The following is a 56,252-nucleotide window of genomic DNA, read 5'->3' on the forward strand; positions in this document are numbered from 1 at the left end:
CGCGAATAGACACCCGCGCCGCTATAGCCCTTCTTCACCGCATGCTGGAAGTAGCCCGTGAAGTCGTGCGGCGCGAGGAACTCCGGCGTCATGTCGTCCTGCGAGCACTTGATTTCCTGCACGCAGAGCACGTCGGCCTTCTGTTCGCCGAACCATTCGAAAAAGCCCTTCTTCGCCGCCGAGCGGATGCCATTCAGATTCGCGGTGATCACACGCAACATGTCTTCTTTCCTCTTGATTGTGCGTTGCCTCGCGTCGCGTTGCTGCGTTGTGCGGCGCGAGGGAATACGGTCGGTCTCAGTCGATCTTGAGACCTTTGAGTTCTGCCTTGGCCGGCGGAAATTCGAGCTTCAGGCTTTCCATCAAGCGCAGCAGCAGCTCGCCCACCATGACGTTGCGGTGCGACTTCGAATTCGCGGGAATCACGTACCACGGCGCGTATTCGGTCGAGGTCGCCGCGAGCGCGTCATGGTACGAGGCCTGATAAGCGTCCCAGTGCTTGCGCGCTTCGAGATCCGATACGTCGAACTTCCAGTGCTTGGTCGGATCGTCGATGCGCGCCTGGATGCGGCTACGCTGCTCGTCCTTCGAGATGTGCAGCATGCACTTGATGATCGACGTGCCGCTTTGCGCGAGCAGCGCTTCGAAATCGCGGATCTGGCGGTAACGGCGCTCGCATTCGGCCGAGTCGATCTGGCCAATCACGCGCGGCACGAGCACGTCTTCGTAGTGGCTGCGGTTGAAGATCGCCAGCTCGCCCGCTGCGGGCACCTGCATGTGCACGCGCCAGAGAAAGTCGCGCGCAGCCTCGATGGGCGTGGGCGCGCGAAACGCCACAATACGCAGGCCGAGCGGATCGACCTCGTGAAACACGCCGCGGATCGTGCCGTCCTTGCCGCTCGTGTCCATGCCTTGCAGCACGAGCAGCACACGCTGGTGACGCTGCGCGTGCAGACGCTCCTGCAGCACGTCGAGCTTGTTGCCGATCTCGGAGAGCCGGTTGCGGTCGCCGTCCTTGCTGCCGGTCGAAAATGGCTTCGCGGCGGGGTCGAGCGCGCTGAGCGAGAAGGCTTCCGTCTTCTTGTCGCTGAAGTACGGCACGCGGTAGTCGTCGAGACTCGGGACCTTGGACATACGCTGTTCTCCTCTCACTCGTGAATACAGATGGCTTCACGCCTTGGGCTTGCCTGAAGCGGCAAGGCGGCGCCGCACTGCTACGCACGACGCCGCCTTGCCAGCCTGCCGATCGACAGCGTATCAGCCCAGCTTCTTCTTCAGCAGTTCGTTGACCTGCTGCGGATTCGCCTTGCCCTTCGTGGCCTTCATGGCCTGGCCGATCAGCGCGTTGAACGCCTTTTCCTTGCCGGCGCGGAATTCTTCCACCGACTTCTGGTTCGCGGCGAGCACCTCGTCGATGATCGCTTCGAGCGCGCCGGTATCCGAAATCTGCTTGAGGCCCTTCGCTTCGATGATGCGGTCCACCGCGGCTTCGTCTGCGGCCTTCTCGTCCCACATCGCCTGGAAAATTTCCTTGGCGATCTTGTTCGAGATCGTACCGTCGGCGATACGCGCGAGCAGCAGCGCGAATTGCGCAGCCGAGACCGGCGAGGCGGCGATATCGAGACCTTCGCGGTTGAGCTGCGACGAGACTTCGCCCATGAGCCAGTTCGCGGCGGCCTTCGCTTGCGCCGCGCCAGCCTTCGCGACGACGGCTTCGAAGTACGAAGCCATCGCCTTCGAAGAGGTCAGCACGTTTGCGTCATACGGCGTCACGCCGTATTGCTCGACGAAGCGCGTTTGCATCGTCGCGGGCAGTTCGGGCATCCCGCCCTTCACGCGCTCGACCCACGCAGCGTCGATCACGAGCGGCATGAGGTCGGGGTCGGGGAAGTAGCGGTAATCGTGCGCGTCTTCCTTGCTGCGCATCGAGCGCGTCTCGCGCTTGTCCGGATCGTACAGGCGCGTTTCCTGCACCACCGTGCCGCCATCTTCGATCAGCTCGATCTGGCGGCGCACTTCGTACTGGATCGCTTCTTCGAGGAAGCGGAACGAGTTCAGGTTCTTGATCTCGGCGCGCGTGCCGAATTCCTTCTGGCCGACCGGACGCACGGAGACGTTCGCATCGCAACGGAACGAGCCTTCCTGCATGTTGCCGTCGCAAATGCCGAGCCACACGACGAGCGTGTGCAGCGTCTTCGCGTAGGCCACGGCTTCGGCCGCACTGCGCATTTCGGGTTCCGTGACGATTTCGAGCAGCGGCGTGCCCGCGCGGTTCAGGTCGATGCCCGTCATGCCCGCGAAGTCTTCGTGCAGCGACTTGCCCGCGTCTTCTTCCAGGTGCGCGCGCGTGAGATTGACGGTCTTCTCGTACGCTTGCGTACCGGCCTTTTCGTTGGCCGGCACTTGAATGGTGATCTGACCGCCCTGCACGACCGGAATCTCGTACTGGCTGATCTGATAACCCTTCGGCAGATCCGGATAGAAGTAGTTCTTGCGCGCGAAGATGCTGCGCGGCGCGATCGTCGAGCCGATCGCAAGGCCGAACTGGATCGCACGCTCAACGGCGCCGCGGTTCATCACCGGCAGCACGCCCGGCAGCGCGAGATCGACGGGGCTGGCCTGCGTGTTGGGCGCGGCGCCGAACTGCGTCGATGCGCCCGAGAAGATCTTCGACGCCGTCGACAATTGCGCGTGCGTTTCGAGACCGATAACGACTTCCCACTGTGTTGCCATGTTCACACCCCTGCCGGCGCCTTGCGATGCCAGTCGGTCGCGCGCTGGAAAGCGTCGGCGACCTGCAGCATGCGGGCCTCGTTGAAATAGTTGCCGACGATCTGCAGACCGACGGGTCGCTGCGCGTTCGCACCCGCGCCGAAGCCGCACGGCACGCTCATGCCGGGCAGGCCCGCGAGGCTCGTGGAGAGCGTGTAGATGTCCGCGAGGTACATCTGCAGCGGATCGTCGCCCTTGGCGCCGAGGTCCCATGCCACGCTCGGGGCGACCGGGCCCATGATGACGTCGCACTGCTTGAACGCTTCCTGGAAGTCCTGCGCGATGATGCGGCGGATCTTTTGCGCCTGCAGGTAGTACGCGTCGTAGTAGCCGTGCGAAAGCACGTACGTGCCGACCAGAATGCGGCGCTTCACTTCGGGGCCGAAGCCCTCGGCGCGCGACTTCTTGTACATGTCGAGCAGATCGCGGTATTCGGCCGCACGATGGCCGAAGCGCACGCCGTCGAAGCGCGAAAGGTTCGACGAGGCTTCCGCCGGCGCGATCACGTAGTAGACCGGAATCGACAGCTCGGTTTTCGGCAGCGTGACTTCCACGAGCGTCGCGCCGAGCGATTCGTACGTCTTGAGCGCGGCATCGATGGCGGCGCGCACATCGTCGGCGAGACCCGCGCCGAAGTATTCCTTCGGCAGGCCGATGCGCAGGCCCGCGAGCGGCTTGTCGGCGCTGGCGTCGGCGCGCCGGCTGTTGTCCCACTTCTGGCCGATGAAGCGCGTGTAGTCCTCGTGCTCATGCGTGAGGCTCGTCGAATCGCGCTCGTCGAACCCGCCCATGGCGTTGAGCAGCAGCGCGCAATCCGTGGCGTTCTGCGCGAACGGGCCGCCCTGGTCGAGCGACGAGGCGAACGCGATCATGCCGTAGCGCGACACGCGGCCGTACGTCGGCTTGATGCCCGTCACGCCCGTGAACGACGCCGGCTGGCGAATCGAGCCGCCCGTGTCGGTGCCGGTAGCGGCGGGCGCAAGGCGCGCGGCGACCGCCGCGGCGGAACCGCCCGACGAGCCGCCCGGCACGGCCTTCGTGTCCCACGGGTTCTTCACGGCGCCGAAAAACGAGTTCTCGTTGGACGAGCCCATCGCGAATTCGTCCATGTTGGTCTTGCCGAGGCAGACCATGCCCGCGCGCTCGAGTCGCTCCACGACGGTCGCGTCGAACGGGCTCACATAATTTGCAAGCATCTTCGAGCCAGCGGTCGAGCGCCATCCGCGCGTGACGAACACGTCCTTGTGCGCGAGCGGAATGCCCGCGAGCGGGCCCGCGTGGCCCGAGTGCAGGAGCGCGTCGGCGGCCTTCGCCTGGGCGAGCGTCAATTCGGGATTGACGTCGACGAAAGCGTTCAGGTCTTGATGCGCCTCAATCCGGCCCAGAAAGTGCTGGGCCAGCTCGACTGCGGAGCACTCCTTCGCAGCCAGCGCGGCGCGCAGTTCGGTCAAGCTTTTGTCATGCATTGCGTGATTCCTGGAAGAACGTCACGGCGTGGTCGAAGTCAGATCGTTGCGCCGTCCAAAAAGCGGCTCGAACGACACGTTCTCAAACGTGCGGGCCGCCTCTCGGAAAACCCGCGAAAAACTCGGGAGTCCGTGCCTTTTCGAACTGTTCCGACGACTCGAAAGGTTTCGAAAATGGCGAAAAAATGCTGCGCGTTTACTCAATCACGCGCGGTACGAGGTAAAGTCCGTCCTGCACTGCGGGCGCGGGACGTTGCAGCGCTTCGCGATCGACGATTTCGGTCACGGCGTCTTCGCGCAGGCGCAGCGCGACGTCCTCGATCTGCTCGATCGGGTGGGCAAGCGGGGCAATGCCGGTCGTGTCCACGGCCTGCATCTGCTCGACGAGGCCGAAGAAGTCATTCAGGCGTTCGAGCGTATTGCCGGCTTCGGCGTCGGCCAGTTCGAGGCGCGCAAGATGCGCGATGCGCTTCACATCGTTCAGGGTCAGGGCCATGCGGTCACCGGAAAAAGAGGCTGCGGCAGTGCGGAAATTCGGTGCTGCAACAGCGGTTTATCGCGCCGGATCCGGCTCTGGAGGAAAGCTTCGACGAGGTCAAAAACTGCCTTCCGGATCCTGCAAAACAGGCAAAATTATAAGGTATCATTACGCGTTCGACCCAAACCCGGACCGCCTTGCATCCGCCTTTCAGTTCTGTTCGCAGCACAATGCGGCCAGACAAGATCAAACGGGCGGTGCAAACAGGCTGCCTCCGGTAACCATCCCCGCAGTCTCAGGCCCCTCGTGGCGCCCCTTGCGACGCATTCCGCATGATTTCGGAGTGCTCTCGCGGCGGAGCATGACGCCCTGAGATTGTTAATTTTTCCGCTGCCGCCCTCGCCCACGACGCTGGAAGGACGGCCACAAGCGAGACAGGATTTTTGAATGTTCGGTTTTCTGCGTAGCTACTTCTCCAACGACCTGGCGATCGACCTCGGCACCGCCAACACCCTGATCTACATGCGCGGCAAGGGCATCGTCCTCGACGAACCTTCGGTCGTCTCCATTCGCCAGGAAGGCGGCCCGAACGGCAAGAAAACGATTCAGGCAGTCGGCAAGGAAGCCAAGCAGATGCTCGGCAAGGTCCCGGGCAACATCGAAGCCATCCGCCCGATGAAGGACGGCGTGATCGCCGACTTCACCGTCACCGAGCAGATGATCAAGCAGTTCATCAAGACGGCGCACGAGTCGCGCATGTTCTCGCCGTCGCCGCGCATCATCATCTGCGTGCCGTGCGGTTCGACCCAGGTCGAGCGCCGCGCGATCAAGGAAGCCGCGCACGGCGCGGGCGCCTCGCAGGTCTACCTGATCGAAGAGCCGATGGCCGCCGCAATCGGCGCGGGCCTGCCGGTTTCGGAAGCCACGGGCTCGATGGTCGTCGACATCGGCGGCGGCACGACCGAAGTGGGCGTGATCTCGCTCGGCGGCATCGTCTATAAGGGCTCGGTGCGCGTGGGCGGCGACAAGTTCGACGAAGCGATCGTCAACTACATCCGCCGCAACTACGGCATGCTGATCGGCGAACAGACCGCCGAAGCCATCAAGAAGGAAATCGGCTCGGCCTTCCCGGGTTCCGAAGTCAAGGAAATGGAAGTGAAGGGCCGCAACCTGTCGGAAGGCATTCCGCGCAGCTTCACCATTTCGAGCAACGAAATTCTCGAAGCGCTCACCGACCCGCTGAACCAGATCGTCTCGTCGGTGAAGATCGCGCTGGAACAAACGCCGCCGGAACTGGGCGCCGACATCGCCGAGCGCGGCATGATGCTCACGGGCGGCGGCGCGCTGTTGCGCGATCTGGACCGCCTGCTCGCCGAAGAAACCGGTCTGCCGGTGCTCGTGGCCGAAGATCCGCTCACCTGCGTGGTGCGCGGCTCGGGCATGGCGCTCGAGCGCATGGACAAGCTTGGCAGCATCTTCTCGTACGAGTAAGCGCGCCGCGCACCGCTGCGCTCGCCCGCGGCGCGGTTTCGGCGTCGCCGCGCCAGTGAAGGCGCGGCGGCACGCACGCTGCTACGGCGCCCGCAACGGGGCGGCCTTTGGGGCGCCGAAGTTTCACACTTCGTTGTGCCCTCCGTTTCACCCTCTGTTTCACCGAACCGCACACGCCCCCGGCGCCGACCATGGAATACAGTCCGCCGCCCCTCTTTAAACAGGGCCCATCGGCACTCGCACGGCTGATCTTCTTCGTCGTGCTGTCGCTCGCGCTCCTCGTCTCCGACGCGCGCTTCAAAACGCTCGAGATCGTGCGCGGCGTGCTCGGCGCGGGCCTGTACCCGCTGCAACGCGCGGCCCTCGTGCCGCGCGACTTCTTTATGGGCGCCGCCGATCTGGCCGTGACGAGTTCCACGCTGCGCACCGAGAACACGCAACTGCACACGCGCAATCTCCAGCTTTCGCAGCAGGCCAACGAGGCCGCTTCGCTCGCCGCCGAAAACGCGCATCTGCGCGCGCTACTACAGCTCTCGCAGCGCATTGGCGCGCAAACCACGCCCGCCGACATCCAGTACGACACGCGCGACCCGTTCACGCAGAAAGTCGTGATCGGCGGCGGTTCGCAGCAGGGCATCCAGAACGGTTCGCCGGTATTGAGCGAGGACGGCGTGATCGGCCAGATCACGCGCGTGTTCCCCATGCAGTCCGAAGTCACGCTCGTGACCGACAAGGACCAGGCCGTGCCGGTCGAAGTCGTGCGCACGGGCCTGCGCAGCGTAATTTACGGCACCGCGAAGGGCGACCTGCTCGACCTGCGCTTCGTGCCGATCAGCGCCGATCTGCAAGTAGGCGACGAACTGGTGACGAGCGGGCTCGACGGCGTGTATCCGCAAGGGCTGCCGGTCGCGAAGGTGCTGCGCGTGGACAAGCAGGCCGATACCGCGTTCGCACGCGTGGTCTGCCTGCCGCTCGCCGCCGTGCGCGGCGCGCGCCAGGTACTGGTGCTGCACTATGTGCCGCAGGTGCCGCCCAACCCGATCGCCGCCGAAGAAGCCGCGGCAGCCGCCGAGGCGAAGGACGCGAAGAAGAAGCCCAAGGCCGCCGACAAGAAGGGCGACAAGAAAGCCGACGACGCGAAGGCGAAACCCGCCGCCGCGGCATCGGGCGCAACGCCCGCCCCCGCGCAGCAAGCCAAGCCAGCGGCTAACGCAGCCGCAGCGGACACAAAGCCGGCGGATAAAAAGCAGCCCGTGAAAAAGCCCAAGGAGAGCCTGCGGGAAGAGGCAGCGAAGGCCGTTGAGAAAGGGGGCCATTGATGCCGCGTCCGCAATACATTCTCCAGCCGGTCAATCCGTACTTCATCGTTTTCAGCCTGGCGGCGGCGTTCCTGCTTAACCTGCTGCCCTGGGGCAAGATGCCCGGCGTGCCTGACTTCGTCGCGCTCGTGCTGCTGTTCTGGAACATTCACCAGCCGCGCAAAGTCGGCATGGGCGTCGCGTTCTTCCTCGGGCTCCTCATGGATGTCCACAACGCGAACCTGCTCGGCGAGCACGCGCTCGCGTACACGCTGCTTTCGTATGGCGCGATCACCATTCACCGCCGCGTGCTGTGGATGTCGATCGGGCTGCAGATGTTCGCCGTCACACCCATGCTGGTCGGCGCGCAGGTCGTGCCGTTCGTGATCCGCCTGCTGATGGGCGCTTCGTTTCCTGGCTGGGGTTACCTCATCAGCGGCTTCGTCGAGGCCATCCTCTGGCCGATCGCGAGCGTGCTGCTGCTCCTGCCGCAGCGCCGCCCCGTCGATCCCGACGACACCCGGCCCATTTGAGCGGCGCACGCTCGCCGCTGGAAGACTCGCTTGACTACTTCTTACGCACCCCGGCCCGCCGTTCCTCGCGATTGGAACGGTGGAGCGCGGGTCTGACAGCATGACCGAATTCAAGGACACACAGCAGCAGCTCACGAAGTTCCGCCTGCGCGTCGCGGCGGCGGGGCTGTTCGTGTTCGTCTGCTTCGGGCTGATCGCGTTCCGCTTCCTGTATCTGCAAGTCTGGCACCACAGCAAGTACTCGCTACAGGCGGACGAAAACCGCATTTCCGTCGCGCCGATCGTGCCGAACCGCGGCATCATCACCGACCGCAACGGCGTCGTGCTCGCCAAGAACTACTCGGCGTACACGCTCGAAATCACGCCCTCGAAGCTCACCGACACGCTCGACGACACGATCGACCAGCTCTCGACCGTGATCCCGATCGACGCGCGCGACCGCCGCCGCTTCAAGAAGCTGCTGGAAGACTCGAAGAACTTCGAGAGCCTGCCGATCCGCACGCGCCTGACCGACGACGAAGTCGCGCGCTTCACCGCCCAGCGCTTCCGCTTCCCCGGCGTGGAAGTGCGCGCGCGCCTGTTCCGCCAGTACCCGCTCGGGCCCACGGCCGCGCACGTGATCGGCTATATCGGCCGTATTTCGCAGCGCGACCAGGAGCGCATCGACGATCTCTCCGACAAGAACGACAGCGATCCCGAGCACTACGATCCGCGTCTCGACGCGAACAACTACAACGGCACCGACTACATCGGCAAGATCGGCGTCGAGCAGAGCTACGAAACCGAACTGCACGGCATCACCGGCTTTGAGGAAGTGGAAGTGACGGCGGGCGGCCGCCCCGTGCGCACGCTCTCGCGCACCCAGGCGACGCCCGGCAACAACCTCGTGCTCTCGATCGACATCGGCCTGCAGCAAGTGGCCGAGCAGGCGTTCGCGGGCAAGCGCGGCGCGCTCGTGGCAATCGAGCCGTCGACGGGCGACATTCTCGCGTTCGTCTCGGCGCCGAGCTTCGACCCGAACTCGTTCGTGGATGGCATCGACCAGCAGACCTGGGACGAGCTCAACAACTCGCCCGATCACCCGCTCTTGAACCGTCCGCTGCACGGCACCTATCCGCCGGGCTCGACCTACAAGCCGTTCATGGCGCTCGCCGCGCTCACGCTGCACAAGCGCACGCCGCAGTGGGGCTTCTCGGACCCCGGCTACTACATGTTCGGCGGCCACCGCTTCAACAACGACGTGCGCTCGGGCCAGGGCTGGGTCGACATGAACCGCGCGATCATGGTGTCGAACGACACCTACTTCTTCATGCTCGCGCACGATCTGGGCGTGGACAACATCGCGAACTTCATGAAGCCGCTCGGCTTCGGGCAGCTCACGGGCATCGACATCGCGGGCGAGGCGCGCGGCATCCTGCCTTCCACCGAATGGAAGCGCAAGGCCTACCGCAAGCCCGAGCAACAGCGCTGGTATGAGGGTGAAACGGTCAGCCTCGGTATCGGCCAGGGCTACAACTCGTTCACGATCCTGCAGCTCGCGCACGCCACGGCCACGCTCGCCGACAACGGCGTGCTCATGAAGCCGCACCTCGTGAAGGAGATCGAGAATCCGATCACGAAGCAGGAGCGCCTCACGGTGCCGAGCGAAAGCGGGCGCCTGAACGTCACGCAATCCGATATCGACGTCGTGAAGCGCGGCATGGAAAACGTGACGATGAATCAGTCGGGCACGGCCTACCAGGTGTTCCGCAATGCGCCCTACACGTCGGCGGGCAAGACCGGCACGGCGCAGGTGTTCTCGCTGCAGGGCGGCAAGTACAAAGGGCATGCGCTCGCCGAAAATTTGCGCGACCACGCGCTCTTCATCGCATTCGCACCTGCCGAAAAGCCGCAGATCGCCGTTGCGCTGATCGTCGAAAACGGCGGCTGGGGCGCGCAGGCCGCAGGCCCGATCGCGCGCCGCGTGCTCGACTACTACCTCGTCGACCGCCTGAAGCCGGGCGTCGAGCAGGCGGCTGTGGCCGCGGCGGCTTCGGCCACGGAAGACGCATCCGCGCCAGTGATCGGCGCGCCGCCCGAGGCGGCTTCGGGTGCGGCTCCGGGTGCCGCTTCCGCCACGGCTCCGGGCGCGGCTTCGGGTACGCCCGCCACGCCCGTCGTGCAGCCTGTGAGGGTCGCTGCCGGCTTCAAGCCGCTGCCGATTCCGGGCGCGGCATCGGCGGCCGCTGCGGCTTCGGCTGCTGCGGCGGCTTCGGAAGCCTCGGGCGCAGCCGCGGCGGGTCCGGCTTCGGCCCCCGCTGCCGTCGCGGCCCCGGCCTCCGGCGCAGCGGCGCGGCCCACGCCCGCCAGCAATGCAGCCGGCAAAACCCGCAAACCCCGCCAGAACGTTAGCCCCGATGCACCCACCGTAACCGACGCCGTGAACGGCGGCACCGCCAGCACGGACGGCACGCCCGACACGGGCGCCGCCCGCCCTGCGCCTGCCTCCGTGCCCCGCCATTTCGGCCCTGGCCCCCATCGCCCGCGCCGCCCCGCCAGCGCAAGCGACGCGGCCACGCTCGCACCGCCGCCCAAGCCCGCAACGGGCGGCATCGACGAGTAAGGAGTCACCATGCCTTTCTTCCAGCTCGACAAGATCGACAAGCGCGCCGTGCTCGACACGCTGCGCAAGATGTTCCTCGGCTTCGACCGCCCGCTCGCGCTCACCGTGTTCCTGCTGCTGTGCGTGGGCATCGTCACGCTGTACAGCGCGAGCCTCGACGTGCCAGGCCGTGTTGAAGACCAGCTGCGCAACATCATGCTCACCTTCGTGCTGATGTGGGCGCTCGCCAATGTGCCGCCCAACACGCTCATGCGCTTCGCGGTGCCGATCTATACCTTCGGCATCGCACTGCTCATTGCCGTGGCGCTATTCGGCCTCACGCGCAAGGGTGCGAAGCGCTGGATCAACGTGGGCGTCGTGATTCAGCCCTCGGAAATTCTCAAGATCGCCACGCCGCTCATGCTCGCGTGGTATTACCAGCGCCGCGAAGGCGTGATGCGCTGGTACGACTTCGTCGTCGGTTTCGTGATCCTGCTCGTGCCGGTGGGCCTCATCGCCAAGCAGCCGGACCTCGGCACCGCCGTACTCGTGTTCGCGTCGGGCCTTTTCGTGATCTATTTCGCGGGGCTCTCGTTCAAGCTGATCGTACCGGTGCTGATCGCGGGCGTGATCGGGGTGGCTTCGATTGCGGCGTTCCAGGACAAGATCTGCCAGCCGCAGGTGAACTGGCCGCTCATGCACGACTACCAGAAGCACCGCATCTGCACGCTGCTCGACCCGACCTCCGATCCGCTCGGCAAGGGCTTCCACACCATCCAGGCCGTGATCGCGATCGGCTCGGGCGGACCGCTCGGCAAGGGCTGGCTCAAGGGCACGCAATCGCACCTGGAGTTCATCCCCGAAAAGCACACCGACTTCATCTTCGCGGTGTTTTCCGAGGAGTTCGGTATGGCGGGCGGCCTCGTGCTGCTCACGCTCTACATGTGTCTGATCGCGCGCGGGCTCTACATCGCCGCGAACGGCGCAACGCTCTTCGGGCGATTACTGGCCGGTTCGCTCACGATGGCGTTCTTTACCTACGCGTTCGTCAACATCGGCATGGTGAGCGGCATCCTGCCCGTGGTGGGCGTGCCGCTGCCGTTCATGAGCTATGGCGGCACGGCGCTCACCACGCTCGGCGTGGCGATCGGGCTCATCATGAGCGTGGGACGCCAGAAGCGGCTGATGCAGAGTTGAGTGTGCGGCGGGCGACTATGCCCGCTTGATCGATGCGATCGAAGCTCAAAAAAAACGCGCCGGCATTGTCCGGCGCGTTTTCGTTTCGGCGGTCGCTTTCTCGTGCTTACTGCGTGGGCGCCGACTTCATGAGCTGCGCGCTCAACTGCTGGTACTTCAGGCGCGCCACGGGATCGCCCTGCGCCGCCGCCGCGGCATAGTAAGCACGCGCGACGTTGAGGTTCTTCGGCACGCCGTCGCCGCCGCGCTCGTAGAACGAGCCGGTCACGTATTGCGCCGTCATGTCGCCGCCCTCGGCAGCCTTCTTGTACCAGTAGAACGCCTGCTTGTTGTCGCGCGTGGTGCCGCGCCCGTCGAGGTACTGGTTCGCGAGCGCGAGTTCCGCCTGCACGTGGCCTTGCTTCGCCGCCTTGAGGAACCACTGGTGCGCTTGCACCGGATCGCGCTCGACAAAGTCGCCGTCGTCGTACATCTTGCCGTACACGTACTGAGCGTGCGACATGTTCGCGTCCGCCGCCTTGCGCAGCCACTTGCGTCCCTCGCCCACGTCGGCAGCTCCGCCTTCGCCGTTCACGAGCATCATCGCGTAGTTGAACTCCGCCAGCCGGTTGCCGCGCTCGGCCGCCGCCTGGAACTCGGCGCGCGCCGCGCTGAGGTTGCCCGCGTTGTAATCGGCAACGGCGTTGGCCGTTTGCGGATCGGATTGCGCGCCTGCGGTGGCGCTAGCGGCGTCGGCTGCTGCCGCGACTCCGCCCACGCTGAATGCCGCAGCCGCGAAACAGCCCATCGCGACCGCACGCACCACGCGCCCCATAAGCGCTTTCGGACGCTTCATGATCTCGCCTCCTGGAGCGCCTGACGTGTCGCGCGCACGAGCCACATCACGTCAGCGGCAAGGGCGATAAAGCTGAAACCCATCTCGCGATACTGCTTTGCGGAGGCCGCATCCATCGCGAAGATGCCCGCAGCCACACCCGCCTCGCGCGCAGCCGCAACGATGCGCTGCACGGCGGCGACCACATCTGGATGCTTCGAGTCGCCGAGATGGCCAAGGCTCGCCGCCAGATCGGCGGGCCCCACGAACAGGCAGTCGACGCCCGGCACCTTTGCGATCTTCTCGACTTCGGCCAGCGCCGCCGCAGACTCGATCTGCACGATGGTCGCGATCTGCGCGTTCGCGCCCTGAAGGTAGTCGCGCCGCATGCCGTAGGCCGCCGCACGCACCGCGCCCGCCACGCCGCGCTGGCCGCCCGGCGCGCGCGCGTCGGGGTATTGCGTGAGGCTCACGGCGCGCGCGGCCTCTTCGGCCGAGGCCACGTTGGGGAACATCACCGTGCGCGCGCCCGCGTCGAGCACGTGCTTCACGAGCCACGGCTCGCTGTCGGGAAGACGCACCACTGGTTCGGTGGGCAGATGCGCGGCGGCGATGGCGCGCAGTTGCGCGATGGTGTCGGCGCTGTCGTTGGGGGTGTGCTCCATGTCGATCAGCAGCCAGTCGAAGCCGGCGTGCGCGAGCGCCTCGGCGGCGGTCTCGCTGCCCATCGAAAGCCATAGACCGAAAAGCGGTTCCGCCTCCTTGAGGCGTTCCTTGAGGGGATTGGTGAAGGTGCTCATCGCCGTGCTCCCGGCGAGGCTGCGGGGCGCGCGCGCACGGCGCGGGCGGTTTCGCCCGGCAGCGCGGCAGCCGGCAGGTCTCGCTCCGTTATGTGTTTGTCGGGCCGCGCGCGGGGATGCGCAGGCCTTGCGGCAATGATCATACCGCGACAAAAACTTGGGCGACGGCACGGAAAACCCGCCTTGCGCGGGTCGTCGGAGCGAGGGTGAAGCGGACCTCGTGCGCGTCAGTCGCGCGTGACTTCGGCCCAGCAGTTCGGCGTTTCGTACAGGCGCAGCTTGTGCAGGCGCAGATTCACGCCGTAGTGCGCGTCGTACACGTTCGCGAGAATATCGAACGCGATGGCCGCAAGGTTTTCCACGGTCGGAATGCGGTCGATCACGACCGTCTTGTGGCCCGGCAGCGTTTCGAGAAAGCCGCGCACCTGCGTATCGCCCGCGAAGACGAGGAACGCGTGGTCCCACAGATCGACGAGATGCTGGTTCGCGAGCGACTTCACGTCGGCGAAGTCCATCACCATGCCGCGGTCGGGCGCACCCTCGGTTTCGACGAGGTCGCCTTCCAGCGTGATTTCGAGCACGTAGCGATGGCCGTGCAGGTTGCGGCACTGGCTGCGGTGGTCAGGGATGCGGTGGCCCGCGTCGAATTCGAGTTTTCGGGTGATCGTCAGCACGGCGCTTCTTCAGAAAAATTCGCGTGAATCAGGGAATGTTCAGGTATTTATGGGTCTGCATCGACAGGCGCCACTGCGGATGACGCTTGCACCAGTCGATCGCGAGCTTCGTGTTCAGGTCGCGCGACGGGCCGTCCATGGGCTGCACGAGAAAATACTCGAAATCGAGCTTCGCGTACTCGGCGAGGCGCTGGTTCTCCTGCGGCACGACGACCTTGAGCTCGTTGCCCTTCGTGACGACGAGCGGCGCGTCGGCCTTCGGGCTCACGCAGATCCAGTCGATGGTTTCGAGCACCGGCAGCGAGCCGTTCGTCTCGATGGCGATCTCGAAGCCGGCGGCGTGCAGCGCGTCGACGAACGGCTGGTCGATCTGCAGCATCGGCTCGCCGCCCGTGCACACCACGAAGCGGTTGCCCTCGCCTTCCGGCCACAGCGATGCGATCTTCGCGACGAGTTCTTCAGGCGTGCGGAATTTGCCGCCGTTCTCGCCATCGGTGCCGACAAAATCAGTGTCGCAGAAGCGGCAAACGGCTTCTTCGCGATCTTCCTCGCGGCCCGACCAGAGATTGCAGCCGGCGAACCGGCAGAACACGGCCGGACGCCCGGCGTTCGCGCCCTCGCCCTGCAACGTGTAGAAAATTTCCTTTACCGCGTAAGTCATCGTGCAGCCTGGTTCTGGCTCATGAGCGCGAGGCTCATGGAAAGCCGGTTGGTCTCGGGCGCGAAATCATCGTGTGGCGGGGCGCGCCGCCCGTGCGCGGCCCTGGCCATAATCAGTACGTGCGGCCCGAGGCTAACGCTCAGACCGGTGCTTCCGTCACGTTCTCGCCGGCGAGGTACGCTTCATACCCGCGCTTGCGCAACTTGCACGCCGGGCACTCGCCGCAGCCGAAGCCCCACGCGTGAAGCTCGGCGCGCTCGCCCACGTAGCAGGTGTGCGTCTCGACGCGCACCATGTCTACCAGCGCTTCGCCGCCCAGCTTTTCTGCCAGGCGCCACGTGTCGGCCTTGTCGAGCCACATGAGCGGCGTTTCCAGCACGAAGCGCGTGTCCATGCCGAGATTGAGCGTGACTTGCAGCGCCTTCATCGTGTCGTCGCGGCAGTCGGGGTAGCCCGAAAAGTCGGTTTCGCACATGCCGCCCACGAGCACCTTGAGACCGCGACGATAAGCGATCGCCGCGGCGATCTGCATGAACATCAGGTTGCGGCCAGGCACAAAGGTGTTCGGCAAGCCGCTCGCTGCCGTTTCGATCTCGATCTCGCGCGTCATTGCCGTGTCGCTGATCGAGCCAAGCACCGAGAGGTCGATCATGTGATCGTCGCCAAGACGCTCGCCCCACTCGGGGAACGTGCTCGCAATCGCGGCGCGAAAGCCCTCGCGGCATTCCAGTTCGACGCGATGACGCTGGCCGTAATCGAAGCCGAGCGTCTCGACGCTCTCGTATCGGTCGAGCGCCCATGCGAGGCACGTGGCCGAATCCTGGCCGCCGGAAAACAGTACGAGCGCGCCCTTGGCTTCAGTTCGAGTCACCGTGAAACTCCGTGTATGAGGTTTCCGCGCGAATGCTTTCGTTGCGTGGCTTGTGTCGCTTGCCTTGTTGCTTGAAGCGCCCGTGCGGACCGGCAGGGACAACCCCCGCGCCGGCTCATGCAGTATAGGCCGGGGCTCCAGCACGGGCATCGGCGCACCCTTATACCCTGGATACCGTCGATGTCTGGAATGCGAACCGCAAGACATCGGACACAACGCAGGCACAACGAAAAAGCCCCAGGAATCGAACGATCTCCTGGGGCTGCATTCTGGTGGCCTGGGACGGAATCGAACCATCGACACGCGGATTTTCAATCCGCTGCTCTACCAACTGAGCTACCGGGCCAACGAAGAAAGAAGAGTATAGCGGTCAATGACGCGTTTGCCAAGTGCCTTCGCAAAATTTGTGCGCCTGGCCGCGCGACTCGCTTTCACACGCTCACTCGCCCTTGCTCTTGCCGAGGTCCACGCCGAGCTGCTTGAGCTTGCGATACAGGTGCGTGCGCTCAAGCCCCGTTTTCTCGGCCACGCGCGTCATGCTGCCGTTCTCGCGCGCGAGGTGGTACTCGAAGTAAGCGCGCTCGAAAGCGTCGCGCGCGTCGCGCAGCGGAATGTCGAACGAGATCGAGGCCGTTTGCGTGGCCGTCGCACCGGCCTGCATCCCGTGCACGCCGTCGGCGCCCAGCACGGGCAGCGCCGCCGCCGATGCCACGACCGCCGGTCCGCCCACAGCCGATTTCCCCGCTGCCGCCGCAGACGCCGGCGCAACCGGCGCGGCCGTGCCGCGCGCGAGCCCCTGCTCGACCGCCTTCAACAGCTTTTGCAGCGCGATCGGCTTTTCGAGGAAGTTGAGCGCGCCGATCTTCGTCGCCTCGACTGCCGTGTCGATGGTCGCGTGCCCCGACATCATGATCACCGGCATCGTGAGATGACCCTGCGCGGCCCATTCCTTGAGCAGCGTCACGCCATCGGTGTCCGGCATCCAGATATCGAGCAGCACGAGGTCCGGCACCGCGCGCTGCCGGAAGTCGCGCGCCTGCTGCGCATCTTCCGCGAGCTCCACGACGTGCCCTTCGTCGCTGAGGATCTCCGAGAGCAATTCCCGGATGCCCATTTCATCATCTACCACCAGGATGGTTGCCATTTACGCTGCCCTTGTCTGCACTGTTGCTTTTGATCCTTGCTCCGCCGCGGCACGCGTCTGCCGCTCACCCGACGTGCTGGTGGCACCGGGTCCGGGCGTGGCGGCATCCGGAGGGATGTCATCCGCCAACTGGAGAAAGAGAATCGAGATTTGCGCGCCTTCGATCACATCGCCCGCTCTCATTCGATTGCGGATGTCGATGCGCGCGCCGTGCTCGTCGACGATCTTCTTGACCATCGCAAGCCCGAGTCCTGTTCCTTTGGCCTTGGTCGTCACGTAGGGTTCGAACGCGCGCGTGAGGATGCGCGCCGGGAAACCCGGGCCGTTGTCCGATACCGTGAGACGCACCGCGACGTGCGTGCGTCCTTGCGCGTCGGGGTCTCCGTATTCTACGGCGCGAGTCTCGAGCGTCACGCGAGGATTCTCCGTGTCGGCCACCGCGTCCTGCGCGTTTTGCAGCAGGTTGTGGATCACCTGGCGCAATTGCGTGGCGTCGCCGCGTATCACCGGCAAGTCGGAGAGCTCGACCTTGATCGCGCTCTTGCCCTCTCCCGCGCCGTAGAGCGTGAGCACTTCGCTCACGAGTTCGTTGAGCTGCAGGTTCGCGAGCACCGCCGGCGGCGTGCGCGCGTAATCGCGGAAGTTGTCGACCATCTGCTTCATCGCCGCGACCTGATTGACGATGGTGGTCGCGCCGCGCTTGAGCACTTCGGCATCCGTTGGCGCGAGCTTGTCCGAGAGCTTCATCTGCAGGCGTTCGGCCGAGAGCTGGATCGGCGTGAGCGGATTCTTGATTTCGTGCGCAAGACGCCGCGCGACTTCACCCCACGCCACCGAGCGCTGCGCTGAGATCACGTCGGAGATGTCGTCGAACACCACCACGTAGCCAGAGGTCTGCATGTCGCCTGCATCGCGGCCCGTATCGGAAACGAGGCGCGCGCCGCGCACGAGCAACGTGAGCGGATCGGTCTCGCCCGGAATCGGCACGGAGAATTGCTGCTGCCAGTGGCCGCGATCGTGATCGTCGCCTTCGCGATCCGTGCGTGAAGCTTCCTGATCGGCGAACGCCTTGCGCACCATCGCGCCGAACTCCGTGAGCGCGCCGATATGATCGAGCGCGACGCCAAGCTGCGTCTGGAACGGCTGACGGAAGATGCGCTCCGCACCGGGGTTCGCTGTCGTGAGGCGGAACTGCCGGTCGAACACGAACACGCCTGCCGTGAGGTTCGCGAGAATGCTCTCGAGATACGCCTTCGAATGCTCGAGCGCGACGCGATTCTTCTCCACGGCCTGGCGCGCCTCCGATAGCTGGCGCGTCATCGCGTTGAACGACTGCGTGAGGAAGCCCAGTTCGTCGCGCGACTTGATTTCGCGCTTGGGCGTGTAGTCGCCCTCGGTCACTTCCTTCGTGCCCTGCGCGAGCAGGAAGAGCGGCCGTGCAAGCTGGTTGCCGAGCGCGAGCGCAAGCATCATCGCAACGAACGTGGCGAGAAAGAGCGCGAGCGTAAGCGTGCCGATATACATCTTGCGCAGGCCCGTGCGGCCAAGCGCCTTCTCCTGATACTCGCGATACGCGCGCTGCACGGCGTCGGCGTTACGCGCGAGCGCCGCCGGCACCGGTTGCTCCAGTTGCAGGAAGCGCTCGACCGGCTGCAGATCCGTTGTGTTCGCATCGGGAATGCGCGTGACCACGCGCAATCGCAGCGCGCCCTTCGAGCCAAGCTGATGCGGGTCGCCGTCCACTTCGCCTTCGATCGCCGCATAGCCGCGCCCGCGCGCCTGATCGATCATGAGCGACGTGGGCATGTCGGCAGGCATCAGCGACGAGAAGTTGCTCGACGCCTGCGCCACCACGTGCATGTCCGGCGCCGCGCCCGACATGCTGCGCACCGGCTCGACGATCATCGCGTCCTGCACGCCGAACTGGTCGCGCGCGCGCAAAAGCGTGAGCGTCGTGCCCGCCGAGTCGCCGTTCGCGATCTGCTCGGCCATGAGACGGCCCTTGGTTTGCAGGTCGGACAGTGAGGCGTCGAGCATGCCGCGGCCGAGATTCAGGCCCGCGGTGAGCGCGGTTTCCACGTTCACGTCGAACCACGACTCGATCGAGCGCGAGACGAACTGATACGAAACGATATAGATGATGCCGCCCGGCACCACGCCCACGAGCGCGAAGAAGAACGCGAGCTTCGCGAGCAGCCGCGTGCCGAACTTGCCGCGCCTCAAGCGCACGACGATCACGATCATGAGCGCCGTCACCACCGAGAGGAAGATCAGCGCGACGACGATATTGGCCGCATAGAGCCAGCCGTAGTAGCGGTCGAAGAACTCGGTGTTCGCGCTCGCCGCGGCGAGCAGGACGAGCAGCAGCGTCGCGGTGAACGCGACGGTGGAAACGAGCAGCTTGACGACGACGCTGCTGAAGCTGGTGGCGCGGCGTACTTTATTTAGCACGTTCGGTCACCGTGAAGTTAAAGCGCTTCCAGTCGGAAGCGAGGTTCCAGTCGCGGTTGTTCACGGCGTCGATCTGGAACGGCTTGGGCATCAGCGCGACGTCGAGCTGCATGCGCACCGAGGCCGTGTATGTTTCGCCCGGATGCACGTCGTTGCGCTCGATCACGTGCCACGAGGTGACGTGCTTGATGACCGCGAGCGCGTCCGCGAGCGTCGAAAAGCCGAGCTGCAGGCCGCCGCTCGAAACGCGGTACTCGCGCGTAAGCGGCTGGAACGACAGGCGAATGCTTTGCGACACGCTCACCGGCTGTTCGTCGAACCAGTACCAGCGCGCTCGCGTGAGCTGAAAGTCGGTGGTGAAGTAGAGCGGAATGCCCTTGTTGACCGCGTCTTCCAGGCTGCTGTTCAGGTCGAAGTCGAAACGGGCGTCGAGGCTCCAGCCGTTGTTGTCGGCCTGGAGCGACGCGCGTTGCACCGAGATCGAGTCGGCGCGCGCCGGCGTGACGGCCAGGAAGCCGACGACGGCAAGCACCAGCCAGATCAGGGCCGCGAACCGCAGCGGGAAGAAGCGTTTGATGGTCACCGTTTCTGAAAGCGCGCGTAGAAGAATCCGTCGTGATCTGCGGTGCGATCGGGAACGGGGAAGACGGTTGCCGTCACTTCGGCCTTTGCGTCGGCATCGTGCCGCGCCTCGTTGGCTGCGCCATATTCTGGCCCCCGGGCCGGCGCGCCGGGTGCCTCGGGCAGCAATTGCCCCGGGGCGTCCAATCGTACCGCATCCGCATGGGTGCTTTCAAACCAGCGCGCCTGCGCCTCGCCTTCCTCGGGGAAGATCGAGCAGGTCACGTAGAGCAGTTCGCCGCCTGGCTTCACGAGCGGCCACAGCGCATCGACGATGCGGCGCTGCTCGGCGGCAAGCGCGGCGATGTCGCTCTCGCGGCGCAGCCAGCGGATGTCCGGATGGCGGCGCACAATGCCCGAGGCCGAGCACGGCACGTCGGCGAGGATGCGGTCGAACAGTTCGCCTTCGTGCCACCCGGCGGGATGGCCCGCGTCGCCGACCACGATCTTTGCGTGGCGCATGGGGTGCGCGGGATCGTCCTGCGCGAAACCGAGGCGCGCGAAGTTTTCGCCGATGCGCGCGGCTCGCGTGGCGTCGCTTTCCAGCGCGATCAGATCGATGTCTGCAAGCTCGAGCAGATGGCCGCTCTTGCCGCCAGGCGCCGCGCACGCGTCGAGCACGCGCATGCCGTCACGCACGCCGAGGATTTGCGCGGCCACTTGTGCACCCGCGTCCTGCACGGACACGTCGCCCGCCAGGAAGCCGGGAATGCGATCCACCGGCAGCGGCGCGACCAGGCGCACGGCGTGTTCGCCGATCTGCGTGGCAGCGATGTCTTCGGCGGCGAGGCGCTGGACGTATTCGGCAGCGCTCGCACGGCGCGCGTTCACGCGCAGCGTGAGCGGGCCTTGCGTGTTGCCGGCGGTGAGAATCGCCTGCCACTGCGTGGGCCACGCGGCGCGAACCGCGTCGATCCACCAGCGCGGATAGTTCCAGTGCGCGGTTTCATCGGCCAGAGCGGCGGCGAGCGCAGCGTCGCGCTCGCGCAGAAAGCCGCGCAGCACGGCATTGACGAGCCCCTTCGCAAACGCAATCTCGCGGCGCGCACCCACGGCGCGCACGGCCTGATCGACGACCGTAAACGGCGTGTAGGCGGCGCTCGCCTCGTCTTCGGCGAGCAACGCGAGCGCGCAGGCCAGCACATTCGCGACGAGCGGCGGCGGCGCCTTGCTGACTCGCTGCCGGATCAGCCAGTCGACCGTGCCGAGCCGCCGCATCGTCCGGTACGCAATGTCCTGCACGGCGCCGCGAGCCTGCGGCGCAAAGTCGGCGGGCAGCACGGCGAAGGCGCTCGCAAGCGCAGCGGGCAGCGCCGCACCGGCGCGCACCGCGCCAACCGCATGAGCAGCCTGGTCAAGCGCAAAGCCCAGCGAATCGGGGGCCAGGTGCACGGCGTGGTCGCGCGCCGGCGCTGCGCCATGCTGGCGCGCGGGCGATGCGGAACTCTTTTTGCCGTGAGACGGCTTGCTGGGTCGCCGGGATGGGCTGGATGTCATGAAGAAACCGGATGCGGGCCGCAGTGAATCGCGGCGTCAAATATGCACAAGCGAGTCATTGTAGCGTGGCGAGCGCGCAACACTGCCAGCGCGGTTCGATTCGGGTTGACCGCAGCGCGCACGCAGGCCGGCGGCGATGAATTCGTCTGGATACATATTGGCGGATACCGACTAACGGCTCGCCGCATGATGGCGACTGAAAACGCCTCCCCCAGCTTCGTCGCGGCCATCATGAAACCACTCGGGAAGAAACACGACTTCGCGTTCCTGGCCTTCGTCGCGCTCTTTTCCGTGTACCAGCAGGGACGCGGAAAGCTGTTCTCGCCGTTCTGGGACTACAAGGTGTACGCGTACGCGCTCGATCAGTTCAAGCGCGGCGCCAATCCGTATATCCCACACGGATTTCCCTTCGTCTACCCGCCCATCTTCCTGAATCTCTTTTCGCGCATTCCGTTTCAGTGGCTCTACCTTACGTTCGTTTGTGCTTCGCTGATTTATCTCGCCTGGAGCATCAGGCATGTGGACTTCTTCGTCGCGGGCGCGCTGGGGTTTCTCACGGGCGGCGCGGGCGTGGGAGGCATCCTCACGGGGAATTTCGCGATCTTCGGTCACCTGCTGATCATTGCGCTTTTTTATGCGGCTTCGCGGAACGCTTCACAGCCCGCTTTACAGCCCGCTTTACAGCCCGCTTCACAGCCCGCTTCACAGCCCGTCTCGCAGGCGAGCCGTGCCGCAACGGCGAAGTATTGCGCGCTGGCTTTTTTCATCGCCCTGTTCGCCTCCATCAAGATCTATTTCCTGACGTACGCCGTCGTGTTCTTTTTTATCCCCAAGGGCATGCGCTATTTCTTCGCCGTGCCCATGTGCGTTGCGCTCGCAACCATCGCGCAGCTCGCGCTGGAACCGCGACTGTGGACCGACTTCGAAACCCTGCTGCGCTGGCAGATGCTCGCCCAGAACGATTCCGGGCTCGTGCTGTTCGGCATACTCGAACAGCATGTCCGCGCGCTATCGACCCTGGAAGACGTACTGTTCTACGAAGCGGTCGTCGTGGCGCTATTCGTGTACGCGGTCAATCCGCTGCGCGGGCGGCGGCTCATGGTTTCCGAAAACGAAAACGTGCCCGGCAGGCTGTTCTATGTCCTCGCGTTTTGTCTCGCGCTGAATCCGAGAATGAAGGAATACGACATCGCGCCGTTCTTCGCGTGCTGCTACGTTTCGCTATTCCAGAGCAGCAACGCCGATAACCGGATGGATCGCGTGTTCTTCTATACCGTACCGCTGGCGTTCATCGCCGCGTGGGTCGTCGTCAAGTTTGGACACGTGTACTACGCGCTCGACGTGTCCTGGTTCATTGGCGTGTATTTCGTGTTCTTCGTGGTTTCCCTGCGCCAGCGCGCATTGCGGGTTTCGGCTCACGCAGACGCAAGACACGTAGACGGCGACGCCGCCGCAACGGGCTGAATAAAAAAACGCCTCCGAAGAGGCGTTTTTTCACGGCGCAGCGCTACTCTCAGCGCTTGCCCGCGGCCATGTCCATCAACCGGCGGATGCGCTCTTCCGTGGCCGGGTGCGTGCTGAACAGGTTCTGCAAGCCGCCGCCCGAAAGCGGATTCATGATCATCATCTGCGCCGTGGCCGGATGCTGTTCGGCCGCCGGGAACGGAATGCCCTGCGCATAGCGGTGGATCTTGTCGAGCGCAGATGCAAGCGCCTGAGGATCGCCGGAAATCTCGGCGCCGCCGCGGTCCGCTTCGAATTCGCGCGCACGCGAAATCGCCATCTGGATCAGCGCGCCCGCGATCGGCGCGAGCAGCGCCACGGCAATGCTCGCGATGGGATTCGCCGGGCGCCCGTTTTCGTCGCGGCCGCCGAAGATCATCGCGAAGTTGGCGAGCGCCGAAATCGCGCCGGCCATGGTGGCCGTAATCGTCGAGATGAGAATGTCGCGGTGCTTCACGTGTGCGAGTTCGTGCGCCATCACGCCGCGCATTTCGCGCTCGGACAGCACGCGCAGGATGCCCGTGGTCGCCGCGACCGCCGCGTGCTCGGGGTTGCGGCCCGTGGCGAAGGCGTTGGGCGCGTCCTCGTTGATGAGGTAGACGCGTGGCATCGGCAAGCCCGCACGCGTGGCCAGATCGCGCACCATGCGATAGAACTGCGGCGCCGTGGTCTCGTCGACTTCCTGCGCGTTGTACATGCGCAGGACCATCTTGTCCGAATACCAGTACGAGAAGAAGTTCATGGCGAGCGCGAAGAACAGCGCCAGCACCATCCCGCGCTGCCCGCCGATCAGCCCGCCAATCACGATGAAAAGGGCCGTAATCGCGGCCATCAACATCGCGGTTTTGACCCAGTTGAACATGTGCTGTGCTCCTTCACCCACCAGGGGATCCAATCGATCGTTGAACGCCCGCCGCCAGCCGGTCAGCCAGCGATAAGCGAGCGCATTGTAAGCGATTTGTTAGATATGGGCAGATGCGAAAAATTCAATCTCAGCGCGTGGCTGTCGCGAGTTTCAGCCCCAGGCCGACGAACGCCGAGCCCACCGTGCGGTCCAGCCACTTCTTCATGCCCGGCTTGCCCGAAAAGCGCTGCGTGACGCTGCCCGCCACCCACGCGACGAAACTGTTCCAGACCGTGCTCATCAGGATGAACACGCCGCCGAGCGTGAGGAAAGCGAGGGCCTTGTGCTCGGTCCCCGTGTTCACGAACTGCGGGAAGAACGAGACGAAGAACAGCACCACCTTCGGGTTCAGCACGTTGGTGCAGAACCCCGAAATGAACAGCTGGCGCAGCGGGCGCGGGGCGGCGGCAGCCTGCGAGCCTTGCGCGGCGCCTTCGGCCGGTTTGGCCTCTTGCTTCGTGAGGACAAGGCGCACGCCGAGATACACGAGATAGATCGCGCCAACGACCTTGATGACCGTAAACGCTGTGGCCGACGCCGCGAGCAGCGCAGTCAAACCGAACGCGCAGGCAAGCGTGTGCACACAGCAGCCTGCCGAGATACCCAGTGCGGAAACGAGACCCGCGCCGCGGCCCTGCGCGACACTGCGGCCAACGATATAGGCGGTGTCGGGCCCCGGCGTCACGTTCAGGAGGAACACGGCGACGAGGAAGAAACCGAAATGGGTGATGCCGAGCATGACAACCTCAAAATCGAAAAACGCGCTTCAAACGCCATTGATTCTAGCGCGCTGCCAACCGCGCGGCATTTGGCCTCGCGGCCATTTTCAGGCGATGGCGCGGGCCGGGCTTCAGGCAGCGGGCGCCTCGGGCAACTGGAAACGCTGCCCCGCCGCCAGCGGCATGCCGGCCAGGAATTCGCGCGCGGGCAGGCGCTTGCCACCCGGCTTTTGCAGCTGCGTGAGGCGCAGCGCGCCCTCGCCGCACGCCACCACCACGCCCACCGGACTCACTTCGAGAATCTCGCCTGGCTCGGCGGCCTTGCTTGCCGGACGCTCCACCGGTTCAGCGGCCCATAGCTTGAGCTGCGCGCCGTCGAGCGTCGCAGCGCCGCCCGGGAACGGGTCGAATGCGCGAATCTGGCGCGCGAGCGCCACGGCCGGCCGGCGCCAGTCGAGCGCGGCTTCCTGCTTGCCGATCTTCTCCGCGTAGGTCGCGCCCTCTGCGGGCTGCGGCGTGGCAGGCAGCGTACCGTCGCGCTCGAGCGCGATAAGCCCATCCACGATCAGCTTCGCGCCGAGTTGCGCGAGGCGGTCGTGCAGCGTCGCCGTCGTGTCGCCCGGCGCAATCGCGGTGCGCACCTCGGAGATCATCGGGCCGGTGTCGAGCCCAGCGTCCATCTGCATGAGCGTAATGCCGGTTTCGTCGTCGCCGGCTTCGATCGCGCGATGAATCGGCGCGGCGCCGCGCCAGCGCGGCAAAATAGACCCATGAATGTTGATGCAGCCGTGCGGCGCAATGTCCAGCACTTCCTGCGGCAGCAGCAACCCATAAGCGGCAACCACCATCACGTCGTGCGGCGTAGCGCGCAGCAGGTCCAGCGCCGCGGCGGCCTCTTCCGGAAACTTTCCCGTGCGCCGCAGCGAAGGCGGCTGGGCAACGGCTATGCCGTGCTCCTGCGCGTAGCGCTTGACCGGGCTGGCCTGGAGCTTCATCCCACGGCCTGCGGGACGATCCGGCTGGGTCAGGACGAGCGGCACGGCAAAGCCCGCGTCGTGAATCGCCGCGAGCGCCGCGGCGGCGAATTCCGGCGTGCCGGCGAAGATGACGCGAAGGGTGTGGCTCATGGGCGCTCGGTGCGTGGCGGGTTGATGAAGAGAGACGACTCGAAGCAACGCAATTACATCGCGCGTTCGAGCTTCTTCATCTTGCTGCGGATGCGCGTCTGCTTGAGCGACGAGAGGTATTCGACGAACACCTTGCCCATCAGGTGATCCATTTCGTGCTGGATGCACACCGCGAGCAGCCCGTCGCAGTCCACCTCGTAGGTCTCGCCCTTTTCGTTCATAGCGCGCACGCGCACCTTTTCCGCGCGTTCGACTTCATCGTAGATGCCCGGCACGGAAAGACAGCCTTCCTCATGCACTTCACGCTCGTCGCTCGACCAGATGATTTCCGGGTTGATGAACACGCTCAATTCGTCGTGAGCGTCGGAAACGTCGATCACCACAACGCGCTCGTGCACGTCGACCTGGGTGGCCGCGAGGCCGACACCAGGCGCTGCGTACATGGTTTCCGCCATGTCGGCGACCAGCTTGCGAATGCGGTCGTTGACCACTTCGACCGGCTTGGCGACCTTGTGCAGACGCTTGTCCGGGTAATGAAGAATATTCAGTAGAGCCATGATTTAACGGGTTTCTCGTTGGGCGCCTGAAAGAGCCAGGAGCAGCCAGAAGCGGGGCGACGATGCGCGGCCTGGCCATTCGGCCAGCTTGCGGGTCCCATGCCGGATACGGAGGATATGCACTCATATTCGGACGATTGGGCCGCAATTCAACGTTGAGCGCGCTATCGCCCGTGCGAATGCGCCGCGCCAAGAGGCGTGCGCGCAATGCCACGGGCAAAGACGCCACGGTGTATTTCGGATGGTGAAAATTTTATCACGAGGTGCGGCAAACCGTCCGCGCCCGGGGAACGCAATGTCGACGACCTTGCCGCTATGTCCCGAGGAACTGGCCGCCTGGCTGCGCCTCGCCCTCGCGCGCGGCCTGAGGCCCGCTGCGCTGCGCGCGCTGCTCGGCGCGTTCGGCCTGCCTCAAAACGTGCTGGCCCAGCCATTCGCAGCACTCACAGCGGTGGCGGGTGCGCAAGCCGCGCACGCCGCACTGGCCGAGCCCCTCGCGGACTTCGCAGCGCAACTCGAAGCGCTGCAGGCGTGGCGCACGGAGCCCGGCAACGCACTCATCACGCTCGCCGACCCGGCCTATCCGGCCCGCCTGCTCGACATGCCCGATCCGCCGCCGCTGCTCTACGTCAAAGGCCGGCTCGAGCTGCTCCACGCGCGCGCGGTCGCGGTGGTGGGCAGCCGCAGCGCCACGCCGCAGGCCATCGATGACGCCGCGCGCTTCGCGCGCACACTCGCCGCAGCGGGTCTTACGGTCGTCTCGGGGCTCGCGCTCGGCGTGGATGGTGCCGCGCATCGCGGCGCGCTCCACGAATCTGGCGGCACAGTCGCCGTAATCGGCACCGGCGCGGATCTCGTCTACCCGCCGGCCCATCACCCTCTCGCCACGGAGATCGTCGCGCACGGCACGCTCGTCTCCGAATGGCCGCTTGGCACTCCGGCACGCTCCGCGAACTTTCCGCAGCGCAACCGCGTGATTGCCGCGCTCGTCGAAGGCGTGGTGGTGGTCGAGGCCGCGCAACGTTCCGGTTCGCTCATCACGGCACGGCTCGCCAACGAAATGGGCCGCGACGTATTCGCGCTGCCCGGTTCGATCCATGCGCCGCTCACGCGCGGCTGCCACGGGCTCATCAAGCAGGGCGCGCAGCTCGTCGAAACGCCCGAAGAGGTGCTTGATGCGCTGAACGTCGGGCGACCGTCAGGCGCCGCGCGGGGGCCCGCGGCGCGGCAAGGGCAACGCCGCCAGAAGGTCTCGGTTCCGTTCGACCGCATGCAGCGCGAAGCCGGTGAAACTCTGCCGCTGCCGCTGGAAAGCCCGCGTTCCGAGCCGCCGCGCGCTCGTCGTGCTGAAGGACAAAAGCCTGCCGCCAGCCTCGGCACCGAGGCCCGGCGCCTGCTCCAGGCGCTCGGTCACGCGCCGGCCACGGTTGAAATCCTCGCCCAGCGCACCGACATGCCCGAAGCGGTGCTGCAAGGCACGCTGCTGCAACTCGAACTCGCGGGACACCTCGACGCATTGCCGGGCGGCTGGTTCGTGCGAGCCAGCCGTGGGGAGTGAGGCGGCAGACGCCGCCGATTGGGGGACCTCACCGCCCGCGCGCCGCCGTGATACATTCGCGCCAAATACCCCGCTCTATATATAAGAGAACGCAAGGAACGACCATGCCCGCGCTAGACCTCGACACCGACGCCGAACAGATCGCAGAGCGCGTCAGCAATCAGGACACGCTGTTCGTCGCGTGCCTGTGCGCGCAGTGGTGCGGGACGTGCCGCGACTACCGTGCCACGTTCGACCGCATCGCCGAGGCGCATCCCGATGTCTGCTTTGCGTACATCGACATCGAAACCCATGCAGACCGCTTCGACGATCTCGATGTCGAGAACTTCCCGACCATCCTGATCGAAGACGGCCACGCCACGCGCTTTTTCGGCACGGTCCTGCCGCACGCCGCCGTGGTCGAGCGCATGCTCTCGGACCTCAGGGCGCTGCCGGGCGTGGCCGACGCACCCAAGCTGCGGCCCGCCCTGATCGCGGTTTGAGCGCACCCAACATCTGACCCCGATCAGGCGCGCCGCTTGCCGCACGGCCTGGCGCGCCCTTATGATTGGGCGCCCTGGCGCTTGCGCGGCTGTCGTCATGAGATGACGTAAAAATCGACGTCGGCGCGCCATGTGCTATAAAGCGGTCGAGAACGGCCCCCCGAGCGGGGCAGCAACGCAGGGCATCGCGCCCAAGCGCCCATTCAGGCGGCATCGGCCCCGGGGCGCCAACCGGATACACCCACAAGCAACCAGTCATGTCCAAAGCTCTGATCATCGCCGAGAAGCCATCCGTCGCGAACGACATCGCGCGTGCGCTGGGCGGTTTTACCAAGCATGACGAGTACTACGAGAGCGACGACTACGTGCTCTCGTCGGCGGTCGGCCATCTGCTGGAAATCGCAGCGCCCGAGGAATACGAGGTCAAACGCGGCAAGTGGAGCTTCGCCAACCTGCCCGTGATCCCGCCGCACTTCGACCTGAACCCGATCGCCAAGAGCGAATCGCGGCTCAAGGTGCTCAACAAGCTGATGAAGCGCAAAGACGTCACGCAACTCATCAACGCCTGCGACGCGGGGCGCGAGGGCGAACTGATCTTCCGCCTGATCGCGCAGCACGCGAAGGCCAAGCAGCCGGTCCAGCGTCTGTGGCTCCAGTCGATGACGCCGCAGTCGATCCGCGACGGCTTCGCGAACCTGCGCAGCGACCACGACATGCAGCCACTCGCCGACGCCGCACGCTGCCGCTCGGAAGCCGACTGGCTCGTCGGCATCAACGGCACGCGCGCGATGACCGCCTTCAACAGCAAGGGCGGTGGGTTCTTCCTCACCACGGTTGGCCGCGTTCAGACGCCAACGTTGTCCATCGTCGTCGAACGTGAAGAGAAAATCCGCCGGTTCATTCCGCGCGATTACTGGGAAGTGCGCGCGGAGTTCGTCTGTGCGGGCGGCTTCTACGAAGGCCGCTGGTACGACCCGAAATTCAAGAAAGACGAGTTCGATCCGGAAAAGCGCGACTCGCGCCTCTGGAGCCTGCCTGCTGCCGAAACCATCGTCGCGGCCTGCCACGGCCGCGAAGGCACGGTCAGCGAGGAATCGAAGCCGTCCACCCAGCTCTCGCCCGCCCTCTTCGACCTGACGAGCCTGCAGCGAGAAGCCAACGGCCGCTTCGGCTTTTCGGCCAAGAACACGCTCGGCCTTGCCCAGGCGCTGTACGAAAAGCACAAGGTGCTCACCTACCCGCGTACCGATTCGCGCGCGCTGCCTGAGGACTACCTCGGCACCGTGAAAGAGACGCTCGAGATGCTCAAGGAGAGCAACAACTACCTGCCGCACGCCAAGCAGGTGCTCGACAAGGGCTGGGTGAAGCCGAACAAGCGCATCTTCGACAATTCGAAGATCAGCGACCACTTCGCCATCATCCCCACGCTGCAGGCGCCGAAGTCGCTGTCCGAGCCTGAGCAGAAGCTGTACGACCTCGTCGTGAAGCGCTTCCTCGCCGTGTTTTTCCCGGCGGCGGAATATCGCGTCACCACGCGTATCACCGAAGTCGCCGGACACCACTTCAAGACCGAAGGTAAGGTGCTGGTCGAGCCGGGCTGGCTGCAGGTCTATGGCCGCGACGCAGGCGGCGACGACGCCAACCTCGTGCCGGTGAAGAAGGACGAGAAGGTCAAGACGGACAAGATCGCGGCGCACCAGCTCGTGACCAAGCCGCCTGCGCGCTACAACGAAGCAACGCTGCTCTCGGCCATGGAAGGCGCGGGCAAGCTCGTGGACGACGAAGAGCTGCGCGAGGCCATGGCCGCCAAGGGCCTCGGCACGCCGGCCACGCGCGCGGCGATCATCGAAGGTCTGCTCGGCGAAAAATATCTCGTACGCGAGGGGCGCGAGTTGATTCCCACGGCCAAGGCGTTCCAGCTCATGACGCTGTTGCGCGGCCTCGACGTGAAGGAGCTCACCGCGCCGGAATTGACCGGCGAGTGGGAATACAAGCTTTCACAAATGGAGCGCGGCAAGCTCCCGCGTGACGCGTTCATGCAGGAAATCGCCCGCATGACGCAGACCATCGTGAAGCGCGCGAAGGAATACGACTCGGACACGATCCCCGGCGACTACGCGACGCTCACCACGCCGTGCCCGAATTGCGGCGGCCAGGTGAAGGAAAACTACCGCCGCTTCGCGTGCACGAAGTGCGAGTTCTCGATCTCGAAGATTCCGGGCGGCCGCCAGTTCGAAATTCCCGAAGTGGAGGAGCTGCTGCAGAACAAGACGATCGGCCCGCTCTCGGGCTTCCGCAGCAAGATGGGCCGGCCGTTCTCGGCGATCCTCAAGCTCTCGTTCGACGACGAAATCAAGAACTACAAGCTCGAGTTCGATTTCGGCCAGGACCAGGGTACCGAAGATGGCGAAGCGCCCGACTTCTCGCAGCAGGAGCCGGTGGGCGCGTGCCCGAAGTGCAAGGGCCACGTGTTCGAGCATGGCATGAGCTACGTGTGCGAGCATTCGGTTGCGAATCCGAAGACCTGCGACTTCCGCTCCGGCAAGGTGATCCTCCAGCAGGAGATCACGCGCGACCAGATGGCGAAGCTGCTGGCCGAAGGCCGCACCGACTTGCTGACCAACTTCAAGTCGTCGCGTACTGGCCGCAACTTCAAGGCTTTCCTCGTCAAACAGCCCGACGGCAAGATCGGCTTCGAGTTCGAAAAGAAAGAGCCGAGCGCGAAGACAGCCGCCAAGACGGCCGCGAAGAAGTCGGCCGCATCGGCTGAGGCGACGGAGGATGCCGCGAACGACGCGGCGGATTCGGCCGAAGAGGGCAAGGCGAAGCCTGCCCGCAAGACGGCGGCCGCCAAAGCCGCACCGGCGCGCAAGACCGCTGCCCGCAAGACGCCGGCGCGCAAGACAGGCTCGTAAGCGGTCCTTTCCCGGGCCTTCGCCGGCCGGACGCAGCATCAAGCAAAAAGGCGCAGCTTCTCACGAAGCTGCGCCTTTTTTATCGACCGATGAAGGGCGATTTCCGGATTATAGCGGCGAGATCGCCGAAGTCCGGGTGCGCGCCGCCGAGGCGCGCGCCGCCTTCGGTGCGCGCTCGCTGTCCATCCCGTTGTGCTCGCCGTTGTACTCGCCGTCGTGCAGGCTCCCACCCGGCGCGGGCTGTGCACCATCGTAGTCGTCGGGCGAAGCGCCATTGCGACCCGCCACAGCCGGGCGCGCGAGGCCGTCCTTGACCCACTGCTCGCCGAGCTGACTGTTCGGCGTCTGGCTGAAGTGCTCGACGAGATGGTCGATGAACGTGCGCACCTTGGCCGGCAAGTGACGGCGGCTCGGATACGCGACGTTGATCTCCACCTGCGGCAGACGATAGTCGCCAAGCAGACGCACGAGGCGCCCACGCGTCATGTCGCGGCCGATCAGATAGCTCGGCAGGATCGCGATGCCCATGCCGAGCAGCGCGAACTGGCGCAGCATCTCGGTGTTGTTCGCCACGATCACGTTGGTCGGGCGCACGCGAACTTCGCCGTCCGGCCCCGTGAAGACGCGCTCGTCGCCCCAGTACTCGGAGGGCAGCGAGAGGCTCGGGTGCTCCATGAGGTGCTCGGGGCGCGTGGGCGTGCCGTGCTTTTCGAGGTACGCGGGCGTGGCGCACACCGTCATGCAACCCGTGGTGAGGCGGCGCGTGACGATGCTCGCGCTGCGCATCTGGCGCGCGGTCACGACGCCCAGATCGAAGCCCTCTTCGACGAGATCGACCTGACGGTCCACCAGCGTGACGTCGGGAATGACCTGCGGATAGCGCTGCGTGTACGTCTGCAGCACCGGAGCGAGATTGTGGAGCCCGAACACGACCGGCGCGACGATGCGCAGCGTGCCTACGGGTTCGTGATTGCGCGCGACGACCATCTGTTCGACATCCTCGAGCTCATCGAGAATCTGGCGGGCGCGCTCGAGATAAACCTGACCTGATTCGGTCAGGGAGAGACTGCGGGTCGTGCGATTGAGCAGACGCGTGCCGAGCCGACCTTCGAGGTCGGCGACATGCCGCGTCGCAACCGCATTGGAGATATCCATCGCGGAAGCGGCCCTGGCGAAACTGCCGAGGTCGGCCACTTTGACGAATACTCGCATCGACTGCAAATGATCCATGAGACAACTCCTGCCTGTTACTGCCCCGCTGTTAATCAGCGGAGGAAACCGCGAATTCTCCTACGACAGCAGAAATCCTGCAGAAGTTGCCTCGGAAGCCCTTATTTTCTTTACGAATTCTTCGACTGCACCCCAAAATGCATCAACAGAGGTTCGATTGTTACCTCGACCGAAACAATTTTGCGCGTTGCAGCGAGATAACCGGTCAAACGCCGAACAGACGGGCCTCTGCACTGCACCAATGCATTCGACCCCGTCAATAAAAATGGCCGCCCGAAAGCGGCCATCCAGTCAGTGAGTGCTCACATCACATGATTACAGACGCGTTTCGAGCGTCTTGCGAGCGTCCTTCAATACTTCCGGCAAACCATGAGCGAGTTTGTCGAACAGTTCAGCGTGCAGCGCGAGTTCGGCGCGCCAGGCGTCGGCATCCACCGAAATCACCTGTTCGAACTGGGCCTGCGTAAAGTCCAGGCCGCTCCAGTCGAGATCGCCGTAGCGCGGCGACACGCCAAATGCGTGCTCGTCGCCCGTGGCCTTGCCCTCGATGCGCCGCACCATCCATTCGAGCACGCGCATGTTCTCGCCGAAGCCCGGCCACACGAACTTGCCATCCGGCCCCTTGCGGAACCAGTTCACGCAGAAGATGCGCGGCACCGTCGCGCCGGCCTTGGCGAGACGCTCACCCACATTGAGCCAATGGCCGAAGTACTCGGCCATGTTGTAGCCACAGAACGGCAGCATCGCGAACGGATCGCGCCGCACCACGCCCTGCTGCCCCGCCGCCGCCGCGGTGGTTTCCGAGCCCATGGTGGCGGCCATGTAGACGCCCTCGGTCCAGTCGCGCGCCTCGGTCACGAGCGGCACCGTGGTCGAGCGGCGGCCGCCGAAGATGAACGCGTCGATGGCCACGCCCTTCGGGTTCTCCCATTCGGGATCGATCGACGGGCATTGCGACGCAGGCGCCGTGAAGCGCGCGTTCGGATGCGCGGCCTTGCGGCCGGTTTCCTTCGCGATGGCCGGCGTCCAGTCGTTGCCCAGCCAGTCGATGGCGTGCGCGGGCGGCTCGTCGGTCATGCCTTCCCACCAAACGTCGCCGTCGTCGGTGAGCGCGACGTTCGTGAAGATCACGTTCTCCTTGAGCGTCGCCATGGCGTTGAAGTTGGTCTTTTCACCGGTGCCCGGCGCCACGCCGAAGTAGCCCGCCTCCGGGTTGATCGCGTAGAGGCGGCCGTCGGCGCCCGGCTTGATCCACGCAATATCGTCGCCGATCGTGGTGATTTCCCAGCCGTTCATGGCGGGCGGCGGGATCAGCATGGCGAAGTTGGTCTTGCCGCACGCCGACGGGAACGCCGCCGCGACGTGGTACTTGCGGCCTTCCGGCGAGCGCACGCCGAGAATCAGCATGTGCTCGGCGAGCCAGCCTTCGTCGCGGCCCATGGTCGAAGCGATGCGCAGCGCGAAGCACTTCTTGCCAAGCAGCGCATTGCCGCCATAGCCCGAGCCGTAGCTCCAGATCTCGCGCGTCTCCGGGAAGTGGACGATGTACTTCGTCTCGTTGCACGGCCACGCCACGTCCTTCTCGCCCGCCGCGAGCGGCGCGCCCACGCTGTGCACGCACGGCACGAACGGGCCGTCCTCGCCGAGCACGTCGTACACGGCGCGGCCCATGCGCGTCATGATGCGCATGTTCACGGCAACATACGGGCTATCGGAAAGCTCCACGCCGATATGCGCGATAGGCGAGCCGAGCGGGCCCATCGAGAACGGCACGACGTACATCGTGCGGCCGCGCATCGAGCCCGCGAACAGGCCGTCGAGCGTAGCGCGCATTTCGGCGGGTGCGATCCAGTTGTTGGTGGGACCGACGTCTTCCTTGCGAGGCGAGCAGATGAAGGTGCGGTCTTCGACACGCGCAACGTCCGAGGGATCCGAGCACGCGAGAAACGAATTCGGGCGCTTTTGCGGATTGAGGCGGCGCATCGTGCCGGCCTCGACCATCTGCGCGCACAGGCGGTCGTATTCCTCCTGAGAACCGTCGCACCAGACGACGCGATCCGGCTGCGTATGCACCGCGATTTTCTGCACCCAATCGATCAGTTTCCGGTGCCGGACCCAGGCGGGCACCTGCGCGGCGGCCTGGGCTTGGTAGTCGGGGTGGTTCATCGAGCTGTCTCCATTTTTAGGGCTGTAAAAAGGGAATCGGCCCTTTTAGACGCTGCACGCGAGAGGCGCAACTCTTGCGAACCGAATGTTGATGGCAGATCAACATGCGAATCGGTCCGCGCAGTTGGGCAGGTCGTCAAGGTCCTTTAGCCTGGGGTTCGAAACCGTCTGTAAAGCGGCTTGCATCGGAGCCCGACAAGCTGTTAAAAGTTGCAAATTCGCGGCTGATTACCGCGTCAAAAACCTGCGTGCGTAGCCTTGGGCTTGCGCAATTGCAATGCCTGCTGTTGCACGCGGCGAGCGACGTGAAGGCTCCCCATATTCATACCAGCCTTCGCGGCGCTGCATAGTGGGATAACCACCACATGAACACCAAAGACGCGCCACGAATGGCGCGATGCAAAACACGCAAAACAACCCGCCGCCATGAAAATTGCCATCCTTGACGACTACCAGGACGCCGTCCGCAAGCTCGACTGCTTTCAACTGCTCGCCGACCACGAGGTCAAGGTTTTCAACAACACAGTGCGAGGCCTCGGCCAGCTCGCCAGCCGTCTCGCCGAAGTCGATGCGCTCGTGCTGATTCGCGAACGCACCCGCATCACCTCGCAACTCCTCGACAAGCTCCCGCATCTGCGCATGATCAGCCAGACGGGCAAGGCCGGTCCGCACATCGACATCGATGCCTGCACCGAGCGCGGCATCGCCGTGCTCGAAGGCACCGGCTCGCCCGTCGCGCCCGCCGAACTCACGTGGGCGCTCATCATGGCCGCGCAGCGCCGCATTCCGCAGTACGTCGCCAACCTCAAGCAGGGCGCGTGGCAGCAGTCGGGCCTCAAGACGTCGGCCATGCCGCCTAACTTTGGCCTCGGTACGGTGATGCGCGGCCAGACGCTCGGCATCTGGGGCTACGGCAAGATCGGCCGACTCGTGGCCGGCTACGGCAAGGCCTTTGGCATGCGCGTGCTGGTGTGGGGCCGCGAGCATTCGCTGGAAGCTGCGCGCGCCGACGGCTACGAAGCCGCCGCAAGCCGCGAGGCGCTGTTCGAAGAGAGCGACGTGCTGTCGCTACATCTACGCCTGCACGATGACACTCGCGGGATCGTGAAGCAGGAAGACCTGCTGCGCATGAAGCCCACGTCGCTGCTCGTCAACACGAGCCGTGCGGAGCTGATGGAAGAGAACGCGCTGCTCGGCGCGCTTTCGCACAACCGGCCGGGCATGGTCGCGATCGACGTGTACGAGAGCGAGCCGATCCTGCAGGGCTACAGCCTGCTGCGCATGGAAAACGTGATCTGCACGCCGCACATCGGCTATGTGGAGCGCGAGAGCTACGAGCTGTACTTCGGCGCGGCGTTCCGCAACATCCTTGCGTTCGATGCTGGGGACCACGCGAGCGTCGCAAACCCGGTCGCGCTGCAGGGCGGCCGCCGCAAGTAAGCACGACCGCACGGGCGGCGCCCGCCGCCCGGCTGCTTTTGATCCGGCCGCGTCCGCTCAGGCGTTCGCGGCCGCTTCCATGACCTCGGGCAAACGCGCGAGGAAACGCTCGCCGTCCACGCGGCCGAGGTTGTAGGCGTGCTGCATCTGGTGCGGGCTCGTGTAATCCCAGCTCGAAATCGGCACCTTGGCCGATGGCTGCACGTAAAGGCGTTGCTGCACACCCTGCGCCGCCTGATGCCGCACCGCGAACATCTGCGGACGCGGATAGAGCCGCGTCACCATCACCAGCACACGGCCGGGCGTGTCGTCGAGCGCGCCGACAGGCACGTTGTCCACCATGCCGCCGTCGAGCACCGGGCGGCCTTCGCGCCGCAGCACCGGCGTGAATGGCGGCGTGCAGGACGACTGCAGGATGAGATCGGCCAGATCCTCCACACTCGCGCACTCCTGCGCCGTCACGAACTCCGGATGAAACCCGAGCTTGCGCCCAAGCGTGGGGTGCAGCGTCTTGCGGATATGTTTTTCGATGTTGTATGCGATGAGACCCGCCGCCACCGCGCTGCGCGCGCCGAGCCAGCGCGGCACGTGCGACACGCCAATGCGGATCTCAGGCGCGTCCTGGAGCTGCGTGAACGGCTCGCCGTAGATGTCGAGCAGCGCCTGGCGATAGATGCGGTAATGCGGAAACACCGACTCGCCGCGCAGCAGATTGCCCCAGTAGGCGTTGCGCTTGTTGTGGCGCAGCGCTTCCTCGTAGTAGCGCATAACCCAGTCGGCGTCGCGCGTGTAAAGCATGCACGCGGTGGCCGCGCCCGCCGAAATCCCCGTAATGACGCGCGGGCGAATGTGCAGTTCGGGCTGGACGATGTCCCAGAACCCCGCCTGCCACCAGCAGCGATTGCCGCCGCCGGCGAAAACCACCTGATCGAACATGCCTTCTACGTCCTTCGAAGCGACCGAAACCGATCGGAAGCGCCAAGCTTAATCGAGCAGCGCGTAAGTCGAGGTCGCGTGAACCGCCATCCGGCCGTCTTCGTCGTAGAGTTCTATTTCACCGAACACCAGATTGCGGCCCATGCGCAGCACGCGCGCCGTCACCGTCACGTCGCCCTTGCGCACCGCGCGCATGAAGTTGGTGTTGAGCGCAACGGTCGTCATGGGCTTGAAGCCGCCGAGCGCGGCCGTTATCGCGACGATCATGGCCGTATCCGCCGCCGCCATGAACACCTGGCCGCAGATCACACCGCCCGAGTGGCGCAGCTCGCCGGAAAACGGCAGGCGCAAGGTGGCGCTGTCTTCCGAGACCTCGACGGGCTTCATCCCGAGCGCGCGCACCCACGGGGCCAGCACGCGCTCCAGCAGCGCGTCGATTGCGTTGTCGTCCATCGTTTGCCTTTGTGGATTACCGTGCGACGCTTCCAGCCGATTACGACCCACCTCAGCCTGCCTCGGCGAACGGGCGGCGTACAGCGACTGGCTTGAAACCTGGATTGACGCCAGGAGTGGCGACATCATACCGGGACAGCACGGCCACCGCGGTAAGGGCGCAAACGCCTGCGCGGACGGGGCTTGCGCGGCATCGACAGACTATTTTCAGAATATTTGCAGAGGGGGCTTGCCAAGTTCCGAAAAGTCCTGCATAATCTTTCTTCTGTTGGGGGCGTTAGCTCAGTTGGTAGAGCAGCGGACTCTTAATCCGTAGGTCGAGTGTTCGAGTCACTCACGCCCCACCAGCGAATTTAGCCAGAAAGCCCGATCCTTGCGATCGGGCTTTTTGCATTTCTGCGCGTCCACTGCTCTGAACTACTTCACGCGCCTCACGTGACGCGAAGCCTGCTTCGGGCGCGGCAGCCAGCGGCCGAGCGCCTCGAAGCCGTCGAGCTGGCGCAGCAGCGTATCGACGGTCGAAAGCTGAACGTGAGTCAGGTGGTTTTGCTTCAGAAGCGCATACAGGCGCTTGCGCCAGTATGCGACGCCCATCACCGGCATTTCGAAATCGCCAGCCAGCGACGGCGGCATTACGCGCGCGATGTGCGCGATTTCCTGTTCGACGAATGTCATAGCTTTCCCCGTTGGTCCTGCCGTGGTTTCTTATCGTATGAAGTACTGTAGGACGCTCCGGGGCGCTCGCCAGCCTACCCGTATGGATAGGTAACAAATAGTCCGACTAAATTGGGGATGGTAGGGGGCCGAATCCGGCGCCAGGCGGCTCGGCCCTCGTGCTACGGCGTGCGTCCGCTGGCCAGTCATTCACTGTCCACGCTTCTGCGTTCCTCTACCGCCTGCGTGCGAAAAACTTCGGAATCCAAACGAATGAATTCTGATTCGCAGGTCCCGCTTTTCGGACTCTTCCTATAGGGTTTTTCTGACCAGATGTTGATCATAGTCAGGTCAACTACTGTCCTATAAGAGGTGAATCATGATGCACGGTCATCCCGTCGACCGGCTCGTTGCAGGCGCGATCGTCGGTGCGCTAGTCACGACGCTTCTGGTCCTGCTTCTGGTCTGGCTGGATATTCCGCCCGAGAAGCATGTCAGCCTGGCTATCCGGCTTACGGTGCCGGTCGTGATAGCCGCGTGCGCGCTCCTGATCCGCCCCTTGCTGCTCAAAACAGTGCTGCGCGACCGCCGCGACCCACTGATGCTGGATGAGGATCTGAACCAGCTACTGGTTGGCCGCACGCTCGGCGTGGTTGGCGGGTTCTTCTTCGGCGTCACGCTCGCGACCCAGATCCTCTAGCCGCCAACGCTCAGAGGAAGGGCTTGCCGTCCACCTGTTCATAGACGACGTTGCCATCGTCGTCTTCGAACTGCTCCAGATAATTGCGCGCGCCGCACAGCGGACAACGGAACAAGGGCCCCTGCCCTTCGTTCTTGATCACGACCTCGCTCTGTTCCCACGGGGTGCCGCACGACTGGTTGCGGCAAACAAATGTACTCGACATGCAGACTCTCCTGACTGTTACGGGTGCAAAGCCTACCGCAAGTGCGGCCCGCGCGGCGCAAATCTCCGACTCCCGCCGATATTCCGCTTACCTGCTGTTCACTTCTTGAGCAGTCGAATGCCCCTTTGTTCCGGCCTGACGCAATCCGTCGATTGCGTGCAGCGTCCGCGCACCGCGCATTTCCATGGCACGCGCTTGCCGTGCCGCTACAGCACGGGAAGGCGCCGCTGCGCCGCCGCGCTGGCATGGTTCTCGCGTCAGCGTGCCGCGGTAGCGCGGTCACACCACGCCGCGCGTCCGTCCATATCGAGACTGAGAACACTGAGGAGCACGCAGATGAATCACGCGGACATGCAATTCCTGACGACCGAATTCCCGTACAAGAAGCAGTATGGCAACTTCATCGGCGGCGAGTGGGTGGCGCCGCTCGGCAGCGAGTATTTCGACGACATTTCGCCGATCACCGGCCATGCGTTCACCTCCATTCCACGCTCGCGCGAAGCCGACATCGAACTCGCACTCGACGCCGCGCACAAAGCCAAAGCCGCATGGGGCAAGACCTCGCCCAGCGAGCGCGCCAACATCCTCAACCGCATCGCCGATCGCATCGAGCAGAACCTCCACACGCTCGCTGTGGCCGAAACCATCGACAACGGCAAGCCGCTGCGCGAAACGCTCGCCGCCGACATCCCGCTCGCCGCCGACCACTTCCGTTACTTCGCGGGCTGCGTGCGCGCGCAGGAAGGCGGCATCTCCGAGATCGATCACGACACGGTCGCGTATCACTTCCATGAGCCGCTCGGCGTGGTCGGCCAGATCATTCCGTGGAACTTCCCGATCCTCATGGCCGCCTGGAAGCTCGCGCCCGCGCTCGCGGCCGGCAACTGCGTCGTGCTCAAGCCCGCCGAGCAGACGCCCGCATCGTTCCTCGTGCTCACCGAACTGATCCAGGACCTGCTGCCGGCCGGCGTGCTGAACGTCGTGAATGGCTTCGGCCTCGAAGCGGGCAAGCCGCTCGCCTCGAACAAGCGCATCGCGAAGATCGCCTTCACGGGCGAAACCACCACGGGCCGCCTCATCATGCAGTACGCGAGCCAGAACATCATTCCGGTGACGCTGGAGCTGGGCGGCAAGAGCCCGAACATCTTCTTCGCAGACGTGCTCGACCACGACGACAGCTATTTCGACAAGGCACTCGAAGGCTTCGCAATGTTCGCGCTCAACCAGGGCGAAGTGTGCACGTGCCCGTCGCGCGTGCTGATCGACGAGAAGATCTACGACCGCTTCATGGAGCGCGCACTCAAGCGCGTGGCGGCGATCCAGCAAGGCCACCCCCTCGACACGAAGACGATGATCGGCGCACAGGCCTCGCAGGAACAACTCGAGAAGATCCTCTCGTATATCGACCTGGGTAAGCAGGAAGGCGCGCAGTGCCTGATTGGCGGCGAACGCAACACCCTCACCGGCGAACTCGGCGAAGGCTACTACGTGAAACCCACCGTCTTCCGCGGCCACAACAAGATGCGGATCTTCCAGGAGGAAATTTTCGGACCCGTGGTGTCCGTCACGACCTTCAAGACCGAAGAGGAGGCGCTGGAAATCGCCAACGACACGCTCTACGGCCTCGGCGCCGGCGTGTGGACGCGCGACGGCACGCGTGCCTACCGCTTTGGCCGCGCGATCCAGGCGGGCCGCGTGTGGACCAACTGCTACCACGCTTACCCGGCACACGCGGCATTTGGCGGCTACAAGCAGTCAGGCATCGGGCGCGAAAACCACAAGATGATGCTCGACCACTACCAGCAGACGAAGAACCTGCTCGTGAGCTATAGCGAGCAGCCGCTCGGGTTCTTCTGACCGGACTGCGTGCTCTGTGTGTCGCGCGCGGTGTTTTGCGGTCCAGAGGCCGCAGCCGCGCGCGGCGCCTCCTTCGTTGCATCTTGAGAGGAGCGTCACAACATGGTCGAACGCGTTACCGCCACGCCGGCCGCGCTCGCGCTCATCGAGCAGTTGACGCGCGAACACGGCTCCCTGCTCTTTCACCAGTCGGGCGGCTGCTGCGACGGCAGCGCGCCCATGTGCTTCCCCGTCGGCGAGTTCATGGTCGGCAACGCCGACGTGCAGTTGGGAGAAATTGGCGGGGTGCCGTTCTACATGACGGAGGCGCAGTTTGAGTACTGGCAGCACACCCAGCTCATCATCGACGCCGTGCCAGGCAACGGCGGCATGTTTTCGCTCGAACGACCCACGGGCCTGCGCTTTCTCACGCGCTCGCGGCTCTACGCCGACGAAGAGAACGCGTGGCTCGCGGCGCATCCGGTGACACGCGTGAGTTTGTGACGCTCGAGCGCACGGCACGCCAAGGGCGTCTGCCGTAGCGCGGTGCTATCTTGGACCGCATGCAGCCGCGCATTCGCGCGGCGATCGCACCAGGAGACGCCATCATGCAAAACCGCGACGTGAAGCTTCTCACCCTCGAGCCGATGGATCTGCTCGCCGTCAGCCACGTGGGTCCGTACATGAAGATCGGCGACGCGTTCTACACGCTCGCGCAATGGCTCGGCGAGCGCAACGTGCGCACGTCGGGCGCGAAGATGGTCGGCATCTACTACGACGATCCCAATACGGTTGAAGAATCGAAGCTGCGCTCGAAGGCGGCGCTGCATCTGGGGCAGGCAACCGACGTGGAGATCATCGCGCCAGTGGAAAAGTTTCAGCTGCGCGGCGGCGAGCATGCGATGGTGCTGCACAAGGGGCCGTATCAGGGGCTGGGCCAGGCGTGGATGTGGTTTTACAACGAAGGGTTGCAGAAGCTCGGGCGCACGCCGGACTTTTCGGCGCCTTCGTTCGAGGTTTATCTGAATACGCCGGATGAGGCGGCGCCAGAAGATCTCAAGACGGAGCTCTATATCCCGCTCGCTTGAGTCGCGCGTTTCGCAGGGTTTGAACGATGCCGCTGGAGACGTTTTACGGCGGCATCTTCGTTTCCGATGCGAGGGTTCTAAGGTTTTAATAACGTATGTATACGTAAACGTAGTAATAGTTAACAAGCCCCTGGGTATTCTGTGGATAACCGTGGAAAACTATTGAGTAAACAAGGCTGTGGAAAAAACATAACCTCGTGGGTGTTAACGGGACAACGCCAGGCAGCTGCTGGCAACTTTTCCACACTTTTCGCGCCGCTGAAGTTATCCCCGATTCATGCACAGTGATTTCCAGGGGTTTTCCGAGAGTTATCCGCTGGGGCCTGTGGATAGTGCGTGTGCCGCAGAACATCAAATTCACGCGACTCATTCGGACCTCGCAATCTTCTGATTACGGTCTATAACTTCTGCCATTGGGCACGCATCGCGACTGTTGACCAGATTGCGCCGTGGCCCGAGCGTCGCTCTAAAACGTGAAATAGTCAGATTCGCGAAGGCCGCAGGGTTCGCCTGCCGGTCTGCTCCTTCACTCATGGAGGCGCCTGATGAAACGCCGTGAATTGTTGGCTGTGCTGGCCGCGGGCGCGATTGCCCAGGTTTCCACCGGCGAGGCGCTGGGGAGCCCGGCGAAGTACACCAAAGAGATCGAACTGCCCAAGCCCAAACTCTCCGGCACGGTCTCCCTTGAGGATGCGATCCAGCGGCGCAGATCCGTGCGCCGCTTCCGGTCCGACGCGCTGCCTGTCGACAGCATCGGCCAGCTGCTATGGGCCGGGCAAGGCATCACGAGCCCTGACGGCAAGCGTGCAACGCCTTCAGCTGGCGCCTTGTACGCGCTCGAACTTTACGTGATGACCGCCAACGAGGTGATGCATTACCTGCCTCACGGCCACCGGGCCGAGACGCGGGAAACGCCCGATATGCGTCCTCAGATGCAAGCGCTTGCAGTCAATCAGACGTCCGTCGGGACGGCTCCGGCCTTGATCGCGGTGGCAGCCGATCCAGGCCGGCTCACCCAGCGGTATGGCGCGAGAGCCAGTGTGTATAGCGATATCGAGGCCGGGCACGCCGCCCAGAACATGCTGCTACAGGCTGTGGCGCTTGGGCTTGTTGCCGTGCCCGTGGGGGCCGTCGATGGGCCGAAGGCAGCGCATGCGCTCGGGTTGCCTTCCGGGCAGAGCGTCGTGTATCTCATCCCGGTGGGATTTGCGGCATGAGTTGTCGCATCAAATGAAAACGCCCGGTTTCCCGGGCGTTTGTTTTTCAATGGCAGCAGCAGACGATCAAACGTCGATATTCCCCGCCCGCAGCGCATTGCTCTCGATAAACGCACGACGCGGCTCGACGTCATCACCCATGAGCGTCGTGAAGATGCCATCGGCGGCGATCGCGTCCTCGATCTGCACGCGCAGCAAACGCCGCACCGTCGGATCCATCGTCGTTTCCCAGAGCTGTCCGGGGTTCATCTCACCGAGCCCCTTATAGCGCTGCTTCGACACGTTGCGCTCGGCATCGGCGATCAGCCACTTCATCGCGCTCTTGAAGTCGTTCACGGCCATGCTGCGCTCGCCGCGCTTGATCACGGCGTTCTTGCCGATCAAGCCCTTGAACGTATTGGCCGTGTTCACGAGCTGCTGATAGTCGGCGGTGAGCTGGAACTCCTCGTCGATCACCGAGACCTTCACATTGCCGTGATGGCGGCGCTCCACGCGCAGCGAACGTTGCTCGCGCACCTGATCGTACATCGGCACCACACTCACTTCTGGCTTGAGCGGATCGTCGCGCAGTTGCGCTTCGAGCGCACGCGCCGAAGCCTCGGTCGATGCTTCGCTCGACAGGTCGATCGCCACGCCGTCCATGATCGCTTCGAGCGCGCGCTCGTCGTACAGACGCGAAAGACGATCCACCACGCCGCGCGCGAGCTGGTACGAGCGCGCGAGTTCGCCAAGCGCGTCGCCGGAGATCGGCGTTGCGCCTTCGTTCGGCACGAGCTCCGAGCCTTGCAGCGCGAGACGCAGCATGTGCGCGTTCAGTTCCGAATCGTCCTTGAGATAACGCTCGTCCTTACCCGCCTTGAGCTTGTACAGCGGCGGCTGCGCGATATACACATAGCCGCGCTCGATCATCTCCGGCATCTGGCGATAGAAGAACGTGAGCAGCAGCGTTCGGATGTGCGCGCCGTCCACGTCCGCGTCGGTCATGATGATGATGCGGTGATAGCGCAGCTTCTCGAGGTTGTAGTCGTCCTTGCCGATGCCGCAGCCCAGCGCGGTGATCAGCGTGACGATCTGCTCGGAAGACAGCAGCTTGTCGTAGCGCGCCTTTTCGACGTTCAGCACCTTGCCGCGCAGCGGCAGGATGGCCTGGAATTTACGGTCGCGGCCTTGCTTGGCCGAGCCGCCTGCCGAGTCACCCTCGACGATATACACCTCGGACTTCGCAGGATCCTTTTCCTGGCAGTCCGCGAGCTTGCCCGGCAAGCCCACGCCGTCGAGCACACCCTTGCGGCGCGTCATTTCACGCGCCTTGCGCGCGGCGTCGCGCGCACGCGCGGCGTCGACGATCTTGCCGCAAATGGTCTTCGCGTCGTTCGGCGTTTCCAGCAGGAACTCTTCGAGCGCCTTCGCCACGACTTCTTCGACCGGTGCGCGCACTTCCGAAGAAACCAGCTTGTCCTTCGTCTGCGAGCTGAACTTCGGCTCCGGCACCTTCACGGAGAGCACGCACGACAAACCTTCGCGCATGTCGTCGCCCGAGGTTTCGACCTTGGCCTTCTTCGCGATTTCGTTGTCGGCGATGTACTTGTTGATCACACGCGTCATCGCCGCGCGCAGGCCGGTCAAGTGCGTGCCGCCGTCGCGCTGCGGGATGTTGTTCGTGAAGCACAGCACGCTTTCGTTGTAACTGTCGTTCCACTGCATCGCCACTTCCACACCCACGCCGTCCTTCTCGCCCGAGATGTAGAAGATGGTCGGGTGCAGGACGGTCTTCGCCTTGTTGATGTACTCGACGAAGCCCTTCACGCCGCCCGCGAACGCGAAATCGTCTTCCTTGCCCGTGCGCTGGTCGGTCAAACGAATGCGCACGCCGTTGTTCAGGAACGAGAGCTCGCGAATACGCTTGGCGAGAATGTCGTAGTGATACTCCACGCTGCCGAAAATCGTTTCGTCGGCCATGAAGTGCACTTCGGTGCCGCGATTTTCGGTGTCGCCAAGCACTTGCATCGGTGAGACAGTATGGCCGTCGCGCTCTTCGAGAATGCGGTTCTGCGGCACGCCGCGGTGGAATTCCATGAAGCGCTTCTTGCCGTCGCGGCGCACGGTGAGGCGCAGGAAGCTCGAGAGCGCGTTCACGCAGGACACACCCACGCCGTGCAGGCCGCCCGAGACCTTGTAGCTGTTCTGGTCGAACTTGCCGCCCGCGTGCAACTCGGTCATCACGATTTCGGCGGCGCTGCGCTTCGGATCGTGCTTGTCGTCCATCTTCACGTCCGTGGGAATGCCGCGGCCGTTGTCGGTGATCGAGATGGAGTTGTCCGCGTGAATCACCACGTGGATGTCGTTACAGTAGCCGGCGAGGGCTTCGTCGATCGAGTTGTCCAGCACTTCGAAGACGAGATGGTGCAGACCGGTGCCGTCCGACGTGTCGCCGATGTACATCCCGGGCCGCTTGCGCACTGCCTCCAGACCTTCGAGGATCTGGATCGACGAGGCGCCGTAGCTGTTGTCGGGTTGCGAGTTGTTCGTATCAGTCATGGAATTTTCCGGTTCTGCGTACTGCCTGTGTTACTGCTCGAGACTTTTTCAAAAAGCCATAAAAACGCCAAAGGGGCGCAGCGCCCCCTGGTGTTCTTCTTCTGTCGCGCTTTTTAGATGCGCATCGGCATCACCACGTACTTGAATTCCTCGTTCTCGGGAATCGTGATGAGTGCGCTGGAGCTGGCGTCGCCGAGGCTCACTTCCAGCGTGTCGACCTTCAGGTTCGCGAGTACGTCGAGCAGATACGTGACGTTGAACCCGATGTCGATGGTGTCGCCCTGGTAGGCAATTTCCAGCTCTTCCTGCGCCTCTTCCTGGTCGGCGTTGGTCGACATGATCTTGAGCTGGCCCGGCTCGATGATGCAGCGCACGCCCTTGAACTTGTCGGACGTGAGAATCGCCGCGCGCTGCAACGAGCGCTGCAGTTCTTCGCGGCCGATCTGGAAGGTGTTCTTGTGCGCCTTCGGGATCACACGCTGGAAGTCGGGGAACTTGCCTTCCACGAGCTTCGAAACCAGTTCGACCTGGCCGAACGTGAATTTCACCTGCGTCGAGCCGATGTCGATCTTCAGCACGTCGTCGATGTCTTCGAGCAGGCGCTGGAGTTCGAGAATGGTCTTGCGCGGGATGATGACTTCCTGGCGCGCGAACGAGCCTTCGATCTTCATCGACGAGAACGCGAGGCGGTGGCCGTCGGTGGCCACGGCCATGAGCTGGTCGCCATCGACGACGAGCAGCATGCCGTTCAGGTAGTAACGGATGTCTTGCTGCGCCATGGCGAAATACACCATGCCGAGCAACTGGCGGAACGTCTTCTGAGGCACCGCGAGGTTCGCGCCGAAGTCCTTGGCTTGCGCCACCGTGGGGAACTCGTCCGCGGCGAGCGTTTGCAGGGCGAACCGGCTCTTGCCCGACTGCACCGTGAGGCGCTTGTCGGCGAGCGTGAGCGTGACCTGGCCGTCGGGCATGGCGCGCAGGATGTCGAGCAGCTTGCGCGCGGCGACGGTGGTGGCCACCTGGTCGTTGCCGACGCCGAAGTCGGCGGTCGTGGTGATCTGCAACTCGAGGTCGGTCGACAGGAACGAGACGTCGGAACCGGTTTTGGTGATCAGCAGATTGGCGAGGATCGGCAACGTGTGGCGGCGTTCGACAATGCCGCTCACCGTTTGCAGCGGCCTCAGCAGGTTATCGCGTTCGGTCTTGACCAGTTGCATAGAGTTCCTTCGTTGATGTGACGGTCTGCGCGCCCGCCTGGCGCCGGTTTTGCCGACGTGACCCCACGTATGTCACACGGCCCCGGCGCCGCTCTGGCGGTTGATGCAGCACAGCCCGCGGCGTGGTTCCCGCCCCGGACCGCCGGGCGGTTAAACCCATATTGTGCCTGAAAACGGACCACTTCCCTAAATTGGGGGCGATCCGCGAAATAAACAGGGCAAACCCTTCGGGATGCGACCGTCCGCCCCGCTTTCAGGTGCTGCTTTTTGCGTATTACCCCTTCAGCGTCTGCTCGAGCACGTGCAACTCGTGGTTGAGCTGGGCGTCCTTGGTGCGCTCGTCGGCAATCTTGCGCACGGCGTGCAGCACCGTGGTGTGATCGCGGCCGCCGAACAGCTCGCCGATTTCCGGCAGGCTTTTCTGCGTGAGCTCCTTGGCCAGATACATGGCGATCTGGCGCGGGCGCGCGATGTTGGCCGGACGCTTCTTCGAATACATGTCGGCGACCTTGATGCTGTAGAAGTCCGCCACCGTCTTCTGGATGTTTTCGACCGAAATCTGGCGGTTCTGCACCGTCAGCAGATCCTTGAGCGCTTCTTTGGTCAGCTCGATCGAGATTTCGCGGCCGTGGAACTTCGAATACGCGAGGATCTTGCGCAGCGCGCCTTCGAGTTCGCGCACGTTCGAGCGCAGGTGCTTCGCAACGAAGAACGCGACGTCCTCGTTCAGGCTCACGCCTTCCGATTGCGCCTTGCGCATCAGAATGGCCACGCGCATTTCGAGCTCGGGCGGCTCGATCGCGACCGTCAGGCCCGAGTCGAAGCGCGAGATCAGGCGGTCGTCGATACCCGAGATTTCCTTCGGATACGTATCGCTCGTGATGATCACCTGCGCCTTGTTGGCAACGAGCGCCTCGAACGCGTAGAAGAACTCTTCCTGCGTGCGCGACTTGCCCGAGAAGAACTGAATATCGTCGATCAGCAGCAGGTCGAGCGAGTGGTAGTAGCGCTTGAAATCGTCGAACGCCTTGCGCTGATAAGCCTTCACCACGTCGGACACATACTGTTCGGCGTGGATATAGCGGATACGCGCGCCCGGCTTGTCGAGCAGGAGCTGGTTGCCGATCGCGTGGATCAAGTGAGTCTTGCCGAGGCCCACACCGCCGTAGAGGAACAGCGGGTTGTACGAGATGCCGGGGTTGTCGGCCACCTGGATGGCAGCCGCACGCGCGAGCTGGTTCGCCTTACCCGTCACGAAGTTGTCGAACGTGAGCACCGGGTTGAGCTTCGAGCGCTCGTAGGTCGGGTCGGGCTCGCCGCTCGAGGCGGCCGCAGCCGCGCCCTGGCCCGGGCGCCACGTGCGGCGGCCGGCGGCGGCTTCGTTCGCGTCGAGGCTGGGCAGGTCGAGGTCGGCGGCGTCTTCGGCGGTCGCCTGCGCGGCGGCCGATGCGGCTTGCACCATGCCGGCGAGACCCGTGCCGCCAGTCACGGCGGCCGGTTGCGGCGCGGCGGCAACAGCCGGTGCGGGCGCGCTAGCCAGCGGCGCGCGCGGCGCGACAGCGGGGGCCGTTGCGACCTGGGGCGCGCGCATACCCGCCTTCGGGTCGAGGACGAACTGCACGTCGACAGGGGTCTGCCAGAAGTCGCGCGCCATATCGGTGATCCGGCCCGAAAATTGACTTTTGACCCAGTCGAGCTTGAAGCGGTTGGGAGCGGCTATCTGCAGCGTGTTCGCCGCAGCATCGAAGGCAACCGGGGCCAACGGTTTAATCCACGTCACGTACTGCTGGGGCGTTAGCTCACGCTCCAGTAGTGCGGAACAGTGTTGCCAGAATTCGTTCATCGAGTTGCTGTGGTCGTTTTGTTTGCATGCATTGCACTCGCTCCGCTCTTGTCGCACACACGCGACGAGGCCCTGACGAAAGCGACGGCAATTGCTCCGGAAGCCCGCGCGGCAAGGGTCTTGCGGCAAGCAGGCGGGCCGGAGCGGCATGCAGGATTCTTGGGATAGGCGAGATTCTAACGCTGAAATCCCCTCACCAGGAAGTTATCCACAGGGACGGATCAACGCACGTTCGTTCGTGCCCTCCACGCGCCCAATGCGGGCGCGGCGTGGCCGTCCCAGAAGGTTCGATCGCCTAACCTATTGACGGCCAACGAAAAACCGGATTAAATAGCGGGTTCCTCGAAAACCAATCCCTAGTACCACCGGCCATTGCCTTTTTCCGCGATGCTCGCCGCGGTCAAAACTCAACAGTGAGAGCAACATGAAACGTACTTTCCAACCTTCCGTTACCCGTCGCAAGCGTACCCACGGTTTCCGCGTGCGCATGAAGACCGCTGGTGGCCGCAAAGTGATCAACGCACGCCGTGCGAAGGGTCGCAAGCGCCTCGCCGTCTAAGTCGGGCAGCATCGCTATCAGCGAAATCACGGGTAGCGGCCCGCTCGCAAGCACGGCGAACAGGACGAACCTGGTAACTGATCGGGGCGTCATGCCGTCGCGAACGCAAGCCGCTTTTCCGAAAGCCGCAAGGCTACTGAAAACGGATGAGTTCTCATCCGTTTTTCGTTTGCGCCCCTGGCGCCGCACCGAGCACTTCGTCGTGTACGGCCGGCCCACTGGCAACGAGGCGCGGCTCGGACTCGTGATCGGCAAGAAGTACGCACCGCGCGCGGTCACGCGCAACCTGGTGCGCCGTATTGCCCGCGAAGCGTTTCGTGTGCGTCGTGCGCAGTTCGAAGGTTTCGACCTGCTGCTGCGCCTGCATACGAAGTTCGACCGCAAGGCGCTGCCGGGCGCGTCCTCGCCGGGGCTCAAGGCTTTGTGCCGCGGCGAGATCGAGACGCTGCTCGAAAAGGCCGCGCGCGAAGTCACGCGGCGTGGCAGCGCTGCGCCTGCGACATCTGCGCGCACCCCTTGCGCGACGCAGGTTGCGGCGCCAAGTGGGGAACCGGCGCGTGCCCAGGCCGGTAAAGATTTGCCGCCGGACCACGGCAGTTCCCGCACATCATGAGCGGGGCGCGCGAGTCCGGCATATCCGACGTAGACGCCGCGCAAGCGGCATGTGGTTCGTCATCGAACGCGGCGCAGCCAGGCCGCAACGCCATGCAAACGGTATTGATCGCACTGCTGCGTTTCTACAAGCTTGCCGTGAGTCCCCTCCTCGGCAGCCGGTGCCGTTTTTATCCTTCCTGTTCGGATTACGCACGCGAGGCAATCCAGTATCATGGCGCCGCGCGTGGGACTTACCTCGCCGCGCGGCGGCTGTGCCGCTGCCATCCGTTTTCGGCGGGCGGCATCGATCTCGTCCCGCCTGCATCTCCGAAAAAGCGCTGACGCGCCATTCCATCGACACTGAGACAACGCATGGATATCAAACGCACCGTCCTATGGGTCATCTTCTTCATGTCAGCTGTCATGCTGTACGACAACTGGCAGCGCGACCATGGACGCCAGTCGATGTTCTTCCCGAACGCGACGCAAACGCAGACGCAAACCGCCGCGGGCGGCGCTGCGCCCGCTAGCGCCGCCAATGGCGCGTCTGACCTGCCGACGGCCGCCGCCGCCGCAGGCCAGGCGCCGACGAACACCGCCCAGCCCGCTGCAGCCGCAGCCCAGCTCGTCCATTTCCGCACCGACGTCTACGACGGCGTGATCGACACGCGCGGCGGCACGCTCGTGAAGCTCTCGCTCGTGAAGGAAAGCGCCGACGGCAAGGGTCCGGACCAGTACATCACGCTGTTCGATCACACGAACGACCACACGTACCTGGCGCGTACGGGCCTGCTCGGCGGCGACTTCCCGAACCACAACGACGTGTTCACGGCTGTCGATGGTCCGCGCGAGCTGACCGGCGACGCCAACTCGTTCCAGGTCGCGCTTCAGTCGCCCGAGAAAGGCGGCGTGAAGGTCACCAAGACCTACACGTTCACGCGCGGCAGCTACGTGATCGGCGTGGACTGGAAGGTGCAGAACGTGAGCGGCGCGCCGGTTTCGCCGACGCTCTACATGGAAATCGTGCGTGACAGCGAGCCGGTCGAAACGCCGCGCTTCTCGCACACGTTCATCGGCCCGGCGGTGTACTCGAACGAGCATCACTTCCAGAAGATCACGTTCGGCGACATCGACAAGAACAAGGCCGACTTCGTGACGCAAGCCGACAACGGCTGGGTCGCAATGGTGCAGCACTACTTCGCGACCGCGTGGATTCCGCAGCAAGGCGCCAAGCGCAGCATCTACGTCGAGAAGTTCGACAACTCGCTCTACCGCGTGGGCGTGAAGCAGCCGCTCGGCACGATCGCACCGGGTGCGACCGATACCGTGCAGGCGCGCCTCTTCGCGGGTCCGCAGGAAGAGCGCATGCTCGAAGGCATCGCGCCGGGTCTGGAACTCGTGAAGGACTACGGCTGGGTGACGATCATCGCCAAGCCGCTCTTCTGGCTGCTCGAGAAGATCCACAGCTACGTGGGCAACTGGGGCTGGTCGATCGTGCTGCTCACGCTGCTCATCAAGGCCGTGTTCTTCCCGCTCTCCGCCGCCAGCTACAAGTCGATGGCGCGCATGAAGGAAATCACGCCGCGCATGCAGGCGCTGCGCGAGCGCTTCAAGAGCGACCCGCAGAAGATGAACGCGGCGCTCATGGAGCTCTACAAGACCGAGAAGGTGAATCCGTTCGGCGGCTGCCTGCCGGTGGTGATCCAGATTCCGGTGTTCATCTCGCTGTACTGGGTGCTGCTCTCGTCGGTGGAAATGCGCGGCGCGCCGTGGATTCTCTGGATTCACGACCTTTCGCAGCAGGATCCGTTCTTCATCCTGCCGGTGCTGATGGCCGTCTCGATGTTCGTGCAAACGAAGCTCAACCCCACGCCGCCGGACCCCGTCCAGGCCAAGATGATGATGTTCATGCCGATCGCGTTCTCGGTCATGTTCTTCTTCTTCCCGGCGGGCCTCGTGCTGTACTACGTCGTGAACAACGTGCTCTCGATCGCGCAGCAGTACTACATCACGCGCATGATGGGCAAAGGCAAGACGAAGGCAGCCTGAGTGCTGGGGCGGCGGTAACGCCGCCACTTGAATCAAGGCTCGAAAAAAAGCCGTCCGGTGTGAACCGGACGGCTTTTTTGCTTGGTGGGAGCGCGTTTCCTTGACGGCGCAGAGCGCAGCGTTCGTGTGCGCGCGTCAGCTCTTGTCGGCGTCGCCGTAGAATTGGGCAACCAGTTCCTGCACGAGATAGCGGTGATGAGCGCTCAGCGACTCGATCTTCGAGGCGAGTTCGAGCGTTTCCTCGGAAACCGGATATTTGTCGTCGTGCTTGCGCGGCCGCGGCACGGTCGAGCCCGCGTTGCCCGGCGGACCGTAGTGCAGCCAGTGGATGTCCACATCGAACCATTTCGCCAGCGTCTCCAGTTTGTCGTGCGTGGGAATGGTGCGGCCGCTCAGCCACTTGTGAGCGGTCTGCGGCGAAACCGGATGCTCGCCGTGATGGCGCAGGTTGAACCGGTTAGCCAGGTCGGTGCTGCCGCGCAGTTTTTCGGGCGCGCGCTTCATGGCGAACTTGAGACGTTCGGCAAAGGCGGCTTTTTCGTCGGATGTCGGCATGGGCCAGATTGTGCAGCCCGAATTTGGCGAAGATGACAACCAGTTAGGCTATATTTAGCGTATAAAAGTGATAATTCGCCTGCTTCTCGCTGCCCTATGATTTCGATCTAGACGCCCGGGAATTCCCTTCTGCTCAGGCTGTTGGCGGAATCAGGCGCTCGCATTATCCAAATTCTGACAGAATTCACTAAGACCAATCTTATCCAATACAAGATAAGGCGAGACGTGTCTCAGCCGGACTCCCTGCCGGAAAGCACTTTGTCCGGCGCGTTACAATGCCTCGCGTTTTGAGAGTGCCCGTGCGACCGTAGCCGGTCCCCGCACTCGATCCCCGCAGTCGATCCCATTCCAGCCCTGCTCCACGGTCCACGCCCATCATGCTCGCCACCGATTCCGATCCCATCGTCGCCATCGCTACAGCGCCCGGACGCGGCGGGATTGGTGTCGTGCGCGTATCGGCCGGGCGCGCCGGAGCGGCAGCCACCAAAGCGCTGATGCAGGCCCTCACAGGGCAGGAGCTGGTCGCGCGCCATGCGAGCTACGTGCCCTTCCTCGACGGCGCCGGCACGGTGCTCGACCGGGGTATCGCACTGTCCTTCCCCGCTCCGCATTCGTACACCGGCGAGCACGTGCTCGAACTTCAGGGGCACGGCGGCCCGATCGTGCTGCAACTCGTTTTGCAGCGCTGCATCGAGGCGGGCCGGGAGTTCGGGCTGCGCCTCGCCGAGCCCGGCGAATTCACGCGGCGCGCGTTCCTCAACGACAAACTCGATCTGGCCCAGGCGGAAGCCGTGGCCGACCTCATCGAAGCGAGCACTGAAGCGGCAGCGCGCTCAGCCGGCCGCTCGCTCGACGGCGCGTTCTCGCGGGACATCCACGCGCTCGTGGACGATGTCGTCACGCTGCGCATGCTCGTGGAAGCGACGCTCGACTTCCCCGAAGAAGAGATCGACTTCCTGGAAGCCGCGGACGCACGCGGCAAGCTCACGCGCATTCGCGAGCAGCTCGACCACGTGCTCTCCGAGGCTCGCCAGGGCGCGCTGCTGCGCGAGGGACTTTCGGTCGTGCTCGCGGGACAGCCCAACGTGGGCAAGTCGTCGTTGTTGAACGCGCTGGCAGGCGCCGAGCTCGCGATCGTGACGCCCGTTGCCGGCACGACGCGCGACAAGATTTCCCAGACCATCCAGGTCGAAGGCATTCCGCTGCACGTGATCGACACGGCGGGTTTGCGCCACACGGAAGACGAGGTCGAGAAGATCGGCATCGAGCGCACGTGGAGCGAAATTGGCCGCGCAGACGTGGTGCTGCATCTGCTCGATGCGCGCACGGGCATGAACGCCGAAGACGAGGCGATCGCTGCGCGCTTTCCCGCAGGTGTGCCGGTTGTGCGCGTACTCAACAAGACCGACCTGACCGGTGTGGCGCCCGAAGTGGCGAAGCGCCGAGCGGAGAACGGCCGCGAAGTCTGCGAGTTGCGTCTTTCGGCGAAACAGGGCGACGGTGTCGGGCTGCTGCGCGCCGAGTTGCTGCGCATTGCGGGCTGGCAGGCGGACGCACAGAGCGTTTATCTCGCGCGCGAGCGGCATCTCATTGCGCTGCGCGCGGCTCGCGAGCATCTCGCGCAGGCGGCGGCGCACGCCGACCAGAATTCGCAGTTGCTCGATCTGTTTGCCGAAGAGTTGCGGCTCGCGCAGGAGTCGCTGAATTCAATTACCGGTGAATTCACGTCCGACGACCTGCTGGGCGTGATCTTCAGCCGGTTTTGTATCGGGAAGTAACCCCGATTCGCGCAACGCGCTGCCCCATTCTTCCGTCGCCTGGAACAATCCCTTCGAAGTACGAGGGTTAACCCTCGACAGCAATCCTCCTAGACTTTCGCTCATCGGATGCAGACATATTGTCGCGCCGAATCAAAAGCCAAAGGAGGTAGTTAGCATGAAGTCCCTGATCCAGACCGTAGCCGTTGCCGTTGCACTCGTGGTGCCGATGGCATCGTTCGCGCAATCGAATGCACCCGTTACCCGCGCCCAGGTGCGCGCCGAGCTCGAGCAGCTCGCGAAGGCGGGCTGGCATCCGGGCGCAGGGGCGGACCCGCACTACCCCGACGATCTGCTCGCCGCCGAGGCCAAGGTGGCGGCCGCGAACGGCGCAACGAGCGGCTATGGCGGCGTGGCAGCCGGCAACTCGGATGCAGGACATCCGGCGGTGGCCAAGGCCGACTGGAACGCAATGTATAACCATCCGTAACACGGCAATACCGCTGAAACGCCTGCTACGATCCGTTTCAGGCGTTTCGCATCCCTAAACGAATACCTCCGCCGTCGTTCGCTCGACGGCTTCGCTCGGGCCTTCTGGCCTGGGCGCTTTTTCCAGCGGCCGTCAAGCAACCTGGCGACGCTACTCAAAAGCAAAGCTTGTCCAGCTTCATCTCAGCGCACTACGAGCTAACTGCAACGTCATTTACTTCGTAGTGCGATGTATTCTGAAATTGGCAAGCAGACGATTCTTTTGCGTGTGCCCCGTCTCCACTGCTCGCCAACGCGACCCTCTATTTCTCCATGAGCGTACGGCGTCCGCTGTGTGCGGCTGTAATTTGTAGACACACATCGTTGCTTTTCCAAACCCTTGCCTCGGCATGGCTCACCGACAATCGGTGGGATAGGAGAACGACGATGAAAACACTCTTCTGCGTTATTGCGCTGGTTGGCCTGTCGGCCAGCCTTACGGGTTGTGTGGTGGCACCGCCTTACGCGTACGCGCCGGCACCTGCCTATGGCTACGGCTATGCGCCGGGCTACTATGCAGCGCCGTCGGTAGATATCGGGGTTGGCGTGGGCGGCTATTACGGCCACGGATGGCGACGTTAAGGGGACCGTAACAAGCCCCTTGAAAGGTTGATGTCTGACCTTTGAACTTGACCTATCCGATGTGATAGCTGTACACGCGCCGCCGCCGAACTAAAGTGGCGAGACACGTTTTCACAATACGTTGGACGAGCGCAGGGGGCAGCCATGAGATTCATCGACGACGAGATCGCGCATATCACGCGCGCAATGGCGCCCTCGTTATCCGCTGGCACGACGCCAGCCGTCTTTTCATTCGATTACTGGTACAAGCGCCTTTCCAGGCTGCTCGACCTCGACCAGATCACGCAGTCCCAGTTCCGGACCGTCGACGCGCTCATGGTCGAACTCGAAACACGTCAGCCCGCCAACGGCGCAGTGGTGCGCGAGGCGCTGGCCGCCTGACTCACCGGTTCACTAGTTTGCTTCGCGTGCGCCTGGCGCCGCGAACGACCCATTAACCTCGCCATGTCACCCGAGCATGGATTAGCCCGCGCAAGCGGGCTTTTTTCTTTTCCGGGGCGCTCGCCAACAGGCCTGCAGACGTAAAAAGACCGCGGCAGGGGCCGCGGTCAAGAGCTTGCCATCAGGCATCCTACGCGGCGCCGAGGGGTTGTCGCCGCCACACCATTCTCGCGACTCGCCCACGGTGCAGCAACGGTTTGCGCCCCGAATTAACAATCCTTAACGTTTCGGGCGGCCCTGCGCACGCTCTTGAAAACGTCGCGTGCCCCCTGCATGTACAGCCCACTTTTTCGGAGATTCAGATCGTGGGCAGACGACCTTCCTTCATTGACGATCTGGCTCGCGGCGTCCCATCCGACGGCGCGGGCCAGCGCCCTGGCATCGACGACGGTGCGCTCCTCGACGCCTATTCGCGCACTGTGATCGGCGCGCTGGAGCGCGTGCAGCCGGCGGTCGCGCACATTGCTGTCGAGCGCCGCGCATCGGGCCAGGCTCCTGCGCGCGGTGGCAGCGGTTCGGGCTTTCTCTTCACCCCAGACGGCTACTTGCT

General features: G+C 64.2%; 52 protein-coding genes and 2 tRNA genes (2 of these 54 running past the window's edge). 25 read left to right on the forward strand and 29 right to left on the reverse strand.

The features are described from left to right. The 5 genes from VSR72_RS31390 to gatC form a co-directional block, all read right to left on the reverse strand. Positions 1-221, reverse strand: partial view of an exodeoxyribonuclease III gene (locus tag VSR72_RS31390; protein ID WP_342956153.1) — the 5' end (the start) only. The gene continues 559 nt to the left of window position 1, outside the view; the window shows 221 of its 780 coding nt (coding positions 1-221); its start codon is at positions 219-221; its stop codon lies beyond the left edge, outside the window. A 76-nt stretch (positions 222-297) separates the two neighbouring features. Next, entirely contained in the window at positions 298-1,134 is an 837-nt protein-coding gene (locus VSR72_RS31395) for a PPK2 family polyphosphate kinase (protein WP_342956154.1), read from the reverse strand. Between the two features lie 123 nt (positions 1,135-1,257). Continuing rightward, positions 1,258-2,733, reverse strand: a complete 1,476-nt coding sequence (gatB, locus tag VSR72_RS31400) for an Asp-tRNA(Asn)/Glu-tRNA(Gln) amidotransferase subunit GatB (protein WP_342956155.1) — start codon at positions 2,731-2,733, stop codon at positions 1,258-1,260. Positions 2,734-2,735: 2 nt separating this feature from the next. After that, positions 2,736-4,238 (reverse strand): Asp-tRNA(Asn)/Glu-tRNA(Gln) amidotransferase subunit GatA, encoded by a 1,503-nt coding sequence (gene gatA / locus VSR72_RS31405; RefSeq protein ID WP_342956156.1) that lies wholly within the window; start codon positions 4,236-4,238, stop codon positions 2,736-2,738. A gap of 196 nt (positions 4,239-4,434) precedes the next feature. Beyond that, positions 4,435-4,734 (reverse strand): Asp-tRNA(Asn)/Glu-tRNA(Gln) amidotransferase subunit GatC, encoded by a 300-nt coding sequence (gene gatC, locus VSR72_RS31410; protein ID WP_028203206.1) that lies wholly within the window; start codon positions 4,732-4,734, stop codon positions 4,435-4,437. 429 nt (positions 4,735-5,163) lie between these two features. Between gatC and VSR72_RS31415 the strand changes: the two genes are divergently transcribed. The 5 genes from VSR72_RS31415 to rodA all read left to right on the forward strand — a co-directional run bounded on the left by VSR72_RS31415 (position 5,164) and on the right by rodA (position 11,816). Further along, a complete protein-coding gene (locus VSR72_RS31415) occupies positions 5,164-6,207 on the forward strand; it encodes a rod shape-determining protein (RefSeq protein ID WP_004189550.1) in 1,044 nt (347 codons plus the stop codon). 191 nt (positions 6,208-6,398) lie between these two features. Then, positions 6,399-7,526, forward strand: a complete 1,128-nt coding sequence (gene mreC / locus VSR72_RS31420) for a rod shape-determining protein MreC (protein ID WP_342956157.1) — start codon at positions 6,399-6,401, stop codon at positions 7,524-7,526. Further along, complete coding sequence (gene mreD, locus VSR72_RS31425; protein WP_342956158.1) at positions 7,526-8,038, forward strand: rod shape-determining protein MreD; 513 nt, start codon at positions 7,526-7,528, stop codon at positions 8,036-8,038. Before mreC ends, mreD begins: the two co-directional genes overlap by 1 nt. 100 nt (positions 8,039-8,138) lie before the next feature. Continuing rightward, complete coding sequence (mrdA, locus tag VSR72_RS31430) at positions 8,139-10,640, forward strand: penicillin-binding protein 2 (protein ID WP_342956159.1); 2,502 nt, start codon at positions 8,139-8,141, stop codon at positions 10,638-10,640. Between the two features lie 9 nt (positions 10,641-10,649). Next, positions 10,650-11,816 (forward strand): rod shape-determining protein RodA, encoded by a 1,167-nt coding sequence (gene rodA / locus VSR72_RS31435; RefSeq protein WP_342956160.1) that lies wholly within the window; start codon positions 10,650-10,652, stop codon positions 11,814-11,816. Positions 11,817-11,922: 106 nt separating this feature from the next. On the opposite strand, the gene VSR72_RS31440 is transcribed toward rodA, so the two are convergent. From VSR72_RS31440 to rsmB, 10 genes are all read right to left on the reverse strand, one after another. Further along, positions 11,923-12,651 (reverse strand): tetratricopeptide repeat protein, encoded by a 729-nt coding sequence (locus VSR72_RS31440; RefSeq protein WP_342956161.1) that lies wholly within the window; start codon positions 12,649-12,651, stop codon positions 11,923-11,925. Further along, complete coding sequence (locus tag VSR72_RS31445) at positions 12,648-13,430, reverse strand: aldolase/citrate lyase family protein (protein ID WP_342956162.1); 783 nt, start codon at positions 13,428-13,430, stop codon at positions 12,648-12,650. The genes VSR72_RS31440 and VSR72_RS31445 overlap by 4 nt, the downstream gene beginning before the upstream one ends. Positions 13,431-13,657: 227 nt before the next feature. Continuing rightward, positions 13,658-14,101 (reverse strand): 6-carboxytetrahydropterin synthase QueD, encoded by a 444-nt coding sequence (gene queD / locus VSR72_RS31450; RefSeq protein WP_028203213.1) that lies wholly within the window; start codon positions 14,099-14,101, stop codon positions 13,658-13,660. A gap of 31 nt (positions 14,102-14,132) precedes the next feature. Then, positions 14,133-14,765: a 7-carboxy-7-deazaguanine synthase gene (queE, locus tag VSR72_RS31455; RefSeq protein WP_342956163.1), complete on the reverse strand. Its 633-nt coding sequence runs from the start codon at positions 14,763-14,765 to the stop codon at positions 14,133-14,135. A gap of 139 nt (positions 14,766-14,904) precedes the next feature. Next, positions 14,905-15,636 (reverse strand): 7-cyano-7-deazaguanine synthase QueC, encoded by a 732-nt coding sequence (gene queC, locus VSR72_RS31460; RefSeq protein ID WP_158756644.1) that lies wholly within the window; start codon positions 15,634-15,636, stop codon positions 14,905-14,907. A gap of 270 nt (positions 15,637-15,906) precedes the next feature. Then, positions 15,907-15,982: transfer RNA gene (locus VSR72_RS31465), tRNA-Phe, on the reverse strand. A gap of 93 nt (positions 15,983-16,075) precedes the next feature. Further along, positions 16,076-16,780, reverse strand: a complete 705-nt coding sequence (gene esaR / locus VSR72_RS31470; protein WP_342956164.1) for a response regulator transcription factor EsaR — start codon at positions 16,778-16,780, stop codon at positions 16,076-16,078. Further along, a complete protein-coding gene (locus tag VSR72_RS31475) occupies positions 16,781-19,231 on the reverse strand; it encodes a PAS domain-containing sensor histidine kinase (RefSeq protein ID WP_342956165.1) in 2,451 nt (816 codons plus the stop codon). Continuing rightward, positions 19,221-19,814: a DUF4390 domain-containing protein gene (locus VSR72_RS31480; RefSeq protein ID WP_342956166.1), complete on the reverse strand. Its 594-nt coding sequence runs from the start codon at positions 19,812-19,814 to the stop codon at positions 19,221-19,223. Before VSR72_RS31480 ends, VSR72_RS31475 begins: the two co-directional genes overlap by 11 nt. Next, on the reverse strand, positions 19,811-21,349 hold the full coding sequence (gene rsmB, locus VSR72_RS31485; RefSeq protein ID WP_342956167.1) for a 16S rRNA (cytosine(967)-C(5))-methyltransferase RsmB: 1,539 nt from the start codon (positions 21,347-21,349) through the stop codon (positions 19,811-19,813). Before rsmB ends, VSR72_RS31480 begins: the two co-directional genes overlap by 4 nt. 231 nt (positions 21,350-21,580) lie before the next feature. Here rsmB and VSR72_RS31490 point away from each other — a divergent pair, with 231 nt between their 5' ends. Next, positions 21,581-22,813, forward strand: a complete 1,233-nt coding sequence (locus VSR72_RS31490; protein ID WP_342956168.1) for a hypothetical protein — start codon at positions 21,581-21,583, stop codon at positions 22,811-22,813. Positions 22,814-22,862: 49 nt separating this feature from the next. Here the strand turns inward: VSR72_RS31490 and htpX are convergent, their stop codons facing one another. From htpX to def, 4 genes are all read right to left on the reverse strand, one after another. After that, a complete protein-coding gene (gene htpX, locus VSR72_RS31495) occupies positions 22,863-23,714 on the reverse strand; it encodes a zinc metalloprotease HtpX (RefSeq protein WP_342956169.1) in 852 nt (283 codons plus the stop codon). Positions 23,715-23,844: 130 nt separating this feature from the next. Beyond that, positions 23,845-24,495: a LysE family translocator gene (locus VSR72_RS31500; RefSeq protein ID WP_342956170.1), complete on the reverse strand. Its 651-nt coding sequence runs from the start codon at positions 24,493-24,495 to the stop codon at positions 23,845-23,847. Positions 24,496-24,606: 111 nt separating this feature from the next. After that, entirely contained in the window at positions 24,607-25,602 is a 996-nt protein-coding gene (gene fmt, locus VSR72_RS31505) for a methionyl-tRNA formyltransferase (RefSeq protein ID WP_342956171.1), read from the reverse strand. A gap of 53 nt (positions 25,603-25,655) precedes the next feature. Next, complete coding sequence (gene def, locus VSR72_RS31510) at positions 25,656-26,159, reverse strand: peptide deformylase (protein ID WP_342956172.1); 504 nt, start codon at positions 26,157-26,159, stop codon at positions 25,656-25,658. A gap of 295 nt (positions 26,160-26,454) precedes the next feature. Between def and dprA the strand changes: the two genes are divergently transcribed. The 3 genes from dprA (at position 26,455) to VSR72_RS31525 (ending at position 31,114) form a co-directional block, all read left to right on the forward strand. Further along, positions 26,455-27,717: a DNA-processing protein DprA gene (gene dprA, locus VSR72_RS31515; RefSeq protein ID WP_342956173.1), complete on the forward strand. Its 1,263-nt coding sequence runs from the start codon at positions 26,455-26,457 to the stop codon at positions 27,715-27,717. A gap of 104 nt (positions 27,718-27,821) precedes the next feature. Next, on the forward strand, positions 27,822-28,199 hold the full coding sequence (locus VSR72_RS31520) for a thioredoxin family protein (protein ID WP_342956174.1): 378 nt from the start codon (positions 27,822-27,824) through the stop codon (positions 28,197-28,199). 257 nt (positions 28,200-28,456) lie between these two features. Then, the gene (locus VSR72_RS31525; protein WP_342956175.1) at positions 28,457-31,114 is read left to right on the forward strand and encodes a DNA topoisomerase III; all 2,658 of its coding nucleotides are present in this window, start codon (positions 28,457-28,459) and stop codon (positions 31,112-31,114) included. A gap of 108 nt (positions 31,115-31,222) precedes the next feature. Here VSR72_RS31525 and VSR72_RS31530 read toward each other — a convergent pair whose 3' ends face one another. Together VSR72_RS31530 and VSR72_RS31535 are read right to left on the reverse strand one after the other, a co-directional pair. Continuing rightward, a complete protein-coding gene (locus VSR72_RS31530) occupies positions 31,223-32,344 on the reverse strand; it encodes a LysR family transcriptional regulator (RefSeq protein WP_342956176.1) in 1,122 nt (373 codons plus the stop codon). Between the two features lie 315 nt (positions 32,345-32,659). Further along, positions 32,660-34,510 (reverse strand): phosphoenolpyruvate carboxykinase (GTP), encoded by a 1,851-nt coding sequence (locus VSR72_RS31535; RefSeq protein WP_342956177.1) that lies wholly within the window; start codon positions 34,508-34,510, stop codon positions 32,660-32,662. A 426-nt stretch (positions 34,511-34,936) separates the two neighbouring features. Between VSR72_RS31535 and VSR72_RS31540 the strand changes: the two genes are divergently transcribed. Further along, on the forward strand, positions 34,937-35,950 hold the full coding sequence (locus tag VSR72_RS31540; RefSeq protein WP_342956178.1) for a D-2-hydroxyacid dehydrogenase family protein: 1,014 nt from the start codon (positions 34,937-34,939) through the stop codon (positions 35,948-35,950). Positions 35,951-36,007: 57 nt separating this feature from the next. On the opposite strand, the gene VSR72_RS31545 is transcribed toward VSR72_RS31540, so the two are convergent. Continuing rightward, positions 36,008-36,886, reverse strand: a complete 879-nt coding sequence (locus VSR72_RS31545) for a patatin-like phospholipase family protein (RefSeq protein ID WP_342956179.1) — start codon at positions 36,884-36,886, stop codon at positions 36,008-36,010. A 48-nt stretch (positions 36,887-36,934) separates the two neighbouring features. Beyond that, positions 36,935-37,339, reverse strand: coding sequence for a PaaI family thioesterase (locus VSR72_RS31550; protein ID WP_342956180.1), 405 nt, complete (start codon positions 37,337-37,339; stop codon positions 36,935-36,937). Positions 37,340-37,610: 271 nt separating this feature from the next. Between VSR72_RS31550 and VSR72_RS31555 the strand changes: the two genes are divergently transcribed. Further along, positions 37,611-37,686: transfer RNA gene (locus tag VSR72_RS31555), tRNA-Lys, on the forward strand. A gap of 70 nt (positions 37,687-37,756) precedes the next feature. Here the strand turns inward: VSR72_RS31555 and VSR72_RS31560 are convergent. Continuing rightward, positions 37,757-38,014, reverse strand: coding sequence for a hypothetical protein (locus VSR72_RS31560; RefSeq protein WP_322031557.1), 258 nt, complete (start codon positions 38,012-38,014; stop codon positions 37,757-37,759). A 358-nt stretch (positions 38,015-38,372) separates the two neighbouring features. Here VSR72_RS31560 and VSR72_RS31565 point away from each other — a divergent pair, with 358 nt between their 5' ends. Beyond that, positions 38,373-38,693, forward strand: coding sequence for a hypothetical protein (locus VSR72_RS31565; protein WP_342956181.1), 321 nt, complete (start codon positions 38,373-38,375; stop codon positions 38,691-38,693). Positions 38,694-38,703: 10 nt separating this feature from the next. Here VSR72_RS31565 and VSR72_RS31570 read toward each other — a convergent pair whose 3' ends face one another. Beyond that, complete coding sequence (locus VSR72_RS31570; protein ID WP_069264575.1) at positions 38,704-38,898, reverse strand: hypothetical protein; 195 nt, start codon at positions 38,896-38,898, stop codon at positions 38,704-38,706. Between the two features lie 336 nt (positions 38,899-39,234). Here VSR72_RS31570 and adh point away from each other — a divergent pair, with 336 nt between their 5' ends. The 4 genes from adh to VSR72_RS31590 all read left to right on the forward strand — a co-directional run bounded on the left by adh (position 39,235) and on the right by VSR72_RS31590 (position 43,039). After that, the gene (gene adh, locus VSR72_RS31575) at positions 39,235-40,755 is read left to right on the forward strand and encodes an aldehyde dehydrogenase (RefSeq protein ID WP_342956182.1); all 1,521 of its coding nucleotides are present in this window, start codon (positions 39,235-39,237) and stop codon (positions 40,753-40,755) included. A gap of 102 nt (positions 40,756-40,857) precedes the next feature. Further along, positions 40,858-41,238 carry a DUF779 domain-containing protein gene (locus VSR72_RS31580; protein ID WP_342956183.1) on the forward strand — a complete coding sequence of 127 codons (381 nt, stop codon included), beginning with the start codon at positions 40,858-40,860 and terminating at the stop codon, positions 41,236-41,238. Positions 41,239-41,342: 104 nt separating this feature from the next. Continuing rightward, positions 41,343-41,822, forward strand: coding sequence for a GyrI-like domain-containing protein (locus VSR72_RS31585; protein ID WP_342956184.1), 480 nt, complete (start codon positions 41,343-41,345; stop codon positions 41,820-41,822). Between the two features lie 545 nt (positions 41,823-42,367). Further along, a complete protein-coding gene (locus VSR72_RS31590) occupies positions 42,368-43,039 on the forward strand; it encodes a SagB/ThcOx family dehydrogenase (RefSeq protein WP_342956185.1) in 672 nt (223 codons plus the stop codon). Positions 43,040-43,105: 66 nt separating this feature from the next. Here the strand turns inward: VSR72_RS31590 and gyrB are convergent, their stop codons facing one another. The 3 genes from gyrB to dnaA all read right to left on the reverse strand — a co-directional run bounded on the left by gyrB (position 43,106) and on the right by dnaA (position 48,637). Further along, complete coding sequence (gene gyrB / locus VSR72_RS31595) at positions 43,106-45,577, reverse strand: DNA topoisomerase (ATP-hydrolyzing) subunit B (protein WP_342956186.1); 2,472 nt, start codon at positions 45,575-45,577, stop codon at positions 43,106-43,108. Positions 45,578-45,690: 113 nt separating this feature from the next. Then, positions 45,691-46,794: a DNA polymerase III subunit beta gene (gene dnaN / locus VSR72_RS31600; RefSeq protein ID WP_028203240.1), complete on the reverse strand. Its 1,104-nt coding sequence runs from the start codon at positions 46,792-46,794 to the stop codon at positions 45,691-45,693. A 274-nt stretch (positions 46,795-47,068) separates the two neighbouring features. Further along, positions 47,069-48,637, reverse strand: a complete 1,569-nt coding sequence (dnaA, locus tag VSR72_RS31605) for a chromosomal replication initiator protein DnaA (RefSeq protein WP_342956187.1) — start codon at positions 48,635-48,637, stop codon at positions 47,069-47,071. A gap of 424 nt (positions 48,638-49,061) precedes the next feature. On the opposite strand from dnaA, the gene rpmH reads away from it, so the two are divergent. From rpmH to yidC, 4 genes are all read left to right on the forward strand, one after another. Then, the gene (rpmH, locus tag VSR72_RS31610; protein WP_026120950.1) at positions 49,062-49,196 is read left to right on the forward strand and encodes a 50S ribosomal protein L34; all 135 of its coding nucleotides are present in this window, start codon (positions 49,062-49,064) and stop codon (positions 49,194-49,196) included. A 91-nt stretch (positions 49,197-49,287) separates the two neighbouring features. Continuing rightward, entirely contained in the window at positions 49,288-49,809 is a 522-nt protein-coding gene (gene rnpA / locus VSR72_RS31615; RefSeq protein ID WP_342956188.1) for a ribonuclease P protein component, read from the forward strand. Between the two features lie 92 nt (positions 49,810-49,901). Continuing rightward, the gene (gene yidD / locus VSR72_RS31620; protein WP_042266160.1) at positions 49,902-50,132 is read left to right on the forward strand and encodes a membrane protein insertion efficiency factor YidD; all 231 of its coding nucleotides are present in this window, start codon (positions 49,902-49,904) and stop codon (positions 50,130-50,132) included. Positions 50,133-50,162: 30 nt separating this feature from the next. Next, positions 50,163-51,839: a membrane protein insertase YidC gene (gene yidC, locus VSR72_RS31625; protein ID WP_342956189.1), complete on the forward strand. Its 1,677-nt coding sequence runs from the start codon at positions 50,163-50,165 to the stop codon at positions 51,837-51,839. Between the two features lie 135 nt (positions 51,840-51,974). On the opposite strand, the gene VSR72_RS31630 is transcribed toward yidC, so the two are convergent. Next, complete coding sequence (locus VSR72_RS31630; RefSeq protein ID WP_342956190.1) at positions 51,975-52,394, reverse strand: transcriptional regulator; 420 nt, start codon at positions 52,392-52,394, stop codon at positions 51,975-51,977. Between the two features lie 377 nt (positions 52,395-52,771). Here VSR72_RS31630 and mnmE point away from each other — a divergent pair, with 377 nt between their 5' ends. The 5 genes from mnmE to VSR72_RS31655 all read left to right on the forward strand — a co-directional run. Beyond that, on the forward strand, positions 52,772-54,172 hold the full coding sequence (mnmE, locus tag VSR72_RS31635) for a tRNA uridine-5-carboxymethylaminomethyl(34) synthesis GTPase MnmE (protein WP_342956191.1): 1,401 nt from the start codon (positions 52,772-52,774) through the stop codon (positions 54,170-54,172). Between the two features lie 157 nt (positions 54,173-54,329). Beyond that, positions 54,330-54,641, forward strand: coding sequence for a DUF4148 domain-containing protein (locus VSR72_RS31640; RefSeq protein ID WP_342956192.1), 312 nt, complete (start codon positions 54,330-54,332; stop codon positions 54,639-54,641). A 425-nt stretch (positions 54,642-55,066) separates the two neighbouring features. Further along, positions 55,067-55,261, forward strand: a complete 195-nt coding sequence (locus tag VSR72_RS31645) for a hypothetical protein (RefSeq protein ID WP_342956193.1) — start codon at positions 55,067-55,069, stop codon at positions 55,259-55,261. Between the two features lie 144 nt (positions 55,262-55,405). Continuing rightward, complete coding sequence (locus tag VSR72_RS31650; protein WP_342956194.1) at positions 55,406-55,642, forward strand: hypothetical protein; 237 nt, start codon at positions 55,406-55,408, stop codon at positions 55,640-55,642. A gap of 365 nt (positions 55,643-56,007) precedes the next feature. Then, on the forward strand, positions 56,008-56,252 hold the beginning of the coding sequence (locus VSR72_RS31655) for a trypsin-like peptidase domain-containing protein (protein WP_342956195.1). It continues 781 nt past the right edge of the window; the window shows 245 of its 1,026 coding nt (coding positions 1-245); it begins with the start codon at positions 56,008-56,010; its stop codon lies beyond the right edge, outside the window.

This window comes from Paraburkholderia sp. JHI869, from assembly GCF_038900775.1.
GTDB lineage: Bacteria > Pseudomonadota > Gammaproteobacteria > Burkholderiales > Burkholderiaceae > Paraburkholderia.

Bases quoted from the DNA above. Each gene is read 5' to 3' on its own strand.
- VSR72_RS31395 (WP_342956154.1), bottom strand. From the start codon at position 1,134: ATGTCCAAGGTCCCGAGTCTCGACGACTACCGCGTGCCGTACTTCAGC.
- gatB (WP_342956155.1), bottom strand. From the start codon at position 2,733: ATGGCAACACAGTGGGAAGTCGTTATCGGTCTCGAAACGCACGCGCAA.
- gatA (WP_342956156.1), bottom strand. From the start codon at position 4,238: ATGCATGACAAAAGCTTGACCGAACTGCGCGCCGCGCTGGCTGCGAAG.
- gatC (WP_028203206.1), bottom strand. From the start codon at position 4,734: ATGGCCCTGACCCTGAACGATGTGAAGCGCATCGCGCATCTTGCGCGC.
- VSR72_RS31415 (WP_004189550.1), top strand. From the start codon at position 5,164: ATGTTCGGTTTTCTGCGTAGCTACTTCTCCAACGACCTGGCGATCGAC.
- mreC (WP_342956157.1), top strand. From the start codon at position 6,399: ATGGAATACAGTCCGCCGCCCCTCTTTAAACAGGGCCCATCGGCACTC.
- mreD (WP_342956158.1), top strand. From the start codon at position 7,526: ATGCCGCGTCCGCAATACATTCTCCAGCCGGTCAATCCGTACTTCATC.
- mrdA (WP_342956159.1), top strand. From the start codon at position 8,139: ATGACCGAATTCAAGGACACACAGCAGCAGCTCACGAAGTTCCGCCTG.
- rodA (WP_342956160.1), top strand. From the start codon at position 10,650: ATGCCTTTCTTCCAGCTCGACAAGATCGACAAGCGCGCCGTGCTCGAC.
- VSR72_RS31440 (WP_342956161.1), bottom strand. From the start codon at position 12,651: ATGAAGCGTCCGAAAGCGCTTATGGGGCGCGTGGTGCGTGCGGTCGCG.
- VSR72_RS31445 (WP_342956162.1), bottom strand. From the start codon at position 13,430: ATGAGCACCTTCACCAATCCCCTCAAGGAACGCCTCAAGGAGGCGGAA.
- queE (WP_342956163.1), bottom strand. From the start codon at position 14,765: ATGACTTACGCGGTAAAGGAAATTTTCTACACGTTGCAGGGCGAGGGC.
- esaR (WP_342956164.1), bottom strand. From the start codon at position 16,780: ATGGCAACCATCCTGGTGGTAGATGATGAAATGGGCATCCGGGAATTG.
- rsmB (WP_342956167.1), bottom strand. From the start codon at position 21,349: ATGACATCCAGCCCATCCCGGCGACCCAGCAAGCCGTCTCACGGCAAA.
- VSR72_RS31490 (WP_342956168.1), top strand. From the start codon at position 21,581: ATGAAACCACTCGGGAAGAAACACGACTTCGCGTTCCTGGCCTTCGTC.
- htpX (WP_342956169.1), bottom strand. From the start codon at position 23,714: ATGTTCAACTGGGTCAAAACCGCGATGTTGATGGCCGCGATTACGGCC.
- VSR72_RS31500 (WP_342956170.1), bottom strand. From the start codon at position 24,495: ATGCTCGGCATCACCCATTTCGGTTTCTTCCTCGTCGCCGTGTTCCTC.
- fmt (WP_342956171.1), bottom strand. From the start codon at position 25,602: ATGAGCCACACCCTTCGCGTCATCTTCGCCGGCACGCCGGAATTCGCC.
- def (WP_342956172.1), bottom strand. From the start codon at position 26,159: ATGGCTCTACTGAATATTCTTCATTACCCGGACAAGCGTCTGCACAAG.
- dprA (WP_342956173.1), top strand. From the start codon at position 26,455: ATGTCGACGACCTTGCCGCTATGTCCCGAGGAACTGGCCGCCTGGCTG.
- VSR72_RS31520 (WP_342956174.1), top strand. From the start codon at position 27,822: ATGCCCGCGCTAGACCTCGACACCGACGCCGAACAGATCGCAGAGCGC.
- VSR72_RS31525 (WP_342956175.1), top strand. From the start codon at position 28,457: ATGTCCAAAGCTCTGATCATCGCCGAGAAGCCATCCGTCGCGAACGAC.
- VSR72_RS31530 (WP_342956176.1), bottom strand. From the start codon at position 32,344: ATGGATCATTTGCAGTCGATGCGAGTATTCGTCAAAGTGGCCGACCTC.
- VSR72_RS31535 (WP_342956177.1), bottom strand. From the start codon at position 34,510: ATGAACCACCCCGACTACCAAGCCCAGGCCGCCGCGCAGGTGCCCGCC.
- VSR72_RS31540 (WP_342956178.1), top strand. From the start codon at position 34,937: ATGAAAATTGCCATCCTTGACGACTACCAGGACGCCGTCCGCAAGCTC.
- VSR72_RS31545 (WP_342956179.1), bottom strand. From the start codon at position 36,886: ATGTTCGATCAGGTGGTTTTCGCCGGCGGCGGCAATCGCTGCTGGTGG.
- VSR72_RS31550 (WP_342956180.1), bottom strand. From the start codon at position 37,339: ATGGACGACAACGCAATCGACGCGCTGCTGGAGCGCGTGCTGGCCCCG.
- VSR72_RS31560 (WP_322031557.1), bottom strand. From the start codon at position 38,014: ATGACATTCGTCGAACAGGAAATCGCGCACATCGCGCGCGTAATGCCG.
- VSR72_RS31565 (WP_342956181.1), top strand. From the start codon at position 38,373: ATGATGCACGGTCATCCCGTCGACCGGCTCGTTGCAGGCGCGATCGTC.
- VSR72_RS31570 (WP_069264575.1), bottom strand. From the start codon at position 38,898: ATGTCGAGTACATTTGTTTGCCGCAACCAGTCGTGCGGCACCCCGTGG.
- adh (WP_342956182.1), top strand. From the start codon at position 39,235: ATGAATCACGCGGACATGCAATTCCTGACGACCGAATTCCCGTACAAG.
- VSR72_RS31580 (WP_342956183.1), top strand. From the start codon at position 40,858: ATGGTCGAACGCGTTACCGCCACGCCGGCCGCGCTCGCGCTCATCGAG.
- VSR72_RS31585 (WP_342956184.1), top strand. From the start codon at position 41,343: ATGCAAAACCGCGACGTGAAGCTTCTCACCCTCGAGCCGATGGATCTG.
- VSR72_RS31590 (WP_342956185.1), top strand. From the start codon at position 42,368: ATGAAACGCCGTGAATTGTTGGCTGTGCTGGCCGCGGGCGCGATTGCC.
- gyrB (WP_342956186.1), bottom strand. From the start codon at position 45,577: ATGACTGATACGAACAACTCGCAACCCGACAACAGCTACGGCGCCTCG.
- dnaN (WP_028203240.1), bottom strand. From the start codon at position 46,794: ATGCAACTGGTCAAGACCGAACGCGATAACCTGCTGAGGCCGCTGCAA.
- dnaA (WP_342956187.1), bottom strand. From the start codon at position 48,637: ATGAACGAATTCTGGCAACACTGTTCCGCACTACTGGAGCGTGAGCTA.
- rpmH (WP_026120950.1), top strand. From the start codon at position 49,062: ATGAAACGTACTTTCCAACCTTCCGTTACCCGTCGCAAGCGTACCCAC.
- rnpA (WP_342956188.1), top strand. From the start codon at position 49,288: ATGCCGTCGCGAACGCAAGCCGCTTTTCCGAAAGCCGCAAGGCTACTG.
- yidD (WP_042266160.1), top strand. From the start codon at position 49,902: ATGCAAACGGTATTGATCGCACTGCTGCGTTTCTACAAGCTTGCCGTG.
- yidC (WP_342956189.1), top strand. From the start codon at position 50,163: ATGGATATCAAACGCACCGTCCTATGGGTCATCTTCTTCATGTCAGCT.
- VSR72_RS31630 (WP_342956190.1), bottom strand. From the start codon at position 52,394: ATGCCGACATCCGACGAAAAAGCCGCCTTTGCCGAACGTCTCAAGTTC.
- mnmE (WP_342956191.1), top strand. From the start codon at position 52,772: ATGCTCGCCACCGATTCCGATCCCATCGTCGCCATCGCTACAGCGCCC.
- VSR72_RS31640 (WP_342956192.1), top strand. From the start codon at position 54,330: ATGAAGTCCCTGATCCAGACCGTAGCCGTTGCCGTTGCACTCGTGGTG.
- VSR72_RS31645 (WP_342956193.1), top strand. From the start codon at position 55,067: ATGAAAACACTCTTCTGCGTTATTGCGCTGGTTGGCCTGTCGGCCAGC.
- VSR72_RS31650 (WP_342956194.1), top strand. From the start codon at position 55,406: ATGAGATTCATCGACGACGAGATCGCGCATATCACGCGCGCAATGGCG.